Source organism: Desulfosoma sp. (assembly GCA_037481875.1).
Classification (GTDB): domain Bacteria; phylum Desulfobacterota; class Syntrophobacteria; order Syntrophobacterales; family DSM-9756; genus Desulfosoma.
The window spans coordinates 339,736-397,406 of the sequence record JBBFKY010000002.1 but is presented as its reverse complement, the minus strand read 5'-3'; the positions used below and the strand labels follow the sequence as shown (position 1 = coordinate 397,406).

At 52.8% G+C, this 57,671-nt stretch carries 47 protein-coding genes and 1 tRNA gene (2 of these 48 only partly in view); 26 read left to right on the top strand and 22 right to left on the bottom strand.

The annotated features are described in order from the left end of the window. On the bottom strand, nucleotides 1-174 hold the start of the coding sequence (locus WHS46_04570; protein MEJ5347946.1) for an SPFH domain-containing protein. Its footprint begins 951 nt before the window's first position; 174 of the gene's 1,125 nt are visible here — the first part of the coding sequence; its start codon is at nucleotides 172-174; its stop codon lies beyond the left edge, outside the window. A gap of 1,041 nt (nucleotides 175-1,215) precedes the next feature. Here WHS46_04570 and WHS46_04565 point away from each other — a divergent pair. Next, entirely contained in the window at nucleotides 1,216-1,959 is a 744-nt protein-coding gene (locus WHS46_04565; GenBank protein MEJ5347945.1) for a hypothetical protein, read from the top strand. Nucleotides 1,960-2,694: 735 nt separating this feature from the next. On the opposite strand, the gene WHS46_04560 is transcribed toward WHS46_04565, so the two are convergent. Next, the gene (locus WHS46_04560) at nucleotides 2,695-3,216 is read right to left on the bottom strand and encodes a hypothetical protein (protein ID MEJ5347944.1); all 522 of its coding nucleotides are present in this window, start codon (nucleotides 3,214-3,216) and stop codon (nucleotides 2,695-2,697) included. A 184-nt stretch (nucleotides 3,217-3,400) separates the two neighbouring features. Between WHS46_04560 and WHS46_04555 the strand changes: the two genes are divergently transcribed. The 8 genes from WHS46_04555 (at nucleotide 3,401) to WHS46_04520 (ending at nucleotide 13,093) form a co-directional block, all read left to right on the top strand. After that, nucleotides 3,401-4,861 (top strand): OB-fold domain-containing protein, encoded by a 1,461-nt coding sequence (locus WHS46_04555; protein MEJ5347943.1) that lies wholly within the window; start codon nucleotides 3,401-3,403, stop codon nucleotides 4,859-4,861. A gap of 15 nt (nucleotides 4,862-4,876) precedes the next feature. Further along, on the top strand, nucleotides 4,877-6,073 hold the full coding sequence (locus tag WHS46_04550; protein MEJ5347942.1) for an acetyl-CoA acetyltransferase: 1,197 nt from the start codon (nucleotides 4,877-4,879) through the stop codon (nucleotides 6,071-6,073). Between the two features lie 26 nt (nucleotides 6,074-6,099). Continuing rightward, complete coding sequence (locus tag WHS46_04545) at nucleotides 6,100-7,755, top strand: class I adenylate-forming enzyme family protein (protein ID MEJ5347941.1); 1,656 nt, start codon at nucleotides 6,100-6,102, stop codon at nucleotides 7,753-7,755. A 95-nt stretch (nucleotides 7,756-7,850) separates the two neighbouring features. Continuing rightward, on the top strand, nucleotides 7,851-8,675 hold the full coding sequence (locus WHS46_04540; protein ID MEJ5347940.1) for an SDR family NAD(P)-dependent oxidoreductase: 825 nt from the start codon (nucleotides 7,851-7,853) through the stop codon (nucleotides 8,673-8,675). A gap of 403 nt (nucleotides 8,676-9,078) precedes the next feature. Then, on the top strand, nucleotides 9,079-9,915 hold the full coding sequence (locus tag WHS46_04535) for a MaoC/PaaZ C-terminal domain-containing protein (GenBank protein MEJ5347939.1): 837 nt from the start codon (nucleotides 9,079-9,081) through the stop codon (nucleotides 9,913-9,915). A gap of 246 nt (nucleotides 9,916-10,161) precedes the next feature. Further along, nucleotides 10,162-11,304, top strand: coding sequence for an acyl-CoA dehydrogenase family protein (locus tag WHS46_04530; protein ID MEJ5347938.1), 1,143 nt, complete (start codon nucleotides 10,162-10,164; stop codon nucleotides 11,302-11,304). Between the two features lie 19 nt (nucleotides 11,305-11,323). Beyond that, on the top strand, nucleotides 11,324-12,475 hold the full coding sequence (locus tag WHS46_04525) for an acyl-CoA dehydrogenase family protein (protein ID MEJ5347937.1): 1,152 nt from the start codon (nucleotides 11,324-11,326) through the stop codon (nucleotides 12,473-12,475). 24 nt (nucleotides 12,476-12,499) lie between these two features. After that, on the top strand, nucleotides 12,500-13,093 hold the full coding sequence (locus WHS46_04520) for a TetR/AcrR family transcriptional regulator (GenBank protein MEJ5347936.1): 594 nt from the start codon (nucleotides 12,500-12,502) through the stop codon (nucleotides 13,091-13,093). Nucleotides 13,094-13,200: 107 nt separating this feature from the next. Here WHS46_04520 and manA read toward each other — a convergent pair whose 3' ends face one another. Beyond that, the gene (manA, locus tag WHS46_04515) at nucleotides 13,201-14,445 is read right to left on the bottom strand and encodes a mannose-6-phosphate isomerase, class I (protein ID MEJ5347935.1); all 1,245 of its coding nucleotides are present in this window, start codon (nucleotides 14,443-14,445) and stop codon (nucleotides 13,201-13,203) included. Between the two features lie 1,385 nt (nucleotides 14,446-15,830). Here manA and WHS46_04510 point away from each other — a divergent pair. After that, the gene (locus tag WHS46_04510; protein MEJ5347934.1) at nucleotides 15,831-16,400 is read left to right on the top strand and encodes an isochorismatase family protein; all 570 of its coding nucleotides are present in this window, start codon (nucleotides 15,831-15,833) and stop codon (nucleotides 16,398-16,400) included. On the opposite strand, the gene WHS46_04505 is transcribed toward WHS46_04510, so the two are convergent. Next, the gene (locus tag WHS46_04505; protein ID MEJ5347933.1) at nucleotides 16,386-17,618 is read right to left on the bottom strand and encodes an anion transporter; all 1,233 of its coding nucleotides are present in this window, start codon (nucleotides 17,616-17,618) and stop codon (nucleotides 16,386-16,388) included. The genes WHS46_04510 and WHS46_04505 overlap by 15 nt on opposite strands. Nucleotides 17,619-18,817: 1,199 nt before the next feature. Between WHS46_04505 and WHS46_04500 the strand changes: the two genes are divergently transcribed. Both WHS46_04500 and WHS46_04495 read left to right on the top strand, forming a co-directional pair. Beyond that, nucleotides 18,818-19,738 (top strand): DNA methyltransferase, encoded by a 921-nt coding sequence (locus WHS46_04500; GenBank protein MEJ5347932.1) that lies wholly within the window; start codon nucleotides 18,818-18,820, stop codon nucleotides 19,736-19,738. Beyond that, nucleotides 19,735-20,547, top strand: coding sequence for an MvaI/BcnI family restriction endonuclease (locus WHS46_04495; GenBank protein MEJ5347931.1), 813 nt, complete (start codon nucleotides 19,735-19,737; stop codon nucleotides 20,545-20,547). The genes WHS46_04500 and WHS46_04495 overlap by 4 nt, the downstream gene beginning before the upstream one ends. Nucleotides 20,548-20,680: 133 nt before the next feature. Here WHS46_04495 and WHS46_04490 read toward each other — a convergent pair whose 3' ends face one another. From WHS46_04490 to WHS46_04470, 5 genes are all read right to left on the bottom strand, one after another. After that, entirely contained in the window at nucleotides 20,681-20,899 is a 219-nt protein-coding gene (locus tag WHS46_04490) for a hypothetical protein (protein ID MEJ5347930.1), read from the bottom strand. Between the two features lie 3 nt (nucleotides 20,900-20,902). Further along, nucleotides 20,903-21,055 carry a hypothetical protein gene (locus WHS46_04485; protein ID MEJ5347929.1) on the bottom strand — a complete coding sequence of 51 codons (153 nt, stop codon included), beginning with the start codon at nucleotides 21,053-21,055 and terminating at the stop codon, nucleotides 20,903-20,905. 204 nt (nucleotides 21,056-21,259) lie between these two features. Further along, the gene (locus WHS46_04480) at nucleotides 21,260-21,412 is read right to left on the bottom strand and encodes a hypothetical protein (protein MEJ5347928.1); all 153 of its coding nucleotides are present in this window, start codon (nucleotides 21,410-21,412) and stop codon (nucleotides 21,260-21,262) included. A gap of 417 nt (nucleotides 21,413-21,829) precedes the next feature. After that, nucleotides 21,830-23,653 (bottom strand): hypothetical protein, encoded by a 1,824-nt coding sequence (locus WHS46_04475; GenBank protein MEJ5347927.1) that lies wholly within the window; start codon nucleotides 23,651-23,653, stop codon nucleotides 21,830-21,832. 353 nt (nucleotides 23,654-24,006) lie between these two features. After that, nucleotides 24,007-25,401: a sigma-54 dependent transcriptional regulator gene (locus WHS46_04470; protein MEJ5347926.1), complete on the bottom strand. Its 1,395-nt coding sequence runs from the start codon at nucleotides 25,399-25,401 to the stop codon at nucleotides 24,007-24,009. A gap of 439 nt (nucleotides 25,402-25,840) precedes the next feature. Between WHS46_04470 and hisS the strand changes: the two genes are divergently transcribed. From hisS to WHS46_04435, 7 genes are all read left to right on the top strand, one after another. Beyond that, entirely contained in the window at nucleotides 25,841-27,112 is a 1,272-nt protein-coding gene (gene hisS, locus WHS46_04465; GenBank protein MEJ5347925.1) for a histidine--tRNA ligase, read from the top strand. Between the two features lie 46 nt (nucleotides 27,113-27,158). Then, nucleotides 27,159-28,985: an aspartate--tRNA ligase gene (gene aspS, locus WHS46_04460; protein ID MEJ5347924.1), complete on the top strand. Its 1,827-nt coding sequence runs from the start codon at nucleotides 27,159-27,161 to the stop codon at nucleotides 28,983-28,985. A gap of 6 nt (nucleotides 28,986-28,991) precedes the next feature. Next, nucleotides 28,992-30,839 carry a cache domain-containing protein gene (locus WHS46_04455; GenBank protein ID MEJ5347923.1) on the top strand — a complete coding sequence of 616 codons (1,848 nt, stop codon included), beginning with the start codon at nucleotides 28,992-28,994 and terminating at the stop codon, nucleotides 30,837-30,839. Beyond that, nucleotides 30,827-31,627, top strand: a complete 801-nt coding sequence (locus tag WHS46_04450) for a septal ring lytic transglycosylase RlpA family protein (protein MEJ5347922.1) — start codon at nucleotides 30,827-30,829, stop codon at nucleotides 31,625-31,627. The genes WHS46_04455 and WHS46_04450 overlap by 13 nt, the downstream gene beginning before the upstream one ends. Further along, nucleotides 31,624-32,952 (top strand): histidinol dehydrogenase, encoded by a 1,329-nt coding sequence (gene hisD, locus WHS46_04445; GenBank protein ID MEJ5347921.1) that lies wholly within the window; start codon nucleotides 31,624-31,626, stop codon nucleotides 32,950-32,952. Before WHS46_04450 ends, hisD begins: the two co-directional genes overlap by 4 nt. 107 nt (nucleotides 32,953-33,059) lie before the next feature. Further along, entirely contained in the window at nucleotides 33,060-33,704 is a 645-nt protein-coding gene (locus WHS46_04440) for a zinc-ribbon domain-containing protein (protein MEJ5347920.1), read from the top strand. A gap of 20 nt (nucleotides 33,705-33,724) precedes the next feature. Next, entirely contained in the window at nucleotides 33,725-34,018 is a 294-nt protein-coding gene (locus WHS46_04435; GenBank protein ID MEJ5347919.1) for a hypothetical protein, read from the top strand. A gap of 15 nt (nucleotides 34,019-34,033) precedes the next feature. On the opposite strand, the gene WHS46_04430 is transcribed toward WHS46_04435, so the two are convergent. Further along, nucleotides 34,034-35,404, bottom strand: coding sequence for a dipeptidase (locus WHS46_04430; GenBank protein MEJ5347918.1), 1,371 nt, complete (start codon nucleotides 35,402-35,404; stop codon nucleotides 34,034-34,036). A 166-nt stretch (nucleotides 35,405-35,570) separates the two neighbouring features. Here WHS46_04430 and WHS46_04425 point away from each other — a divergent pair, with 166 nt between their 5' ends. Continuing rightward, complete coding sequence (locus WHS46_04425) at nucleotides 35,571-36,704, top strand: GNAT family N-acetyltransferase (GenBank protein MEJ5347917.1); 1,134 nt, start codon at nucleotides 35,571-35,573, stop codon at nucleotides 36,702-36,704. An 86-nt stretch (nucleotides 36,705-36,790) separates the two neighbouring features. Here the strand turns inward: WHS46_04425 and WHS46_04420 are convergent, their stop codons facing one another. From WHS46_04420 to alr, 3 genes are all read right to left on the bottom strand, one after another. Continuing rightward, entirely contained in the window at nucleotides 36,791-37,549 is a 759-nt protein-coding gene (locus WHS46_04420; protein ID MEJ5347916.1) for an SPOR domain-containing protein, read from the bottom strand. 51 nt (nucleotides 37,550-37,600) lie between these two features. Further along, complete coding sequence (gene argS / locus WHS46_04415; protein MEJ5347915.1) at nucleotides 37,601-39,274, bottom strand: arginine--tRNA ligase; 1,674 nt, start codon at nucleotides 39,272-39,274, stop codon at nucleotides 37,601-37,603. A gap of 74 nt (nucleotides 39,275-39,348) precedes the next feature. After that, the gene (gene alr, locus WHS46_04410; GenBank protein ID MEJ5347914.1) at nucleotides 39,349-40,479 is read right to left on the bottom strand and encodes an alanine racemase; all 1,131 of its coding nucleotides are present in this window, start codon (nucleotides 40,477-40,479) and stop codon (nucleotides 39,349-39,351) included. A 383-nt stretch (nucleotides 40,480-40,862) separates the two neighbouring features. Between alr and WHS46_04405 the strand changes: the two genes are divergently transcribed. From WHS46_04405 to secF, 6 genes are all read left to right on the top strand, one after another. Then, on the top strand, nucleotides 40,863-41,060 hold the full coding sequence (locus WHS46_04405) for a DUF2065 domain-containing protein (GenBank protein ID MEJ5347913.1): 198 nt from the start codon (nucleotides 40,863-40,865) through the stop codon (nucleotides 41,058-41,060). After that, on the top strand, nucleotides 41,061-42,116 hold the full coding sequence (queA, locus tag WHS46_04400; GenBank protein MEJ5347912.1) for a tRNA preQ1(34) S-adenosylmethionine ribosyltransferase-isomerase QueA: 1,056 nt from the start codon (nucleotides 41,061-41,063) through the stop codon (nucleotides 42,114-42,116). A 10-nt stretch (nucleotides 42,117-42,126) separates the two neighbouring features. Beyond that, complete coding sequence (gene tgt, locus WHS46_04395; GenBank protein MEJ5347911.1) at nucleotides 42,127-43,251, top strand: tRNA guanosine(34) transglycosylase Tgt; 1,125 nt, start codon at nucleotides 42,127-42,129, stop codon at nucleotides 43,249-43,251. 86 nt (nucleotides 43,252-43,337) lie between these two features. Beyond that, on the top strand, nucleotides 43,338-43,700 hold the full coding sequence (gene yajC, locus WHS46_04390; GenBank protein MEJ5347910.1) for a preprotein translocase subunit YajC: 363 nt from the start codon (nucleotides 43,338-43,340) through the stop codon (nucleotides 43,698-43,700). A gap of 205 nt (nucleotides 43,701-43,905) precedes the next feature. Beyond that, the gene (secD, locus tag WHS46_04385) at nucleotides 43,906-45,501 is read left to right on the top strand and encodes a protein translocase subunit SecD (GenBank protein ID MEJ5347909.1); all 1,596 of its coding nucleotides are present in this window, start codon (nucleotides 43,906-43,908) and stop codon (nucleotides 45,499-45,501) included. A gap of 18 nt (nucleotides 45,502-45,519) precedes the next feature. Beyond that, entirely contained in the window at nucleotides 45,520-46,566 is a 1,047-nt protein-coding gene (gene secF / locus WHS46_04380) for a protein translocase subunit SecF (protein ID MEJ5347908.1), read from the top strand. Nucleotides 46,567-46,929: 363 nt separating this feature from the next. On the opposite strand, the gene WHS46_04375 is transcribed toward secF, so the two are convergent. The 9 genes from WHS46_04375 to lpxI form a co-directional block, all read right to left on the bottom strand. Further along, complete coding sequence (locus WHS46_04375; GenBank protein ID MEJ5347907.1) at nucleotides 46,930-48,189, bottom strand: MFS transporter; 1,260 nt, start codon at nucleotides 48,187-48,189, stop codon at nucleotides 46,930-46,932. A 1,211-nt stretch (nucleotides 48,190-49,400) separates the two neighbouring features. After that, nucleotides 49,401-49,488: transfer RNA gene (locus tag WHS46_04370), tRNA-Leu, on the bottom strand. A 119-nt stretch (nucleotides 49,489-49,607) separates the two neighbouring features. Then, complete coding sequence (gene smpB, locus WHS46_04365) at nucleotides 49,608-50,093, bottom strand: SsrA-binding protein SmpB (protein MEJ5347906.1); 486 nt, start codon at nucleotides 50,091-50,093, stop codon at nucleotides 49,608-49,610. A gap of 23 nt (nucleotides 50,094-50,116) precedes the next feature. Further along, nucleotides 50,117-51,919 (bottom strand): phosphoenolpyruvate--protein phosphotransferase, encoded by a 1,803-nt coding sequence (gene ptsP, locus WHS46_04360; GenBank protein ID MEJ5347905.1) that lies wholly within the window; start codon nucleotides 51,917-51,919, stop codon nucleotides 50,117-50,119. Between the two features lie 144 nt (nucleotides 51,920-52,063). Further along, nucleotides 52,064-52,336 carry an HPr family phosphocarrier protein gene (locus tag WHS46_04355; protein MEJ5347904.1) on the bottom strand — a complete coding sequence of 91 codons (273 nt, stop codon included), beginning with the start codon at nucleotides 52,334-52,336 and terminating at the stop codon, nucleotides 52,064-52,066. A gap of 148 nt (nucleotides 52,337-52,484) precedes the next feature. Next, a complete protein-coding gene (locus WHS46_04350) occupies nucleotides 52,485-53,858 on the bottom strand; it encodes a 3-deoxy-D-manno-octulosonic acid transferase (protein MEJ5347903.1) in 1,374 nt (457 codons plus the stop codon). After that, entirely contained in the window at nucleotides 53,809-55,557 is a 1,749-nt protein-coding gene (locus WHS46_04345) for an ABC transporter transmembrane domain-containing protein (protein ID MEJ5347902.1), read from the bottom strand. Before WHS46_04345 ends, WHS46_04350 begins: the two co-directional genes overlap by 50 nt. Continuing rightward, a complete protein-coding gene (gene lpxB / locus WHS46_04340; protein ID MEJ5347901.1) occupies nucleotides 55,551-56,681 on the bottom strand; it encodes a lipid-A-disaccharide synthase in 1,131 nt (376 codons plus the stop codon). The genes WHS46_04345 and lpxB overlap by 7 nt, the downstream gene beginning before the upstream one ends. Beyond that, a protein-coding gene (gene lpxI, locus WHS46_04335) for a UDP-2,3-diacylglucosamine diphosphatase LpxI (protein MEJ5347900.1) crosses the window boundary here: on the bottom strand, nucleotides 56,678-57,671 show its 3' portion. It continues 896 nt past the right edge of the window; the window shows 994 of its 1,890 coding nt (coding positions 897-1,890); its start codon lies off the right edge, out of view — the gene reads right to left on this strand; it ends in the stop codon at nucleotides 56,678-56,680. The genes lpxB and lpxI overlap by 4 nt, the downstream gene beginning before the upstream one ends.

Here is a 57,671-nt window from a genome sequence, read left to right as displayed (position 1 = left end):
CGCTACGGCTTTCCCTTGGTAAAAAAGGACCGCCACTTGACTTTCGCGCACGGTCAACTGGGCCCCGAACTTGATTTCTCCCGATCCTTCCTCAGGGATGCGATGAAGCATGTCTTTGCCTGAAGGATCAAACCACTCGATGGCTTCCAAAAAAACCACATTGTTCGTTCCCATGAAGCATCCTTTCATGTGTGAGCCAGCCTTACGGGATAATCAACGGCAAAATATGAAAGAGACTTTAAGAAAAAACGGCAACTCTGCCGTTCCGGCCGGAGACTTAACTGAGAACGGATGTAGCAAGCCCCCCGGCGCTCCCTAACCATGGACCGGGCAAGGCCATGAAAAGGTGAGGATTTATTCAAGCCGGAGGAAACTCAGGTCTAACGACCAAAATCAGCGACGGGCCATGGCAGGTCTGCAGGAGTGATCTGTTATCTGCAGGTATTCTTTCCTTTTTCAAACTTATAGGAGCTTCTTAACCGGAATTTGTGACAGACTCGGGCTGACGACGCCGGCAAGACGTTCGAAAACTCGGTAGTGTCAAGCATTTTGTGTAAAATTTCCGCCTTTCAACCATTGCCGTTTAAAATTTTATACAAAACTTTTTACATCACCGAGCAGATTCCACTTCGTTGTGTATGATGGCGGATTCCGGCTTCGCCTTCATCCGCCCTACGGGGGTGTTTCTGGCGGGTGGTGGCGGATTCCGGCTTCGCCTTCATCAGCCCTACAGCCTACAGCCGTGTTCGCCACCATCCTACCCAACCCCGAACCTCGTAGGGCGCATGGAGGCGAAGCCGGAATGCGCCACCCATCCCGTACGGCACCTGCTGCATAGGGCGCATGAAGCGTAGGGCGCATGAAACGAAGCGAAATGCGCCGCCCAGAATGCACCGCTCGGAAAGCCCCACACAAAATGCCCCACCCGAATCCGCCAATTGAGAATGGAGTCGTTGCGTCATGTGTCAAGGCACAAGATGATCGGGTGGCGGTTGAGCCAGGTGGTGGGGGGAGTGGTTTTGTCTGATAACGCTCGGTATTTGATAATGGCGGATTCCGGCTTCGCCTTCATCCGCCCTACGGGTTGCGGGTGCGGGTTGGAGGGGAAATGGCTGATTTTTGCATCCACAGTGGCACGAGTTCGGGCGATCTTGTCAGCGAGAGAAACAGGTGGTAAGGTTTTGAAAAATCACACCAAAAGAAGGAGCCTGTTCCATGAGCCTCCCCGGATCGTCTCTGAGCGAAAGGGAAGTGAAGGATTGGATCGCGCAGAGTGTGGAACAGCTTTTTCGAGAAAAGGTAGATGAACTTTTCTCGGAAAAACTCGCAGCGTTTGTGAAAGAAAACGAACAGCGCGCCCGGGAACTTTCCCTGATGGAAAGGGTGGTTCGGGTCGAGGAAGAGCTGCGAGCCTTCAGGGAAATTCAAATTGCTCATTTTCACGCTTCAGAAAAGCGTTTTGAAGCGATGGAAAAGCGCTTTGAGTCGCTGCAGCGGGAAATGATCGCCCGGTTTGAAGCTGTTGATAAGCGATTTGAAGCCATGGAGAAGCGTTTTGAAGCCATGGAGAAGCGTTTTGAAGCCATGGATAAGCGCTTTGAGGCACTTCAGCGGGAAATCGCCACCCGCTTTGAGGCTGTTGATAAGCGCTTTGAAGCTATGGATAAGCGTTTTGAGGCAGTTCAGCGGGAAATCGCGACCCTCTTTGAGGTTGTTGATAAGCGCTTTGAAGCTCTGCAGCGTGAAATCAGCGCTCGTTTTGAAACGCTGCAACGTGAAACCAATGCTCGTTTTGAAGCTCTACAACGTGAAACCAACGCTCGTTTTGAGGCGCTGCAACGTGAAACCAGCGCTCGCTTTCAGGCCATGGACAAGCGGTTTTCCCAGCTTCAATGGACCATTGGCTTGGGTTTCGGGCTCATGGCGGCGCTCATGGGGACGTTGCGCTTTTTGGGGTAAGCGGAAGCGGATTCCGTTTCGTTGTGTATGGTGGCGGATTGCGCTTCGCTTCATCCGCCCTACGGGGGTACTGGGGATGATGGCGGATTGCGCTTCGCTTCATCCGCCCTACGGGGGTACTGGGGATGATGGCGGATTGCGCTTCGCTTCATCCGCCCTACGGGTTACGGGGGGGTGGTTGGGATAACCGGGCGCTGCTTCAGATAGATCACTTGTGCTTGCAGGAGCCGGTCGACGTTGTTCTTGACCGCCGTGCTGTTGCAGATCAGCGCATCTCAGGGTTGCACCGGGGCGAGGATGGATCCGGCCGGCGCATCCATTGCCCCGGCGCTGCAGGTGGTCTGAAAAGTTGGGTTCAGAAGGAACTCGGGCTCATTCTAAGTTCTTGGAACAGTTCCAAGGACTTTGTCCGAAAAGCCCCTAGACCAAGGTCTTTCATGGCATCTCAAGGGGAGGGGCGAGGCGGCGCCTCGGTCCTACAAACCTGACACTGTGTCCCTTCCTTCGGGCACGGGCTTTGATCTCGCCGGGTATGCGGGCGGAATACCTCCGTTCTCAGCGAAAAATGGGATTTCAGCGAAGATCTTAGCCAGGTCTTCTAGCTGCGGAACGAACCATGCTGAGGGAAGACTTCGACTTTGGGTACAAAGGTCAGCGATCGGTGAGGATTGTGAAAGGCAAGAATTCGAAAAAAGCAGGACGTTCCGGTGGTGTGAACTTTGTCGATTAAAGGTGTTAGACAAAGAGATCCGGGCGGTAACGGTGCATGAGAAGAAGTTCTACGTGCCAGCCCGCCATGATTTCGGCTCCCACCACCTGAAGAATGGCCTTCATGGTTGTGGGTCCGAGCTTTCTTTGAATGTCCTGACAGAAGTAGTTGAGGCAAAAATGGTTCTTGGCCGTAAGAAGGCAGCCTTTATCGCCGAGAAAGAGACACTGGTCCTCGTGGGCATGACGCGTGGGAAGCCGGCAACCCAACAATCGATTGATGAGAAGATGCACCACCGTATAGTTCCATTCCATGTCCGGAAAACAGCACCCTCCAAAAACATGCGCCGCACAGACGCCGCACGCTTCAAAGATGCCTGCATCGGCAAAAGCCGCTCGCGTTCTTTGAATGGCCGCCCTGTAGGCTTCCAGCGCTCGAGCTATAGGCTCATCGGTAAGGATTTCCTCCCCCAGAGCCTCGTAGAGGCGACAGGCCTGCTGCACATGCGAAGCCGTTTCCTGAACCATGGAGAGTTTTCGCATCTCCATTGAGAACCCCTTAGTGCCCATAAGCGATACCATACTTTCCTATTCTACCCCCGACCCGTTCATTCTCCCAAGCCCTAACTTTTTCTTGACATCCACCTTCATGTCTGTCAGGAACTGAACGAGCGCTCGGTTAGAACGTGGCCCAAAAGGGTTTCTTGCACTCGAAACCAAGGAGGAGGTTTTCATGGTCGGCATTGTTGCTTACGGGGCGTTTCTACCCAGGTATCGCTTGGAGAGGAAAACGATCGCCAAAGCCATGGCCTGGATCAATCCCAGCCTATGGGCTCTAGGGGGTGGGGAAAAGGCCGTGGCGGGTGCGGACGAAGACGCCATCACATTGGCGGCTGCGGCGGCGCGAAACGCCTGCCGGTTTCACCCCGATCCCGCCTGCACCGCTCTTTTTGCCGCATCGTCCACATTCCCCTACGCGGAACGTCAGAACGCCGCCATTGTACGGGAGGCTTTAAGCCTCTCGGAAACATCCACCGTTTTGGATGTGACGGGATCGACCCGAGCCGGCACATCGGCTGTATTTGCAGCGGCCGCCCATGTGGCGAGCGGGGCTTCGATGCGAGCGATGGCTGTGGCGGCCGATGCACGGCGTGCCAAAATGGGCGGTCCCGAAGAATTCCTCTTCGGAGACGGTGCAGCGGCCCTCCTGATGGGATCCGATGGTGTTCTCGCCGAACTGGTGGGGTCCTTATCCATAAGTGTCGATTTTCCAGGGCCGGTTCGAGAAAACGAGAAGAAAATAGCGCGATCCTGGGAAGAACGTTGGATTCGGGACGAGGGCTATGTGTCGCTCATTCCTCGAGCCGTCAAAGATTATCTCGCTCGGGAAAAGCTCTCACCAGAGGCTTTTTCTACGGTCATTTACCCTTGCCCGTATCCCAGGGAACACGGCTTGATTGCCGCCAAGCTGGGACTTCCTGCCGAAAAGGTGGCCGATTCTCTTGCGGCTCAGGTGGGAGATACTGGAACGGCTCATCCCCTCCTCATGCTGTGCCGCGTTTTGGAATCGGCTTCCCCGGGAGAGCACATCCTGGTGGTTGGATACGGAAGTGGCGTGGATGTGCTCCACTTTCGGGTCACCGAAGCCGCCGCTTCTTTCAAACCTGCCTGGACATTCGAATCCCTTTTGGCCCGCAGATCCCTGCTCGATTCTTACGAAAAAGCTTTAGCCTTTCGTGAAATGGTCCCCGTGGAAACAGGGCTTCGAGGCGAATTTCAGGCGGAAACACCCCTCTCGGTGCAGTGGCGGTATCGGCGGACCATTTTGGGATTGGAGGGATCTCGGTGTCGTCGGTGCGGCACGCCCCAGTTTCCACCCCAGCGCATCTGTGCCATCGGAGAATGCCAGGCGGTGGATGAGATGGAACCTTACCTTTTTTCCGATAAACCCGGTCGCATCTTCAGCTACACGGGAGACAACCTGGCTTTCTGCCTGGATCCGCCGCAGATCTACGGTATCGTGGACTTTGAAGGGGGAGGGCGCATGATGCTGGATTTCACTGATTGCGCCTTGGAGTCCCTTCATGTGGATCAGCCGGTGGAACTGCATCTTCGACGCAAATACCATGACCCTCAGCGCGGCCTTCACACCTATTTCTGGAAGGCCGTTCCTGTGGCATCGGCGCGTAAGTAAAGAAGGGGGAGAACCATGGCGACAGGAATCAAAGACAAAGTGGCGATTATCGGCATGGGGTGCACTCGGTTCGGAGAACGCTGGAACGATGGAGCCGAAGACCTCATGGTGGAAGCCTTCTCGGAAGCGTTGCAGGATGCGGGCATAGAGAAGAAGGAGATTGAAGCGGCTTGGCTGGGCACCTGTTTCGATGAGGTGAATGTGGGCAAAAGCGCCATTCCCTTGGCGCAGGCGCTGAAACTTCCAAGCATTCCCGTCACCCGTGTAGAAAACTTTTGCGCCACGGGCACTGAAGCCTTTCGTGGAGCCTGCTACGCTGTGGCTTCGGGAGCCTGCCGCATCGCCTTGGCCCTTGGGGTGGAAAAGCTGAAAGATACGGGGTACGGAGGTCTTCCCGGCTTCGACACGGCCATGGGCACTTTGAACCGTTTCATTCTTCCTAACTTTACGGCGCCCGGCGGCTTTGCGCTCATGGCCACACGCTACTTCGCCAAGTACGGCATTTCGCCGGAAGAAGGCAAAATGGCCTTGGCAAGGATTTCCTCTAAGAGTCATCGTTGCGGGGCGTTAAATCCCAAGGCACACCTGCGTAAAGAGGTTTCTCCGGAACAGGTGGTCAAAGCCCCCATCATCGCCTGGCCTTTGGGCTTGTTCGATTGCTGCGGTGTCAGTGATGGAGCGGCCGCTGCCATTGTGACCACGCCGGATGTGGCCCGTGGTTTAGGAAAAACCCCTGTGCTCGTCAAAGCGCTCCAAATCGCCGCCACCTCCGGCGAAGAGATGCTGACGACACGCTGGGACGGCACCTACCTTAAAACCACCACCGAAGCGGCCAAAAGGGCGTATCTGGAAGCCGGGATCACGAGACCTCGCGAGGAATTGAGCGTCCTTGAAGTGCACGACTGCTTTTCCATTACCGAACTGGTCACCTATGAAGACCTGCAGATTTCCGAACGAGGTCGTGCCATTCGGGACATTAACGACGGCTTTTTTGAACTGGAAGGAAAGATTCCGTGCCAATCCGATGGAGGACTCAAATGTTTCGGGCATCCCATCGGAGCGTCCGGCATACGGATGATCTATGAGGTTTACAACCAGCTGTTGCATCGGGCCGGCCCGCGCCAGATTGCGAATCCCCGCTTGGGTCTCACCCATAACCTGGGCGGTATTCCATCGTTCAGTGTGTGCAGTGTCGGTATCTTCGGCCTTTAAACCACTTGGTCAAAAAGGAGAGCCTCTTGATTCTCGCCTCACCCGAACGCATCAAGGAATACACCCGCAAAGGTTGTTGGGGCAGCCGAACCCTTTTGGATGATTTCAAGCAGCATGCCCGTGATATGCCGGAGGCAACGGCCATCATCGATCCTCTGAACAAAGAAGCGCTCCTGGGAACAAGGCCCGAACGTATCCCATACGCTGACTTCGATCGAGCGGTGGAGGCGACGGCGTCCGCCCTTCGCTCCGAAGGTATCGACAAAGACGATATTGTGTTGGTGCAATTACCCAATTGCTGGGAACTGGCCATGCTTTACCTGGCTATTGCTCGAGCGGGTGGTGTTATTTCTCCCATGCCCATGCAGTGGCGCTCCAAAGAAGTCGCCTACGTGGCGGAACTCACGGAAGCCAAGGCCATCATCACCGTGGAACAGTTTCACGGTTTTGAGCATCGAGCCATGGCCGAAGAAGTGGCCCAAAAGGTTCCGACCCTCAAAAAAGTTTATACCTATGACGACGTAAGGCGGATGATTCAGGAAAAGCCGGATCCGAGCCTCAATCTTGTTCGTGTGGATGCCGACGACATTTTTACCATCTGCTGGACTTCAGGCACGGAGGCTCAACCCAAAGGATGCCCCTTGAGCCATAACAACTGGAGGTGTCAGGCAGCCATTGCTTTGGCAAGCGGCATGCAACCCGGCGATATCATGCTCACCGCCGGTCCCTTGGTCAACATGGCTTCCATAGGCACTGTCTATGTACCCTGGCTACGTTTCGGCGGAACCGTGGTCTTGCACCATCCCTTTGATCCTCAGCTTTTGCTTAAACAAATGGTTCAGGAACGAATTCAGTACACACTTTTGGTGCCGGCCGTGGTGAATCTTATCTTGAAACATCCTGCGGCTCAGGGAGTGGGTTTAAGTTCGGTGCGCGTGATCACCGTGGGATCGGCTCCTCCTTCTTTGTGGTCCATGGAAGAATTCAAGAGACGCTGGAATGTGGACATTGGAAACATCTGGGGCCAGAACGAAGGCACGGCGTTGGTTTCCGGAGTGCAAGAAGTGCCGGACATGGCGGTTCGTGTGGATCACCTGCCGCGTTACGGAGTCCCCGGCGTCGAATGGGCGACCCCTATGGCCAAATTCGTCCAAACCAAGGTGGTGGGTCCCGACGGGACAGAACTCACAGAAAACGGGGCCGTTGGGGAGCTGCTCTACCGGGGTCCCAACGTGATTCCCGGATATTTCAAACGACCCGATCTCAATGCTCACGCTTTTGACACCGAAGGTTATTTTCGCACAGGCGATCTCTTTCAAATTTCCGGCGATCGTTACCTGAAGTTCTTTGAACGGGCAAAGGACATCATCATTCGAGGAGGCTACAACATCAGCGCTCAGGAAGTGGAAAATGTTCTTTTGGCTCACCCGGCCGTTCAGGACGTGGCCGCGGTCGGCATGCCCGACGAGAACCTTGGGGAAAGAACCTGCGTCTACGTGGTCCCTAAACCCGGACAGACGATCACTCTGGAAGATCTGACTCGCTACATGAAAGAACAAGGCGTGGCCACCTACAAACTGCCGGAACACCTGGAAGTCGTGGAGGCCATTCCTCGAAATCCCGTAGGGAAAATCCTCAAGAAAGAGCTGCGCAAGGATATACGAAAGAAACTAGGCATGTAAGCGGATTTCGCGATTCCATGGAGCAAGACGAAAGCGAACAAACCAAGAGCGATCATGGATGGAGAACACTGGAAGGGAAGCAGGAGGGAGAATCCATGGAAAAAATGCTGGAAGGGAGAGTGTGTTTGATTACGGGAGCCGGCCGTGGCATTGGTCGAGCGGCGGCATTGCTTTTTGCGTCGGAGGGAGCCAAAGTGGTCGTGAGCGATCTGGATGCGGAGCCGGCTCAGGAAGTGGTTCGAGAAATTCAAAGTCGAGGTGGGCAAGCCGTCGCCGTCGTCGGTGATGTAACCGCCGACGGCTTTGCAGAAAAGTTCGTGCAGGCCGCTGTGGATGCCTTTGGGCCGGACATCCATGTGATCGTCAACAATGCAGGCTATACCTGGGATGCCGTGGTCCATAAAATGACCGATGAGCAGTGGGAAGCCATGCTCAAGGTGCATTGCACGGCTCCTTTTCGCATTGTGAGGGCCGCAGCGCCATACATTCGAGAAAACGCCAAAAGGGAAGCGGAACAAGGCCGTGTGGTCATGCGAAAGATCATCAACGTGAGTTCGGTTGCGGGTACGGACGGCAACGCCGGTCAGGCCAACTATTCCACAGCCAAATCTGGGATTTTGGGTTTCACCAAAACCTTGGCCAAGGAATGGGGACGACTCAATGTGAACGTGAACGCCGTGGCCTATGGCTGGATTGAAACACGACTCACCCAACCCAAGGCCGAAGATACAGTGCTGGAAAAAAATGGCAAAAAGATCGCCATCGGAGTGCCCAAAAACCAGCTGGAAGCTTTCCGTATGATGATCCCTCTGGGGCGCCCGGGAACTCCCGAAGAGGCCGCTCGAGTCATGCTGTTTCTGGCCTCACCCCTTTCCGACTATGTCTCCGGGCAGGTGATTAAGGTGACAGGTGGCTGGTAGAGGTGTGAACTCGTAAACTCGTAAATCGTAACTCATTAGGTCCTTAAGTCGCCCGCTGGAATAAGGAATGCCCTGGCTGAACTGTAGGGCGGACCGATGTGTCGCTCGAAAAAACGGGCGGCATGTTGGGAACGGCCAGCCTTGGAAGGTGACAGGGCGAAGTCGAGAAATCGTAAATCGTGAATGGGGAAATCGTAAGGTGAGGGGTGGATTTGGGAATGGCCTGGCTGGACTGTAGGGGGGACCGATGTGTCCGCCCCAAAAGGCCCCGGGTTTGTTACGGAATAACCGTGGCGGTTTGGCGTCTGATTCGGTTTTTGATCCGGCGATCGAAATGATTTTTGGGATGAACAGCCCGTATTCCGGGCGTCGGCGAACAAGGATTTTTCCCAGGAGGTGATCCATGATTGATGTCAGTCAAGTGGGGCTGAGCCTTGGTCCTTTTGAACATTCCATGCATTGGCGAAATATCATTCTTTACCATTTGGGCATCGGCTTTGGCGCATCGGATTTGGACTATGTGTATGAACGCACTCCAGGAGGCCTCAAGGTCTGCCCGTCTTATGCGGTCATTCCTGTTTTTCATCCTTTTTTTGAAGTTTTGGATCGGCTGAAAATTGATCTCAAAACAGTCCTTCACGGTGAAGAAGCCATTCGGCTGCACCGACCTCTGCCTTCCTCGGGCAAGCTTCTAAGTACCGTAAAGGTGAGCGGCATCTATGACAAGAAAAAGGCTGCCCTGGTGGTTCTGGAAACGCTCACCAAGGACGAAGAAGGCACGATGATCAGTGAGACGAGGATGAGCCTTTTCTGTCGTGGGCTTGGTGGCTGGGGCGGCGATCCCGGGCCCAAGGCGGAGGCCATTGCGGTGCCGAAAGATAAGAGTCCGGACTTTGATATTTCCTACAAAACTTCGCCGAACCAGGCGGCAATCTATCGTCTTTCAGGGGATGTGAATCCCTTGCATATCGATCCTAAAGCTGCGGAAGCGGCCGGCTTTCCCAAACCGATTCTCCATGGACTATGTACTTTCGGTTTTGCCACTCGAGCGATCCTTGAAGGCGCCTGCAGCGGAGATCCGGCCCGTTTCAAATCCTTTCAGGTGCGGTTCGCCGACGTGGTTTATCCCGGAGACACCATCACAACACGTGGATGGTCTCTGGGCGATGGACGCTATGTGATTGAAGCGGCCACGGAACGTGCCGTGGTTCTTTCCCATGCGCTGGCCGAAGTGGGCTGAGTTTTCTTGTTAGGCTGCTTTCAGGGTGTCCGACAATAAAGGAAGCTCACGGTTTTCCTGGAAGCAGGGGCCTCCGATCCGCACCACAGCCGGGCTGGGGAGGCCGGCGCTCCCAGCTAAATGGCCGTTCTGAGGCAAACACAGTGGGATTCGTGCGTTGACGAACGCGCCTTGGGTGCGGCATAAGAGGCGCGAACGGATCACCCGGGAAATCCCCCTCGGTGACCGCAAGGGAAGGGAGAAGGCATGGAGGGACTGTATCGCGAAGAGCACCACATCTTTCGTGAATCCTTTCGAAGATTTGTGGAACGGGAAGTGGCGCCGCACATAGAGCGTTGGGAAGAGGAGGGCATGGTTTCCCGGGATGTGTGGCGGGCCATGGGAAAGGCCGGATTTTTGTGCCCGTGGCTTCCCGAAGAATACGGTGGAAGTGAAGCGGATTTTCTCTATTCGGTGATTATCACCGAGGAGTTGGCCAAAGCGGGGGCCGTAAGTTTGATGGCGCCGTTGCACAGTGACATCGTAGCTCCCTATATCGCCGCCCTAGGTACTCAAGAACAAAAGAAACGATGGCTTCCAGGGGCGGCTCAAGGAGAAATCGTCTTGGCTGTGGCCATGACCGAACCCGATGCGGGATCCGATCTGGCCTCCATTCGCACTCGAGCCGAAAAGGTTGGGAATCATTGGGTCATTAACGGCCAGAAGACCTTTATTTCCAATGGCATTCTGGCGGACCTGGTCATTGTGGCGTGCCGTACAGGAGCTGTGGATTCCGGTGCCAAAGGCATCAGCCTCATTTGTGTGGAACGTGAAGCCCCCGGTTTTCAGCGAGGCCGAAAGCTCAAAAAAATGGGTCTGCACGCTCAGGATACGGCGGAACTCATCTTTGACGATTGCCGCGTGCCTGCGGAAAATCTTCTGGGAACGCTCAACCGCGGCTTTTACCACATGATGGATCACCTGCAGCAGGAGCGTCTTATGGCCTGCATTATGGGCCAGGCCATGGCGGAAGCCATGCTCGCCATGACCGTGGAATACGCTCGAGGGCGCAAGGCCTTTGGACGTCCCATAGCGTCCTTTCAGCACAACGCTTTCACCATCGTGGATATGGCCACAGAAGTGAAGCTTGGGCGTACCTTTTTGGAACGTCTCATCGCCGACCACATGGCCGGAAAGGATATCGTGACGGACGTCTCCATGGGAAAAGCCTGGATCGGGGAAATGGCCAACCGAGTGGCCTACCGATGTGTCCAGCTCCACGGTGGATACGGGTACATGGAAGAATATCCTATAAGTCGATTTTATCGCGATGTGCGGCCGATTCCGATCTTTGCGGGAACGACCGAAGTGATGAAACTCATTGTGGCCAAGCGCATGCAACTCATTTGAGGACCCAAAGGAGGGGAAGATGAACTTCGATCTGCCTGAAGAACTTAAAATCTTGAAGGAAGAAGCTTACAAATTCGCCGTTCGAGAATTTACTCCGGTATCCAAGGAATGTGACCGGGAAGAAAAGTTTCCACGTGAAGTTTGGAAAAAAGCCTGCGAATATGGATTCATCGGGGCATGGATACCAGAAGAATATGGGGGTGCGGGGGCAGGGTTTCTGGCCAACACGATTATCACCGAACAATTCAGTCGCATCGATATGGGCATCGGCCTGATCACCGCCGCTTGTTTTGGGTCGGAAAACATCTACCTTTACGGTTCCGAAGAACAGAAGAAAACCTATCTTCCCAAGTTGGCTTCAGGTGAGATTATTTTCGCCGGCGCTTATACGGAACCCAATGCGGGAACAGATGTGGCGGGTATTCGTACCAGAGCCGTTCGTGAAGGAGACCACTACATTTTGAACGGTCAAAAGATGTTTATCACCAACGGAACGGTCTGCGATTATTTTTGCGTCTTTTGTGTCACAAATCCGGACGCTCCACGCCACAAGCGCTTCAGCCTGCTCATTGTGGATGCCAAGTCTCCCGGCATCACGCGCAATAAGATTCACGGCAAGATGGGTATTCGCGCCAGCGACACGGCGGAAATCAGCTTTGAAGATGTGAAGGTTCCCGTGGAAAACCTGGTGGGGCAGGAAGGCAACGGCTTCTATCAGCTCATGGACTTTTTCAACACCACGCGCGCCATGGTGGCCGGCCAAGGGGTAGGGCTTGCCCAAGGGGCTTTGGACAAGGCCGCGCAGTACGTGCAAGAACGAACGGCTTTTGGGCAGCCTTTGGCCAATTTTCAAGGGGTTCAGTTCCAGCTTGCTGAAATGGCCACACGCATCGAGCTGGCTCGACAACTGACCTACAAAGCAGCTTGGATGGTGGACCAGGGACGAATCGACCCGAAATTAAGCGCTATGGCCAAGTATTACGCCGGTGAAACCGCTGTGTGGGTGGCGGACAAGGCATTGCAGCTCCATGGCGGTTACGGCTATATTGATGAATACGATGTGCAGCGCTTTTACCGGGACGCTAAGATCCTGGAAATTTACGAAGGCACGAAAGAAGCGGAAAAAATGACCATCGCCAAGATCGTGCTCAAGGAATACGCAAAAGGTTAAGAACTCTTTCAGGAAAGGCTTTGCGTGAAGGAAGACAGGAAAGATACGGCGGCCGAGATCCTCAAGGCCGCCCGCCAGCTTTTTTACGAAAAAGGCTACGAGGCGGCCAGTACTCGACAAATTTCCGCTCGCGTCGGCATCAGTAAGGCCGCCTTGTACCATCATTTTCGAAACAAGGAAGAGATTCTTTTTCGTATTTGCACGGAGGCCGCCGATGAGCTGGTGGAAAACATGCGTCGAGCCATTGCCCGCAATGTTGCTTCCGACAAATCTTTGAAGGAACAATTAACCGATATCCTTATAGAATATTCAAAAACCTACCTTAAAAACGAGAACTTCAACAAAATCCTGTTTCACGATATGGAATATCTGCCGGAAGACAAAAAGCGGATCATCCTGGATAAGGAAAAAGAAAATGTGCATCAGTTGCGGGCGTTTCTCGTGTCTTTGATGGATCAGGGAATCGTTCGGCGCATCAACCCCACCGTCATGACCTTTTCTCTCATCAGCTCCCTGCACTGGCTCTACTTTTGGTTTAACCCTGAGGGGCCGTTGTCTTTGGAAGAAGTTGTCCAGGAAATCGCCGATCTCTTTCTTCACGGCATGCTTGTGTCGTGACGCAGCCTTTTAAAAGGAACTCGTCTTTCCGAAACAAGAGAAATCGGTCGTATGAGCAGAAAGTCGGCTTGTGCACGCATGGATGCAAGCCCATTTATCAGTACCTTTTACGGCCGAGAAGCTGTCGAAGGGACCTGCGCCGTAAAGGCAAGGGTCTGCGTGTGCGGGATCACGGTGTAGTCTGGAAGGAAGGCCGGGATGAGAAAAGACTGCCCCTTGTGGTAGGGGATAGAGCCGGTGGCATTGTTTGCGTTCCAGACAATTTCACCACGTCCTTGGATAATGAAAAGGATTTCCGGGCCTTCCGGTCGTTGCATGGGGATCTTCGTCCGCGCCTTTAGGATCCAGCGGTGGATTTCAAAGGCTTCGCAGGGAACCTTGTAGGCTGTATGCGAGCCCTGGCTTGGTGTCATGATAAGGGGTTTGTAAGGTTCAAAGTGTAACACCTGGAGCATGGCGTTGAAGTCCTTGTGTTTAGGGGTGAGTCCTAGGCGAATCACATTGTCTGAATTGGTCATGCATTCCACAATGTTTCCAGCAAGATAGGCGTGGGGAAGACCTGGTGCCAAAAAAATAGCTTGGCCTGGCAAAAGTTCCACGGGATTCAGGAAGAGCAGCACGAGAAGTCCGACGTCGGCGGGGCCGTATTTTGCCATAAGTTCCTGAAAAAGGTCGGCCATGGTTCCGAAAGGTTCTGGAGCCTCTCGGATTCGTTTGGCGGTTGCCGTAACGGTGAAAGCCAGGGCGTCTTTATTCTTTTGGGCTTTTTTGAGCAGGCGAGAGAAGGCTTTTTTGAGGAAACCCGAACCTCGGTCCGAATGAAGAGAATCGGCCTCTAAAAAGGTGGCGACTTCAGAGAAGACTCGAAAAACTTCATACCAGCCTTCAACAGGTTTGAATCCCAAAAGAGCTTTAAAACGTGAAAGTGCTACCGCGATTTCCGGCTTGGGATTGGGATCCGGGTAGTGAAGAGGGTCCTGTAAATGAAGAAGCCGAGCTTGTGTCGCGTCTGGATGCGCTTGAATGGAAAGAGGTTCCGCCGCAGAAAGGATTTTGAAAAGAAAAGGCCAAGAGCCGCCGAAGTCTTGTGTCACTCGAGACCCCATGATTTCCAGAGGCCACCGGGTAATGGCTTCCGGTAAAGGCATTTTCGATCCGTCGGGAAATTCCAAGAACGATGGATCCGATGGGTGGGCTCCGACCCACAGTTCGGCATAGGGCCGTTTTTCAAGAGAAGTTACTTTCAAAAGCCGGGCAATAAAGGCCGATGGGCCTCGTTCTCCCCACTCGTAATGACGTACAGGGTTCTTCAGGCGATAAGGACATTGGATTAGACGCGCGGATGCTGTCATGAAACCTCCTCTCTTGAGTGGCTGGCACGGCCTAGGAACGCATTCTTTTTATCACTTTCCCATTGACCGCCTCTAGGGGCTTCGCTAGGGTGAGTCTGTATTCCCAAGATTCTCACAAATACGTGATGACGGGATCATAATTTGAGTTGCCTTTGGGATCATTTCGATGCCTTGAAGTATGAGGTGGTCAAGACGGGCCGGTTGGGGACCGGAATCTTGAAAGGAATTCGACGAAAACTGGTGGGGCCGTGACAACAATTAAGTGTTGTGATTCAGATCTTGAGCTTTAATTCTAACGTGGCGATCAAGGCCAATCACAAGGCGTCCATGGCTGCCTGCGTTGAAGTCATGTGGCTGGACTCCACCCTGAAGTAAAAAATCTATGCAACGGCACCTTTTGTTTTAGGCGGCTTTCGTACCAGACGAAAAGCTCTTGGTTTTTCGGCGAACGGGAACGATCCCAGCACCAATTCTCTGGATATAGACAACGACCTTAAAAAGAACGCCTTCGGCTACGGGTTCAGACTTGGGCGGCACCTGAAACCTATGGATTGGTTGGCTGTGGGAGCGTTTTATCCCAGCAAAGTGAAACAACACCTCGATGGTGAGGCAGAATTCACAAAGTTTGCGGCTTCAACATCGAGGCTTTTTCTACCCGCCGCTTCCCCCTGATTTAAGGGCACCGGAGCCGAAGCCTGGGTTGGCCTTCCGGACGTGCTCTTTTGGGGTGTGGGCCCTTCACCCCAATGGATTGACTTTTAGTGGAATTGGGTGCCATTCGAATGGATGGATCAGTTATTGCGAAGTCACAATCAATGATGAGGATGCTGTTCGTGGCGCCTAACCAGTGCCACCAAGAACAAAAACTGGAAAGATCTCCGGCCAATCACTATCGGGGCTGAACATAAAGTGAAGGACCGGATGGATCTGGAGGTAAATGACCTTCTTAATGAATCATCTTTTCCCGGTTTGACAGCGGACTCTCTGGACCAGCCGATAGTCGAGTCATGTTTCGCGTCGGTGTCGGTGTCCGCTGGAACGCCTGAGCCATGGATCTTGGTATACAGACTCTAATGATCGAAGAAGGTATGGAGGGTTTCCGACTTGCGAACGGAGTATACCCAGTTTGAGTCTAAAAACGGGGAGGCGCATCCCAACGGGGTTAATCTTTCTTACAGGTTTTGGAGCGGTTCTTGGAAGTGTTAGGAATGGTTGTGCGAGGTCTGAGGTCACCGATGGTTCTATCGGCCGCTGAGATTTAAATTGGAGAACGCACGGTGGTGTGCGCTCCGAAATCTGCCAAAGGGCATGGTTGTTTGGGGCGGATATAGGGGGCCGCCCCAATATGTTTCTTGGTTGAAGAGGGGTGATCACGAGGAGGAGCCATGAGCGACAACGTACATGCTCAATTCGTTCGTCCAGAAGACAGTCTGTTGTTCCTGGTGGATTTGCAGAAAGTGATGCTGGATCTCTGTGTTCACAAAGAAGACGTGGTCCGAAACGTCACGGCTCTGCTGGACATGGCCGCCGTACTGCATGTTCCCGTGCTTTTCTCTCAGCACAACGCCGAAAAGCTTGGGCCGTTCCTTCCAGAACTGACGTCCAAGGTTTCTGACCCCCTCATCCTGGATAAGTTGGAATTCAGCTGTTTTGAAAACGAGGCCATGGCTCAGACAGTTGCCGCATGCGGACGTAAGACCCTGATTCTTGCCGGTATTGAAACGCATGTGTGTATCTTTCATACGGGAGCGCACGGGGTGCGTCTAGGATATACGGTTCATGTGGTCAGTGACGCCGTCACCAGCCGCAGCGAACACAACCGTTCCATCGGGTTACAACGGTTGGACAAAGCCGGAGCTGTCATCACCAGTACGGAAATGATCACCTTTGAATGGCTGAATCGAGCCGGAACACCCCAATTTCGACAGGCTCTGCCCATTCTAAAAAGGTTTTGAAAGCCAGATCCAGAAGCAAAGCGCTGCTAGGGATGCCAGGGTGATAGGGATCCCGTATCGTGCATGTTCCTTGAAAGAGATGGTCACGCCAAGGACGGCGGCTTCTTCGATCACGATAAGGTTGGCGATGCTGCCGATGGTCACCAGGTTTCCCGCGTAGGTGCTGGAGGCGGCGAGAATGTACCAAAGCTCGTCGGCATGTGCCGGAAGGAATTTGGAAAGAAGCATGACCGCCGGCACATTGCTCGTCAGGTTGGAAAGGAGCGCGGAGATCAAAGTGAGCAGGTATGGGTTTGTGATGTGCACCGTGTGATGGTTCAAACTGTCCATGAGCATGCGGGGAAGCCCCGCTTTCTCCACGGCACCGACGAGAATGAAAAGGCTGCAAAAGAGAGTGATGAGATGCCAGTCCACGAGCCCAAGGATGGATCGGGTTTTCATTCTGCGGCTGCAGAGGAGGCATCCCGCCACGGCCAGAGCCGTCACATGTCTTGGAACAGGCGAGAAGAAAAGAACAATGAGCAGCGTTGTGTAGAAAAGACCCTTGCGAGCCTGATGGCCGTCAAAGGAAGGCCAGGCTTCTTTTAGAGCCTCTTGAGGAAGAGGTTCTTTCAAAACGGTTCGGTTGCGGGACAAAAGAACGATCAATCCGTACGCGGCCGACAACGAAATCCCCACGACGGGTATATTCCAGAGAAAAAAGTTCAGAAAGTCCAGTTGACCCACTTGTCCAATAAGCATGTTCTGTGGATTCCCGATGATGGTGGTCGCAGAACCGATATTGCTGGCAACGGCAACAGCGATGAGAAAGGGGACCGGGTTGAGAGACTTTCGAGCCAGGGTCACGGTAAGCACCGGAGTGAAAGCCAAACAAACGATGTCATTGGCCAGAACGGCGGAAAAAACGGCCGTGATCAGCATAAGCGACAAAAGAAAACGTTTGGGATGATCCAACCAACCGGCGATTCGAAGAGCCGTCCAGGTATAAAAGCCGGCAAGACGGAATTGAGCGGAAAGAACCATCAGGCCGTAGAGGAGAAGAATGGTAGGAATGTCAATAGCATCCATCGCTTCGTTCGTGTTCATGGCGCCGATGGCCACCATGGCCATGGCCCCCAAGAGGGCAATACCCGTTCGATCCAAAGCCAGACCGGGAATCCTTCCCAAAGCCACTCCGATGTAAGCTATCAAGAACAAGCCAATAACGGTTGTTTGCACAGTTCTTATTCCCTTCAACCGACCTTGCCGCATATCTTGCGGCCCCCTTACGCCTCAGAACCGGTCATGTATACACCGACGTGCTTGTGCGGCCAATGCAGAACCGAAATCAGCCAGGAGGCGTTGCCAGGAGTTATGTTCCTGCAGGTTCCTTCAAGATCCTGCGACTTTTGAGAATTCAGTCCTGATCGTGGCTGTGTTGAAGGTTCTGGGGCTCCAAGGTTAATAGAGACGTTTGGGAGAGACTTAGAGAAGCTTAGGGTTGAATAAAACCTTAACGGGCTATCCTAATAACGCACTTTCTAGAACCGTATTAAGCCATTACGGCTGGTCAGCCATAGTTAGAGGGAAACCCTAGGAGTAAGTCTCGAGCGGGAAACCTTCATGGATTCCCCGCCCGATTTTAGAGTGAATGCACTACCTTACGGTAACGAAGATTGGGTTTGAATAGAACCAGAGGTCTTGCCAGGCCATAGCCGGGTGGTGTAAAAAGTTTTGTGTAAAGGTTGTAGGATACGCTTTTGTTTGAAGCGTATTGAGAGTGTACGGGCCGTCAGGAACCCGCAAATCCACCACAGTTCCAGGATACGCTTTTGCTGGGGCGTATTGAAAGCACTACCGAGTGAAAAAAGTTGCAGAATACGCTTTTGTTTGAAGCGTATTGAAAGTTGGTTATTTACATCGTAGGTTACAACGTTAAATAATGTTGCAGGACACGCTTTTGATTGGAGCGTATCGAGAGCACAGCCACATGCATGCAGTCCTCCGCACAACATCGTTGGAGGATACGCTTTTGCTAGGAGCGTATTGAAAGTCTGCAAGAATGGGGTTCAGAATCACGATACATTTACAAACCCACCGCGGGAAGACCCGTCTCCTTTAGGGGACGGGATCAGAGCGGCGGTCGGGTTGAAAAGGGAAAATAGGTTGTTTTTTCTGTCTGAGTGTAGGCTTGTGCAAGTATCTCCAAGGACCGCGGCTTAGAAAAAGCCCTGCCCCTGGAGTAGTCGGGACGGAAGTGACGGTGCCCTCCGGGAGACCCTCCGGTAACGGGTCAAAAAGGGTCGTTTGTACCGGTGTTACCTGGCGGGTGCATGCAGCCGTCGCCAGGAAGCCCCACCCCTTTAGGGGTGGGGAGGAAGTCACAGATTGTCTCACATTGTTGTCTCATATCGGTTAACATGGAGGCGAATTTGGTGATGAGTCAAAACGAAACTTTAGCCTTGCCGCTCTTCGTAAGCGAATCCCAAAGTCTCTATCGTTCCAAGATACCGATTGGCTATACAAGAACCTGCGCATGCCCACCCAATCACATAAATTGTTTGACCGCAAAGCAGTGGATCAAGTGTCAGCTTGGGGTGTGGCAGTTCGTTTATGAGGGCAGGGACATTAGAGACAAAAACGTCCATCCCGCTACTTTCCCAATTGCCCTTTCGAAAAGAGTGATCGGTCTCTTTACGCACCAAGGCGAACTTGTCCTTGACCCATTCGTGGGAAGTGGTACGACACTGGTAGCAGCGCGAGATCTAAATCGAAATGCGATCGGGTTTGACCTTCAAGAAAAGTATATTGATCTTTGCGTAAAACGATTGGCTTCTAATAACTTGTTCAACACTGCTCAGCAATTAGCTATTCAAGACGACGCAAGAAATATTCCAGCCTACTTAGACCCTGAAACGGTCAGTTTAATTTGGACTTCTCCTCCTTATGCTAACCTGTTGAATAGAAAGCGTCTCAACAAGTCTAGACGTGACAGACGCAATGAACAGTTAGGAAGAATCGAGCAATACTCACAAGACCCGCGCGATTTGGGCACTATGCCGCTTGAAGAGTACACCAAAGCTATGGGAGACATCTTTGAGGCATTATTGCCCTTGCTAAGACCAAAGGGTCGTTGTGTTATCAACGTCCCTGATATGTGGTGGGAAGATCGGCGTATCACAATTCATGTCGCTCTTATCGAGGAGCTGCGAAAGAGAGGGTATGAGCTCAGGAACATCATCATTTGGGATAGGACCAATATTGTAAACAACGTAGGCATATTCGGATGGCCGAGCAATTACATCACCATGGGCACAACGTTCGAGTATCTCTTGGATTTCTGGAGGCCACCGAGATGAAGCTCTATACCAAAGCTGAGTTGATAGAGGCGATCCGTGAGATTAGCGCAAGCTCCTGGCATAGTAGTGTCAAGAATACCATAGACACCCGTAACGATGGTGCTGTCGGCAATACTTTAGAGAATCTACTTGAGCTTAAGGAAAACAATCTTCCCATTCCCAATATGCAGGAGTGGGAACTCAAAGGTCAGCGCTTGCACACGAGGTCTCTGGTTACACTAAAGCACATAGAGCCTTCTCCCCAAGCTTCCAAGATAGTAACAAATGTTTTGCTACCTCTGTACGGATGGGAACACAAAGAAGCAGGAAGAAAGTACCCAAAAACCGAAAAGAGCTTCAGATCAACGACAAGTGCAGTAAGTTTTACAAACCGAGGATTCCGATTGGTCTTAGATAGAAAGCAAGGAAAGCTTCGTTTTGTGTTTGACGCATCTCAAGTTGATAGGAGCAATCCAGAAATTGCCAACTGGTTAGCATCTGTTAAACAACGGGTGGGTCTTGGCCCTCTTAACCCTGAACCATATTGGGGATTAGATGACTTGAGATATCAAATAGGGGCCAAGGTCAAGAATTGCTTCTACGTGATAGCAGACACTAAAGTCGAACAGAGACATGAGTTCTTTAAGTACATGAAACTTTTAGTTTTGTCTGGCTTTTCTTTTGATGGTTTTCTAAAATGTATTGAAGAAGGCGTAGTTCTGGTGGATTTTGATGCGCGAACGGGGCATAACCACGGAACGAAATTTAGAATCAGACAGAATCACTGGCATAAACTATATACATCAGTTGAGGAAGTTCAATTGTCATGACTAGCACCTTAACAACTCGCTACAGTCGGCCGGCCCGCTCGGTCGCTTCGCTTCCTCGCTTCATGGCGGCCGAGCGCAATGCCGTTAAACAGATCTCATCTTTACCTGTTTCGCCTTTTCCGCCGTTCCCCTGTCAGCGTCGTAGCCGCGACAGGCAGGTCACCGGCCGTCTTTTCCAGCGCCTTGCCAAGCTGTTGCTTGTTCTTGGCAGGCCGATGTGGTACTTCTCCTTGGCGTCGATCAGGGTCAACCCTTGAAGCGCCTTGTAATCGACATCGGGTTCCAACTCGTCGAGCTGGTCGAACACGTTCTGCTTGGTCATGTTGAGGGAGACGCCCTTGGCTTTGGCCATCTCCTACAGCTCGTCCATGGTGAGGTCATGCAGCCCGCCGCTCGGCGCAATTTTCTTGAGCTGGTCCGCCAGTTCCTGTCCCTGCTTGAGGGACGCCTGTTTCTGCGCCAGGAGTTGGGCAGGTGTGGGAAAAAGATGTACCATCCGCCATCGCATGTTTGGAAAAGGGCCTGGAAGCCTGCCTGACTTCTTTCAACTTCCCTGAAGAAGCATGGATTTTGTTGAGAACGACCAACATGATGGAAAGGCTCAACAAGGGATTCCGACGGAGAACAAGACCCATTGAGATCCTGGCACGAGAACGGTCGTGCTCCACTCTACTTGCCTTTATTGCCTTTAAAATGGTAGTCCACTGGAGGTCTAATCCTCGTTCGTGTTCATGGCGCCGATGGCCACCATGGCCATGGCCCCCAAGAGGGCAATACCCGTTCGATCCAAAGCCAGACCGGGAATCCTTCCCAAAGCCACTCCGATGTAAGCTATCAAGAACAAGCCAATAACGGTTGTTTGCACAGTTCTTATTCCCTTCAACCGACCTTGCCGCATATCTTGCGGCCCCCTTACGCCTCAGAACCGGTCATGTATACACCGACGTGCTTGTGCGGCCAATGCAGAACCGAAATCAGCCAGGAGGCGTTGCCAGGAGTTATGTTCCTGCAGGTTCCTTCAAGATCCTGCGACTTTTGAGAATTCAGTCCTGATCGTGGCTGTGTTGAAGGTTCTGGGGCTCCAAGGTTAATAGAGACGTTTGGGAGAGACTTAGAGAAGCTTAGGGTTGAATAAAACCTTAACGGGCTATCCTAATAACGCACTTTCTAGAACCGTATTAAGCCATTACGGCTGGTCAGCCATAGTTAGAGGGAAACCCTAGGAGTAAGTCTCGAGCGGGAAACCTTCATGGATTCCCCGCCCGATTTTAGAGTGAATGCACTACCTTACGGTAACGAAGATTGGGTTTGAATAGAACCAGAGGTCTTGCCAGGCCATATCCGCGTTGTTGGTGCCGGGAGTATTTCTTAACGGGTTCCCCATTTCATCGGTTCCGTAAATCACCTTGCCGTTGGCATCCTGCTTGACCACGTTATAACCGAGGTTGGTGCCGCGGATGCGGAAAAACATGTCCTGCAGAACGTGCGGGACCGTGTACGTCATGGTTGTGTACCCTTCAGCATCGGTCCACCAAGAAGTTGCGTCAAAAACCTTGACGACACGGGCCACCGTTGGGTCTATCGCATTGTACTCCGGATTTGGGGTTACGCCATCCGCAAGAAATTTTGCCGCTCGCGTCGGTCGAACGAAACCCTGGATCAATTGCACATGGTGCACTACCGGAGGAAAGTCAGCGCAGTTAAAGTTCTCAGAGGCGTTAACTCCGGCTTGGCAGTTGTTGGAAGGCGGGGATTTGAACCTGATGAGTATGGTGATTTTTTCCCCTTTGCCCACATACAAGGTTTCACCCATCGTGGCACTGTTCGAGTCGCTTTGGTTTTTTACGGAGTTTCCAGGGAAAATTCTGAAGTCCAGTTCATTGATTAAGTCGCCACTCACGGAGAAAGAATTACCCGATCGTAATGCATCGACAATATCTTGTTCAGTGACAATATTATTTTTCGGACCTTTACTTTTGACTTTTACATAGGTTTTCTGATATTCTCCAGGCCAGAAATCATTGCGTGTATCATGAAAATCCGAATTGGAATAGGTGAAGAAACGACGTCCGTCTGCCAAGAGGTTGTCCCAAAGGCCGCCTACCTGAGCTATGTAAATTCCTGCACCTCCGTAGGTCCCGTTCCCACAGGACGAGTCTCCGAATTCCCCACGCTGCGAAGATTTTTGATGCCCGGGAACTCCCTCGAAGCCGAAGGCCACCGTTGGACCGTTGTCATTCATGTCACGAAAGGCTGCAATCGTGTAACCCTGGTTGTCCACACCGCCACAACCCCGGCGTTCAGGGTGGGCCGGAATCATCCAAGCGCTTGTCGGGTGGTTTGCTTGCATCCACTTGACGGCATCAATGGCCTTTTCGTGAGCAGCGCTCAGTCCAAGTTCAGGGTAAGCGAGCGTGTATTCGCTATCTTGCTTTTTTCCTGTCCATCCCATGATCGTGGCAGTGGTCGTAGTCAAGGTGCCGTCAGTGTCTCTACTGTCAAAACGATATTCAAATTCGGCGATGGGAAGAGCATCTTTCGCGATAATCGCGGTACTGCAGTGTTCATGACCGGGAACATTCCACTCCAAACCGGTTATGGTGATTTTGTCCGGGTAGTTGGCCCGAATCTGCGTCAACCAATCATAGGCTCCCAAATACGAAGCGGCGGTGTACCCGGGAATGTCTGAGGTGGGAATCAACGATTGCCAGCGCCACATATCGGTGGCGCCGGCACCGGCACCATCCCCGAGAATCGGGTTAGGGCTATAGGTGTTCCAGTTCTTTCCGAATCCATCGCGTTTGAATTTGCCGCCGTGTTCGGAATTAGCCTGAAAATCAAGACCGAAACGGTACCCTGTGGGCAAAACGCCTTGTTTGTAACCGGAGGGCAAGGGAAACGGCAATGCACTCATCACGGGTTTTCCCTCTGAATCCAGATCATTCATGGGCCAGCTACCGTCTGTGAAGTAAGTGTGCTGATGAAAATCGCCCGTCAGCCATTTCCCGGGATTTTTTTGAAGGTGGCCGCCGAAAGCGGATGGCATAAGAGCCAGTGTGATGAAAGCCGCTACGAACACGGAAAGGAATTTCTTTCTGAATTCCATGCCTTTACGCCTCCTGAAACAAGTGTTTGTGACTGTGAGACAGTTCCTTTATGGTGCTTATGAGCTTAAGATCCACGAGTCATTCAAGAATCTTTCGTCACCCCCTTTCCTCTGCAGTTACGGGCGTTGGAGCATCGTTTCAGCCATCGTTTCTTGAAGCTTCAGAGTTCTTTTTGGGCTTCCGTCGACGGCCGAAGGCTTCTGGCAAAGCCTGTTAGTTGGTGAAGGTGACGAAGGTGTGACGCCAAAATGGCGTTTCTATAGCGTTTTGGGCATGAAAGGCGGGAACCCGAGAGCTCTGTGAGACACCCAGACCAGCTGGCATAATTAGTTGCGGTAGTAAGAGGGGAGTTTTACGCGTGCAGGTCTAACTGTTTTTTCTTCAATTTTTCAATAAGGGTGGTGCGGTTGAGCCCCAGAAGCTTGGCGGCTTGATTTTTGACACCGCCGGCTTTTCTGAGAGCGTCAAGGATCAGTTTATTTTCCAGATCTTCAAGGACCTGTTTAAGGTCGATGCCTTCTTCGCCAATTTCAATCGAAGGGGTTGTGGGTTTCGGGGCGACTTTTCGAAGGCGTTCCGGTAAATCTTGGAGGTGAATAACGTCATTTTCTGTGAGAATGACCAAGCGTTCAATGAGGTTTTCCAGTTCCCGAACATTTCCCGGCCAATCGTAGGATTCCATACATTCCAGGGCTTCCTTCGCCATTTTCTTCAAGGATAATCCCTTTTTCTGGCAGTGCAGACGAAGAAAATGCTGTACGAGGATGGGGACATCGCCTTCGCGTTGACGCAAGGGCGGGACGTGAATAGGAATCACGTTCAGTCGAAAATAAAGGTCTTCTCGAAAAGCGCCGTTTTTCACGGCGCTTTCCAAATCCTTGTTTGTGGCGGCAATGATACGCACATCGACTTCAATGGTACGAGATCCACCCACTCTCTCGAATTTTCTTTCTTGCAGGAACCGTAACAACTTCACTTGCAGTTTGGGACTCATATCCCCGATTTCGTCCAAAAACACCGTGCCTTGGTGAGCCAATTCAAATCGGCCTTTGCGGTCCCTGAGAGCTCCGGTGAAAGCTCCTTTTTCATGGCCGAAAAGCTCGCTTTCCAGAAGTTCTTCTGGAATGGCCCCACAGTTGATGGGCACCAGAGGTTTATCCCTGCGTTCACTGTTGTAGTGAATGGCATTGGCAATGAGTTCCTTGCCGGTACCGCTTTCTCCTGTGATGAGGACAGTGGTGTCGGTTCTGGCGACACGTTCAATAATGCGGTAGATAGACTGCATCGCCGCACTTTGGCCGATGATTTTGTCAAAGCCGTACCGGGCTTGAAGTTGGGATTTCAAAAGGTCGTTTTCCGAACGCAGAGCAAGAAATTCCCTGGCTCGCTCCAAAACCACCAAAATCTCATCCAACTTGGCCGGTTTGGTGAGGTAGTCAAAAGCTCCACGCTTCATGGCCTCCACGGCCGTTTCAATAGTGGCATAACCGGTCAAAACGATCACGGCCGTTTCGGGATAATTTTCGGCGAAATGGGCGAGGACCTGCATGCCGTCCATACCTGGCATGACCAAGTCCGTGAGAACGATGTCGTAGGTATGTTGCGACGCTTTCTTGACGGCTTCCATGCCGCTGGAAGCCATGTCCACTCGGTAACCTTCTTCCTGGAGTCCTTCCACGATCAATTGCAGGGTTTCCGGAGTGTCATCCACAACGAGGATATCGCTCAGAGGTACCTGTGACTCCATCCGCCGCTCCTTGCCTTCAAAGGCCGTGGTGGGTTGCCGTGAGACCACTGTCTGCAGTGTAAAGGATTTTGTTACGCAGTCAAGACTTTGACGATAGGTTGGGTTTTCGAAATCTTTAGATGAGCAGGAACCGACAGGAACTTTTAGACCTTTTGAAAGGAGCAGAAGCGAACGCACACCATCCGTAGGGGCGGCCCCACGTGTCCGCCCCGAAAGACCATGGTCGGTGGGGGAATATGGGGCGCATACACCGGTGCGCCCCTATAAGGGATAAGACCGGCCGGACCTGCCGGATTCCAGGTTTTCCTTGACTTTGCTGGGACCGTTTTCTACAGGAAACCTTTTATGATTTGAGATTGGAGTCGTGGAAACAGCATGCTATTTTTCCCGCTCACGGGCTCTGGTGAAAAGCCCAGAGAGCGAAGCGGAAGGGTGAGGTGTGGAACGAGTGCAAGCGATTCGCGGAATGAACGACATTTTACCGGATGCCGTTCACTGGTGGCAAAAGGTTGAAACGACGGCTCGGGAAGTCCTGGAGCTTTATGGGTATCGTGAAATACGAACACCCATTGTGGAAAAATTGGAGCTTTTCGCTCGCAGCATCGGGGAAAGCACGGATATTGTGGAAAAGGAAATGTATGCTTTCCAGGACCGCAAAGGCCAATGGTTGGCTCTGCGTCCGGAAGCAACCGCGTCGGTGGTTCGGGCCTTCATCGAGCACAATCTTCAAGCGGATCCATCGGCTCGAAAATTCTACACCATCGGCCCCATGTTTCGCCATGAAAGGCCGCAGAAGGGGCGATACCGACAGTTTCACCAGATTGACGCCGAAGTGTTTGGCATTGACGATCCCTTGTTGGACGCCGAAGTCATGGCCATGTTGTGCGACTTCCTGCAGCGTATCGGCCTCAAGGACATTGGACTTCATGTCAATTCCTTGGGATGTTCCAAATGTCGCCCTTTGTTTCGGGACGACTTAAAAACGTTTCTTCAGGACAGGGCATCACAACTTTGTCCCGATTGTGATCGGCGTCGCCACGTGAACCCTTTGCGGGTCTTTGATTGTAAAGTGGACCGATGCCGTGAGGCTCTCAACGATGCTCCCGAACTTGTGCGGTATTTGTGCGAGGCATGTCGCCGACATTTTGACAAGGTTTTACACTATTTGTCCCATCTTCAGGTATCCTATGCCGTAGATCCACGAATGGTTCGGGGGTTGGATTATTACATGCGCACGACCTTTGAGGTCATCACAGATCGTCTTGGAGCCCAAAACGCCGTGGGAGGCGGCGGGCGCTACGACGGCCTGATGCGTGATCTTGGAGGTCCGGATCTGCCGGGCATCGGGTTTGCCATCGGCATGGAACGCATCATTCTTTTGTTGCAACAGGAGGAAACCCTGGATTTCAAGAAACCCGATGTTTTTATTGCCATTCTTGGGGAGAAACCGGTGACCGAGGCCTTTCGGCTTGCCCAAGATTTGCGCGCGCAGGGTGTTGCCGTGGAATTGGCCCACGGGGGAGGAAGCCTCAAGAGCCAGATGCGTCGAGCTGACAAGCTGGGGGCGGCTTATGTGGTCATTGTCGGTGAAGAGGAGTTGGCAAAGGGTCGAGTGACGGTGCGACACATGGCGGCCAAAGAACAGACGGAAATTGCGCTTGAAAATGTGGTCAGGTTTTTCGGGGCACATCGAACTTTCAAAAACACATGAATTTTCCTTGATGGATGATGTAACGAAGAGTGCATAGGAGCGGGCAGTGGATCAGCAGGCAAAATCTCTAGAAACCCAAAGCTTGGATTTATCGTCGTTGAATGGATGGCGCCGCACCCACGACTGTGGCAGTCTGCGGCTGGATCATACGGGCCTGGAAGTGGTATTGATGGGTTGGGTGCAGAGGCGCCGAGATCATGGCGGCTTGATCTTTGTGGATCTGAGAGACCGCGAAGGCATCACCCAAATAGTCTTTGACCCTCAAGCGGACGTCGTGGCCCATGAGACGGCGCACGACTTACGCAATGAATACGTGATTGCAGTTCGAGGCACAGTGCGCCGGCGTCCTGAAGGGATGGCCAATCCCAAGTTGCTCACAGGGGATATCGAGGTTCTGGTCTCTTGCTTAAAAATTCTCAATGTGGCCAAAACACCTCCGTTTCTTATCGAAGATGACACGGAAGCCAGTGAAAGTGTTCGGTTAAAGTACCGTTACTTGGATTTGCGCCGGCCTTGTATGCAGGCCAATCTGCGCCTGAGACATCGAGCGGCGTTTCTGACGCGAAACTATTTCGCCGAAAGGGGTTTTATCGAAGTGGAAACCCCGGTGCTCACCAAGAGCACACCGGAAGGCGCTCGGGACTACTTGGTGCCGTCTCGTGTCAACCCCGGCAAGTTCTACGCCTTGCCCCAGTCGCCTCAACTTTTCAAACAGCTGCTCATGGTGGCCGGCCTTGAACGCTACATGCAGATTGTGAAATGCTTCAGGGATGAGGATCTTCGAGCGGATCGCCAGCCTGAGTTCACCCAGTTGGACCTGGAGATGAGTTTCATTGAAGAAGAGGACGTCTACGCCCTGATCGAAGGGTGGATTTCCAACTTGTTCAAGAACCTTTTAGGACTGGAGCTTTCCATACCGTTTCCGCGTCTTTCCTACCGCGAGGCTATAGACCGCTATGGAACGGACCGACCGGACCTGCGTTTCGGATTGGAACTGACGGATCTGACGGACCTGGTCAAAGGTTGTGAATTTCGCGTGTTTCGAGAGGCCGTGGAACGTGGAGGTCTGGTGAAAAGCCTTCGAATTCCCGAGGGCGGGCGCCTTTCTCGAAAGGACTTGGACGACTTGGTGCACTACGCTCAGGAATTCGGCGCCAAGGGAATGGCTTGGGCCAAGCTGCAGCCGGATGGATGGCAATCGCCCATTGCCAAGTTCCTTGATCCGTCGCTGCGAGACGCCATCACGGAAAAGATGGAGGCTCAACCTGGAGATATCTTGTTTTTCATGGCCGATCAATCAAAGGTCGTGCATGAAACATTAGGGAACGTTCGTCTTCGTCTGGCCCAACAGTTGAGCCTGGTTCACAAAGGGGAGTATCGTTTCTGTTGGATCACCCATTTCCCTCTCCTCGAGTGGGATCCGGACGAAAAACGCTATGTGGCGGTGCATCACCCCTTCACATCCCCCTTGGAAGAGGATATGGATCTTTTGGAAAACGACCCGCTCAAGGTACGCAGCCGCGCCTACGATTTGGTGCTTAACGGCACGGAAATCGGAGGAGGAAGCATTCGAATTCATCGTGAAGATGTGCAGAAGAAAATCTTTGCGGCTCTAGGTATCAGTCAGCAGGAAGCTCGAGAAAAATTCGGTTTTCTTCTGGACGCTCTCCAGTACGGCGCGCCGCCTCACGGCGGGATCGCCTTTGGTTTCGACCGCCTTGTGATGCTCATGACGGGGTCTGCATCCATTCGGGATGTGATCGCCTTTCCAAAAACTCAAAAGGCCACCTGCCTCATGAGCGGGGCGCCGTCGGAACCGGATGTGAACCAGTTGTTGGAATTGTGTATCAGGGTGGAAAAAGAGGGGAGATAAACCTCCATGGCCCGGTGGAACGAAAAGAAACGCGTCCTTGACCACGAACATTCTTCGTTTTGGCATCACCGCTTGGTGGATGTTTCTGAACCCAATCTCATGCGGAATGTTTTTCCTTATGTGGAAGTACCGAAGATCGATTTCGATCACAAACTGCTGCCCATCGACCCGGCGGAAGACATTTTCATTACAGACACGACCTTTCGAGATGGGCAGCAGGCGAGACCTCCTTATACCGTGGAGCAGATCGTTCGAATCTTTGAGTTCCTCCACCGTATGGCCGGGCCTCACGGCGTGATTCGACAGTCCGAGTTTTTTCTTTACACGGATAAAGATCGTCGAGCTCTGGAAGCTTGCCTAGCCAAAGGGTACAGGTATCCTGAAATCACGGGTTGGGTGAGAGCCGTCCCTGCGGACCTTCAGCTGGTGGTGGATGCGGGGTTAAAGGAAACGGGGATTCTCACGTCTGTTTCCGACTATCACATCTTTCTCAAGATGAAGATGACCCGTAAGGAAGCCCTGGAAAAATATCTGTCCATTGTCAAGGTCGCTCTGGAAAAAGGGATTCGGCCAAGATGTCATTTTGAAGACGTAACCCGCGCCGACACCTACGGATTTTGTATTCCCTTTGCCATAGAGCTCATGAAGCTTCGCGAAGAAAGCGGGATCGACATCAAGATTCGGCTGTGCGACACCATGGGTTTCGGGGTGACATACCCGGGAGCCGCTTTACCGCGCAGTGTGCCCAAACTGGTTCGAGCTTTCATCGACGAAGCGGGGGTTCCGGGACATCTGTTGGAATGGCATGGGCATAACGATTTTCACAAAGTCTTGGTATGTGCCGCCACGGCCTGGCTTTACGGATGCAGCGGCGCCAACGGCACCCTGTTGGGTTTTGGAGAAAGGACCGGCAACGCGCCCATCGAGGGACTGCTCATTGAATACATCGGCCTTCGAGGGTCCATGGATGGCATTGATACAACGGCCATCACCGACGCGGCGCAATATTTTGAGAAAGAACTAGGATATCGTATTCCACCCAATTATCCGTTTGTCGGGGAAGATTTCAACGCCACAAAAGCCGGCATTCATGCGGATGGGCTGGTCAAAGACGAAGAAATTTATAACATTTTTGATACACAGCGTCTTTTGAAACGGCCTGTGAGCGTCATCATTACCGACAAATCGGGTGTGGCCGGTATCGCTTACTGGGTCAACAATCGGCTCAAGCTGACGGGAGACCAAAGGCTTGATAAGCGCCATCCGGGTATTGTCAAGATTCACAAACGAGTCATGGAAGAATATGCGGCGGGACGCACCACATCCATCTCCAACGAGGAATTGGAACGATGGGCACGACGGTACCTGCCGGAATTCTTCGTGAGCGAATTTGATCGGCTCAAAGAGAGGGCCCGATCTCTGGCTGCTCACCTGGTGGCGGAAGTGGTGGAAAACGCGGCCATCAAGAGCATGGACCCATCTTTGCAAGAACCCGTGTTGCAAACGCTTCTGGAACTCAACCCCTTTATTCAGTACGTTTACGTCACGGATGCCGAAGGCCGAAAGATCACTCGAAACATTGTCCATATCGTGGATCGTGCCAAATACGAAGCCGCTCAGGTGGGTGAAGACCTTTCGGATCGTCCTTGGTTTATTGAACCTATGCGGGACGGTAAGGTGCACATTACGGACTTTTATACATCCCGGTATACGGGAGCCCTGTGCATCACGGTTTCGGCTCCTATTCGCAATGAGCTTGAAGAAATCGTGGGCATTTTGGGCATTGATATCCGCTTTGAAGACCTGGCCAAAATGGAAGAAATGGAAAAGAACGGACGTTCGTGGGGCGCGTGACGGTGCAAGGGGCATCGAAAGCTTTAGGGGTTGCGCTGATCCTCGTCGCTTTGATCGGGGCGGGCTGTGCGCCGAAAAAGCCGCCTTCCCCAGGCGTTACCCCTCCGGGATCCCCCCCGCCTCTGGGCACTCAAAAACCTTACCAGATCAACGGCGTGTGGTATTACCCTATTCCCAGCGCCGAAGGCTTTCGTGAGGAAGGGTATGCCAGTTGGTATGGTCCGGACTTTCACGGTCGACCTACGGCATGCGGCGAGCCTTTCAACATGTACGCCATGACCGCCGCTCACAAGATTCTTCCCATCGGCACCCATGTGAAAGTGACAGACAAACGAACGGGCCGCTCCATTATCGTTCGCATCAACGACCGCGGTCCCTTTGTCGCCGGGCGCGTTATCGATCTATCTTACGAAGCGGCACGAGCTCTCGGCATTCACACCGTGGGCACCGCCCCCGTTGTGGTGGAAGCCGTTCGCGTGACCAATCCGGTTTATGTGGCAGGATCCGCTCCTTCATGGCAAGTGGAACCGGTGCGACCCTATCGCCTGGGACCTTTCGCTGTTCAGGTGGCTTCTTTTCAAAATGCCGACAATGCGCATCGTTTCAAAAAGGAAATGGACAAGCGGTATGGCTCCGTCGCCGTGCGGGTTGCGTCCGTCAATGGATCCACTTTTTACAGAGTTCAAGTCGGCTTTTATAGGGATCTGGATCAAGCCATGCAGTCCGTGGAAACATTCCGGCGAAACGGATTTAGTGACTCCTTTGTGATCGCTCTGGAGGGCCAATGAAAATGGTACCGGTGTGGACATATCCTTCTGCGGAAGCCGAACGGTTTTTCGATGTGGTGACGGGACGACAGGTGACCGTGGATCCCGAAGTGCAGCAACGGGTTCATGAAATGATCGAAGCTGTAAGGCACGAAGGGGATGAGGCTTTGGTGCGGTTTACGCGGGTGTATGATGCCCCGGAATTTTCCGCGGACCATCTGACCGTGTCTTCCGAAGAAATCGATCAAGCCTACAAGGCGGCGGATCCTGCCATGGTGGACGTTATACGTCGAGCGCGAGACAATATTTATGCCTACCATGAAAATCAGAAGCAAAAATCCTGGTTCATGACGCGTTCAGACGGGTGTTACATGGGACAACTTGTGAGGCCTGTCAAAGCCGCCGGCTTGTATGTGCCGGGAGGGCAAGGAGGGGAAACACCTTTGGTTTCCACGGTGCTCATGACCGCCGTGCCAGCCGTGGTGGCGGGTGTTTCAGATATCGCCATGGTTTCGCCGCCGCGTCGAGACGGCACACTCAATCCCTATCTTCTTGTAGCGGCGCGAGAAGCGGGCGTTCACCGCGTTCATAGAATCGGCAGTGCTTGGGCGGTCGCCGCTTTGGCTTATGGCACAAAACGTGTGGCCCCTGTAGATGTTCTGGTCGGGCCGGGAAACATTTACGTCACATTGGCCAAAAAGATGGTGGCAGGTCGTGTGGGTATAGATGGTTTTGCAGGGCCCAGCGAGGTGGTGGTGGTCGCTGATCATTCAGCTGATCCTCAGTACGTGGCGGCGGATCTCTTGAGCCAAGCTGAACACGATCCCATGGCCAGCGCCGTGTGCATTACCAACGATGCTCAACTGGCTTTGGAAGTTCCGGCCGCTTTGGAAAGACAAACCGCCGATCTTCCTCGACACGCAATCGCTCGCCAAGCTTTGGCTCGCTATGGGGCCGTTATTCAAACACAGACCTTGCATGAGGCGGTGGAAGTGGCCAATCGTTTGGCCCCGGAGCACCTGGAACTTCTTGTGGAAGATCCCTGGTCGTTGCTTCCTTACGTGCAGCATGCCGGAGCGGTCTTCATGGGATTCCACACCCCGGAAGCTTTAGGGGATTATTTTGCAGGCCCCAATCATGTGTTGCCCACAAGCGGCACGGCCCGGTTTGCCTCGGCTTTGGGGGTGGAAACCTTTTACAAGAAAACCACCGTGCTGTCTTATACTCAAGAAGCTTTTCAACGAGACGCTTCCGCTGTGATGGCTTTGGCATCCTTGGAGCGCTTGGAAGCCCATGCCCGCTCTGTTCAGGTTCGTAGCCCCTTTGGTCACAAAAAGCGAGTCTAAGCCCCATGTTGCGGGTTGACCTCGGGCTTTAGGATGGCTTAAAAACACAAGGAAGGCTCCAATAAAGGAAGTTGGATGCACTTGAGAGCACAAAAGGGGCGATGCCCGTGAAAATCACCTGTGAACAATGCCACACGTCTTTGAGCCTGCCTGAGGAAAAAATTCCTTCAGGAAAGTCCTTTCGAGTCCAGTGTCCTCGATGCCGAAACACCATCCTTGTGCGCGGGGCTGTGGAACAATCTTCGAGCACCCTGGCACAGGCTCAAGAGGATCTCCCGGAGGTGGATACCGGCTATGACGATGCTTTCCTGGACATTTTGGAAAAGGATGTCAGAGCGGCTCTGGTCTGTGTTGAACCTCAACGACAACCTGTGCTGATTCAAGGTCTGAAAGACATGGGCTTTCAGACCTATGTAGAAGACGATCCGGATCGTACGGTACGGCGACTGCGCCAGGGCGGTTACGAAGTGCTGGTTCTGGAAGAACCCGTAAACGAGAGGGACCGGCGTCATGTGATTGTGGATTTTTTAAAAACCCTTCCCATGGCTCAGCGCCGAAACCTTTTTGTCTGTCTTCTGAGCCCTTGGGACCGCACCATGGATTCCATGGCTGCATTTCGTAAGGAAGCTGATTTGATCATTCACACAAACGATCTGCCAAGAATGCAACCCGTCCTGCAAAGCGAGATGAAGAAAGCTCGAAGTTTTTATCGAATCTTCAAAGAGGCTTTGGAAGAAAGGGGGCAACTCTGATCGGTAAATCCTGGATTCGCATGTTCCGTCGCGGTGGCAAAACGCAGCGTTCCAAGCACTTTCGAGCGCGGGTGGAAAGCTGCGTAAACACCATCTTGGACCTGAACAATCATCTAGGCGAGGGCAAGATTCGTCCGGAAATCATTAAGCAATTCCTTCGCCTTAAGGAATCCTTGCAGCATGTGACAGAAGAAAATGTAAGCGAGCAGGATGTGACCCGCATCGAGCAGGCGACAAACCAGCTTCTGGAGGAAATCCGCGCCGCTTACGGAGACGAACAGCCTCTGGTGATTTATGAAGGCGACCGCCATTAGGCGTCAGCGGCCGCCTCACTCCCACATTTCGAAAAAGAGTGCCGCCGCGGAACGAATACCGTTCTTGAAATCCTTCAGTGCAAACCGTTCATTGGGAGCATGAGCTCCATCGTCAGGGCGCCCCCATCCCATAAGAAGAATCGCCTCCAGTCCCAAGACCTCCCGAAAGAGATTGACGATGGGAATGGACCCTCCTTCGCGAATGAACACGGGGGACACTCCAAAGCCCTTTTCTATGGCTCGAGCCGCCGCCTGTACCTGAGGCAGATCCCTGGAAACCAGCACGGGATCGGCCCCGTGTAGGGCCTTCACCTGAAGCTGCACTTCCTTGGGGCATAGTTGCATGACGTAACGAACAAAAAGTTCGGCTATTTCTTGCGGCTTTTGATGCGGCACCAAGCGCATACTCACCTTGGCGCCTGCCTTGGCTGGAATCACGGTCTTAGCACCTTCTCCCGAAAACCCGCCCCAGATGCCGTTAATATCCAGAGTGGGTCGAGCGGTTTTGGATTCCAGGGCATTGTACCCCGGTTCTTGACAAAGAAAAGACAATCCCAGATAGGCTTTTAACTTGTCTTCGTCGAAGGGTAGGGCTCTCATGGCCTCCCGCTCCCACGGTTCCAAGGGGGCTACGGAGTCATAGAATCCTGGAATGGCGATGGTTCCATCGGGGTTTTTCAATTGAGCCAGAAGAGTTACCAGGGCATGAATAGGATTGGGAGCCACGCCGCCGAAACTTCCCGAATGGAGATCGGTTCGAGGTCCTTGAACAATGAGTTCCAGGTAAGAGAGGCCGCGCAGGCCGTAAGTGATGGCGGGAACAGTCTCTGAAAACTGGGCACCGTCGGAAACGGCGATGGCATCCGCTTTAAGCGTGTCTCGGCTTTTGCGTAAAAAAGCGTCTAGATGGGGACTCCCAATTTCTTCTTCGCCTTCCACCAAGATCTTGACATTGATGGGCAGGTCTCCCTTCGTGGCCAGCACCACTTCCAAAGCTTTGAGGTAAGTGAAAAACTGTCCCTTGTCGTCGCTGGCTCCGCGAGCATAAATGAAACCATCTCGTACTGTTGGCTGAAAGGGCGCTGTGTTCCATTCTTCTTCTGGTTCCACAGGTTGCACGTCGTAATGCCCGTAAATAAGCAGGGTCGGACGATCCGGATGGGGGCATCGCGACGCCGTGATCACGGGATGTCCCCCTGTGTCATGAAGTCGAGCTTCCAGACCTATGCGCTTACAATGGTTGAGGACCCATTCGGCGGCGCGGCGTACATCGCTGCGATGGTGAGAGTACGTACTGACACTGGGAATGGCCAAAAGCTCTTTAAGCTCTCTGACATACCGGTCCAGATTGGTGTCGATCTTTTGAAAAACATCCGATAGATTCATCGAGATCCGCTCCTTTTGAATGCAGGGATTGTTTTGAGCTCGATTGAGCCATAGCGCACCATACAACCTTTTGTCGGCTTCGCAAAGAATCTTCCTGCCGTTGACCTGATCGAGGTCCTGGAATAGGATCCTGGCACCACAAAGACACGGCGAGGGACAAAGCACTATGGCTGTGCGATTTGAAATGGTTTCTGGCGTGGAACGGGTGGATCCGGCCGTCTGGAATCGCCTGAGTCGACAGGCGGCTCCGATGATGGAGTGGGAGTACCTTTATGCCCTGGAACGATCCGGTGTGTTGAGTCCGGAACGGGGTTATATACCTCGACACATCTTGGCCTATGACGATGGGCAGCTGGTAGCCATCGCGCCGCTTTACGAAAGGACTCGACCCTGGGTCGAATTTGGTGACGGCGGTCTGCTGCGTTTTCTCGGGGAACTGACCGGCTTTCCGTACTATGTCGGCCTTATGGCTACCGTGCCTCTCACACCCGTGCCCGCCTACCGATTTCTTTACGGTTCGGAACAGGATGCCGCAAGAATTTATGACGTTGTTTCGGAATATGTTGATTTCGTGTGTGAAACGCGAGGCTTTGCCACATGGCGTATCTATTTCTTTTCAGATGCTTCCCGGGGGATTCATGAAACCTTGCTGCGCAAGGGGTTTGTCGGGCTTAGAAGCGAATACTGTTTATGGCACAATAAGGGTTACCAAAGCTTTGATAATTTTCTGGAGAATTTTCGGGCTTCACGGCGCCATAAGATTCGTCGCGAAATGCGTGACCTTCAGGCGGAAGGGATTCGATTGACCATGATGCCCGGAGAAGATGTTCCCGAAGAATACTATGACATCATGTTCGACCTGTACTGCCTGACCTGGAGAAAATATATGGGTCATGACATTCGACCTTTTCTGAACCGCCGTTTCTTTCATCTGCTCGGGCGTCTGTTCCGGCATCGCCTTCTCTTTTCGGTCGCTCACAAAGGCCGAGATCTTTTGGCCATGGCCGTCTTTTATTACAAAGGTCGGCATCTTTATGGAAGGTACTGGGGCAGTTACGATCGAATACCGTTTCTTCACTTCGGAGTGTGCTATTATGAGCCTATTCGCTACGCCATAAGTCATGGGATGGAGACGTTTGATCCGGGTTTTGGAGGGGAACACAAAAGCTACCGGGGTTTTGAAAGCACCAGCGTACAGCATTACATTAAATTTTATGGTGAAGAAGCCATGCAGACGGCGCACTCCATTTTGGGTCGCTACGAGGTAGCAGCTCGGGATACAGGGCGTCACGTTCGTTAAGAATTTTCCGTTGATGGCGGGACGGGTTCCACGTCGTGCCGGCCCTGCAGGGGGCTTTTGAGGATTGGGTGGGCACGAGAGGCCCTTCAATTCTCCGTGGATCCGGAACTTTCGCGGCGAATGACGATCGCCTGGAGTTGTTCTTCCTTGTTGAGCCGAGCCGCATGCTCCAGGGCTTTTTGTCTGGATTCAAATCCTCCTAAAATCACACGATACCACACATCCTGATCGTTTACGGCGATCTTTTCCATGGTGGCCTTGTAACCTTTTTTCTTCAGCCGTTCCGTCAAGGCCACCGCGTTTTCCTGTCGGCGCATGGAAGCCACCATGATAGCGTAGGCTTCAGAAGAAGTTGGCGCAGGCGGCGGCGTCTCCGAAGCTTCCTCTTGCGGGACCGAAGAAAGAGCGGGCTGTTCCGCCTCACCGGCAGTGTTTGCCGGCGCTTGCGGATCCGGGACACGACGGAGACGGGCGGACGAGGCGGCGACTGTTGGTGATGCCGGGCCGGAAGTCGGCTTTTGGCCTGTAGCCAGTTCTCTTTCCGATTCCAAAGAAGCCAGAATCTTCTCTGCGGGAATCCATGTTTCGGAAGCATTGTCCACAGGTTCTTCCGAGGACGAACGCAATCCCAAAAGACGATAAAAGGTTCCCGTTACCGTTAAGGATTCACGCGATTCTTTGGAAACACCTCGACCAGTCAAAAGACCTGCCACAAACACACAGGTCATGGAAAGAAAGAAAACCACCACGCAAAGAAAAGCCTGAACCCCAGTGAGGTGAATACGAATCCAACGGCGATCGTTCTCTTCCTCATACTGTTGAATGCGTTCTTTGAGGCGACTCATGGTCGAAACTCTTCAGGTCTTGGGCGTCCAGGTCCTTTCAATCCTGTCTTTTCACATCTTCTGAGGTGCTGACACTCCCAGGACATTCAGCCCGTTTCGAATGACCGTTCTAACAGCGTCGGCCAAATAAAGTCGAGCTTGAGTCAGTTCCTGGTCGTCGCCCAAAATGCGATTGTGGTTGTAGTAGCTATGAAACGCGGAAACCAGATCCATCAGGTAATAGGGAATACGGTGGGGTTCCAGATTTCGGGCGGCGGTTTCCAACACATACGGAAATTCGCCCAACTGTTTCATGAGCTCCCATTCCGTAGGTTCCGTCAGGCGATGGAGGTTGGGTAGGGTCTGCCAAGAGGTGGGGATGCCTCTTTCCTCCGCCACCTCAAAGACACTGCACAGCCTCGCATGCGCATACTGGACATAGTAGACGGGATTTTCACTGCTGTGTTTTTTCGCTGTTTCCAAATCAAAGTCCAGAGGGCTGTCGGAGCGGCGCATGAGGAAGAGGAAGCGAGCGGCATCTTTGCCGACTTCGTCCACAACCTCCCGCAAAGTGACAAACTCCCCGGCTCTCGTAGACATGGCTACAGGTTTTCCGCCGCGAAGCAGATTGACAAGCTGCACAAGGATAATGCGAAGGTCCGAAGGCCGTCGTCCCAGAGCTTGCACTCCCGCCATCATTCGAGGCACATACCCGTGATGATCGGCTCCCCAAATATCAATGACCAAATCGTAGTTTCGATCATATTTGTTTTTATGATAAGCCAGGTCTGCAGCGAAATAGGTGGTGATGCCGTTGGCCCGTATTACCACCCGGTCTTTTTCATCACCGTAGGCCGTGCTGCGAAACCATTTGGCCCCATCCTGTTCATAGATCAGGCCGCTTTTTTCAAGGGCCTCGATGGTGCTTTCCAGGGCACCGTTTTCATGAAGCGTTCTTTCGCTGAACCACACATCGTGGATGACCCCGAAGACTTCCAAGTCTTCACGGATTCCTTCCAAAATACGGTCTCCGGCATATTGGGAAAAGAAAGGCAAAGCCTCCTTTTCCGGCACCGATGCGTACCGATTCCCAAACCGTTCGACCACTTCCCTGGCCAGATCCTTCATGTAATCGCCCTTATAATGATCGTCGGGAAAATCCACCGGCATTCCCAAGCATTCCAGGTAACGCAGATATAGACTGCGGCCCAGAGTGTCCATTTGTTTTCCGGTATCGTTGATATAGTATTCTTTGTCCACGGTGTAGCCGCAGGTTTTGAGAATGTTGGCCAACACATCCCCGACGGCGGCTCCTCGACCATGACCGATATGGAGCGGCCCTGTGGGGTTGGCGCTGACGAATTCCACTTGAACCCGAATGCCCGCGCCAAAAGTCTGTCGGCCGTAAGCTTCTTTTTCCTCGTGAATAGTCTCTAAAATCCCGCCCCAGACGTCGGGCCGAACGAAGAAATTGATGAACCCTGGACCGGCGATTTCCGTTTTGGCCACAAGAGCCTCACGGCCTTCCATCCGTTGCACCAGTTCATCAGCAATGATTTTAGGGTTTTTTTTGAGCAACCGAGTCAGGGCCATGGCGGCGTTGGTGGCATAGTCACCGTGATCGGCAATTTTTGGAATTTCAAGCTCCAATACCGGATCTTCTTCGGGACTAAGACCTTGATCCATGAGAAGCAATCGAGCCGCTTGCTCAAGCATGGCCTGAAGCCGGGATCGCACAAGAGTCATGATAACAGCCCTCCTTGACAAAGAAACATAGCGCCTCACTAACGAAGCGTGCCTTTATAATGCGCCGAAGCTCCCTAGGCAAGATCGCCGGAGCCATTCAGAAAAAGACGGTGAGGATTCTTGCCGATGGCGCAATAGATTTCATAGCTGATGGTGTGTGCCTTTCGGGCGATTTCTTCCGCCGTGATGGTTTCGGTTCCTTGAGTTCCCAAAAGGACCACCTCGTCATCTTCTGAGGCTTGCGGCACATGGGAAACATCCAAGGTGATCAGATTCATGGAAACTCTTCCAACGATGGGCACTCGTACGCCGCGCACCAGGGCCTCACCGCGGTTGGAAAGGACACGGGGATACCCATCATCGTAACCGACGGCGATGGTCGCAATACGTGTCGGACTGGAACAGACATAGGTACGTCCGTACCCGATGCTGTAACCCGCCGGCACCCATTTGACTTGAAGGATTTTGGTCTTCAAGGCCATGACGGGCCGAAGCGGTACCGGATACAGAATTTCATCGGAAGGCGCCGACCCATAAAGCATGATTCCCGGCCTTACCAACTGATAATGGGCTTCGGGAATGTCGAGAACGGCACCGCTGTTGGCCACATGGGCGTACTGGAACGGAATGGACCGATCGTGGAACATTTGAAGGGCACTGCGAAACTTTCGCAATTGTTCATGGCTGAAAGCCTTGTCGGCCTCATCGGATGTGGCTAAATGGGAAAAAACACCTTCCACCTTCACATGTTTCAGGCCGGCCAATTGTTCCAGAAACAGTCCCAACTCATGCACGGGCACACCCAGGCGCCCCATACCCGTATCAACCTTGACATGGATGTGCACCCGTTTACCTGCTTCTTGAGCCGCCTGCTCCAACAATCGGCAGTGGTCCAATCGATAAACGGCGGGACGAAGATCCTGCTGGATCACGGTCGGTGCGTCCGCTGGTTCTATCCCGGCCAGGACCAGTATAGGCTGTGAAATACCGGCCGAACGCAGTTTGGAAGCTTCCCAACATTTACTAACACCGAAAAGGTCCACCCTTGCCTTGGCCAATTCCTTAGCGACAGGGATCATGCCATGGCCGTAAGCGTCCGATTTGACCACGGCAAGGATTCCGGCCTGTGGCCCAATTCGGTGCCGTACCTGCGCCAAGTTATGCCTCAAGGCCGCCAGATCAATTTCCACCCAGTTTAACGCCATACACCCCTTCCTCTACAGTGCTTCGGGGAACAAACACTCGCTCTGCCTCTTTACAGAACCGAGGTTGGCATGATAGGCGATCCAGATTTTTGTGCCAAGATGTTCCCTTGGGGTGATTGCCATATCGGGCCTAGGGTCGTGTCCTTGAGGGGAATCTACCTTGAGAGCGCAAGTGTCCCGCCCGCTGAATGAGCGGGTCGAAGGCCCGCGCTCCAAGAAAAAAAATCGGTTTCATGCTTATAGGAGTGAGGCGCCGCCTTGGCCCTACCGTGAAATGGCATTCGAAGCGACGGTGATCGTGCGTTCCCGGACAGCTTTAAAGGTCTGGACCGGCCCATGGGACCGTGGGGGAACCACGACTGCATTGAACGGGAGTGTTCGGCATGGAATACTTTCTTACCGTGGTGGGACTTCTCTTTTTTCTTGAAGGGTTGCCCTATATGGCTTTTCCCGAACGAATGAAGAGATGGCTTCAGGAAATTCTCACGCTTCCTACGGGACAATTGAGGCTTCTGGGCGCCGTTCTTATGATCCTTGGTCTCATTTTTGTCTTCCTGGGGCGTCGCCATGGAGGGCCCTAGATGAGTTATAGACTCCAAGACTATGACTACGATCTCCCCGAACACCTTGTGGCCCAAACACCCAGCCGGGTTCGAGACCGGTGTGCTCTCATGGTGCTTCATCGCCGAACGGGTGAGTTGGAACATCGGCAATTTCGAGATGTTGGCTCCTACCTGCAGCCCGGAGACCTTTTGGTCATGAACGACACCCGTGTGGTACCCGCTCGACTTCTTGGGGTCAAGGAAACCGGAGGGCGCGTGGATATTCTGGTGCTTGACCCTTACAAACCGCCCCAGGAAGGAAGGATCGAAGGGTATCGATGCCTGCTCAAATCGTCAAAGCCGCCCAAGGAAGGGCTGCGCTTACTTTTGGAGGATGAGCTTACGGCTCGCGTCCTTCGTCGTTTTGAAAACGGCCAGGTGAACATCGTTTTTGATCATGACAATATTTTGGAATTCTTGGAAAAGAAGGGCAGGGTGCCTCTGCCGCCTTATATTCGACGGTCCAAGGTGCCGAAAAGGGAAGAGGACCGAGAAGAGTATCAGACGGTCTATGCTCGAGAACCGGGGGCTGTGGCGGCGCCGACGGCAGGACTGCATTTTACGAAGGAACTCCTCGAAGACCTGGTTTGTCGAGGTGTGCAGCTTGTGAGAATCACTTTGCATGTGGGGTTTGGCACCTTCGCTCCGGTGCGCACGGAAGACATTCGAGACCATATCATGCACTCGGAAGTGGTGCGGGTGAGCCGGGAGACGGCAGAGGCCATTCAAAGGGCGAAAAGGGAAGGAAGGCGCGTGATCGCCGTAGGAACGACTGTGGTACGCACGCTGGAATGGGCGGCCTGCCGTTTCGGGGAGGTGACGGCCGTGTCCGGCGAATGCGATCACTATATCTATCCTGGATATGTATTCCGCGTGGTCGATGCAATGATCACCAATTTTCATCTGCCCAAAACATCCCTTCTTCTTTTGGTTTCGGCTTTTGCGGGCCGCGAAAAGATTCTCGCCGCTTACCGGGAAGCCATACGCAGAGGCTACCGCTTCTTTAGCTACGGGGACGCCATGTTGATTGTTTAGGGGTGTGGGAATGAAGCATTTTGAAATTTTAGCCGAAGATTCGAAAAGTCAAGCGCGTTGCGGTTGTCTTTATACCGCTCACGGCCCTGTGGACACCCCTGTATTCATGCCTGTGGGCACTCAGGCCACCATCAAGAGTCTATCTCCAGACGAAGTCTTTTCTCTGGGCGCTCGTATCATTCTAGGTAACACCTACCATCTGTCTCTGCGCCCTGGAGCCGAGCGAATCGCCCGCCTCGGGGGCTTGCATGCGTTTATGGCATGGCCAGGGGCGATTCTTACGGACAGCGGGGGTTTTCAAGTTTTTAGTCTGGCCACCATTCGCACCATTGATGAAGATGGTGTCACGTTCCAATCCCATATCGACGGGTCTCGCCATCGAATCACCCCGGAAAGCTGCATAGAAATTCAAGAGCTTCTCGGATCCGACATTGCCATGTGTTTTGACGAATGCACGCCTTATCCCTTGAGTTGGGAAGAAACGCGGCTCTCCATGGAAAGAACGGTTCGATGGGCCTCGCGATGTCGCGAGGCTCATAAGAAGGAGGACCAACTGCTCTTTGCCATTGTGCAGGGAGGCGTTTTTCGTGAGTTGCGACATGCTTGTGTGAAGGCGCTCACGGACATGGATTTTCCCGGTTATGCTCTAGGAAGCTTGGCGGTGGGAGAACCCAAGGAGGTTATGTTGGAGGTGCTGGACACCGTGGTTCCGGAACTGCCTCACGACAAACCTCGGTACCTCATGGGCGTCGGAATGCCGGAAGACTTGGTGGAAGGGGTTCGGCGCGGTATTGATATGTTCGATTGCGTGGTGCCGACTCGAAATGCTCGCAACGGCATGGTTTTTACGTCCTGGGGAGCCTTGCAGATCAAACACAGTTGCTATGCGGACGATCCCCGGCCCATTGAGTCGGAATGCTCATGCTACACATGCCGTACGTTTTCACGGGCCTATCTGAGGCATCTTTTCATGGCCAAGGAGCTTTTGGTGTATCGACTTTTGTCACTTCACAATCTTCATTACTTTCTGCATCTCATGAAAGCCGTTCGGGAAGCCGTTTTTCAAGGAAGCTTTGAGGAGTTTCGCAGGGAATTTTATGAGCGACGTCGGGGCGAGGAGCCGATAGCAGATTGACATTGTCCGCGAAATATCGTTTAAAGGCTCGATTGTTTGATGGGGGTGTTTGTTCGTTAATCGGAAAAAGGGAAACGGAGGAGTCCATGAATTGGGTGAGCATGGCCCATGCGATGGGAACAGCGGGGCAGCAAAGCGGAGGGGGCCAAGCGGCCGGTGGAGGTCTTACGGCTTTTCTCCCATTGATTCTGATGGTGGTGATTTTTTATTTCCTTTTGATTCGTCCCCAACAAAAGCGCCAGAAAGAGCATCGTATGATGCTTCAAAACCTTCGTAAAGGCGATGTGGTGATGACCCAGGGAGGAATCCACGGCCGAATTACTGGCTTGACGGATTCCGTAGTCACCTTGGAAATCGCCGACAAGGTTCGAGTGAAGGTGCAGCGGGGGTACATTGCCGGCTTGCTGTCCCGAGGTGAGACCAGGGACGAAGAAGAGGAGAAGGCGTAGACGCGTACCGAGCAAGGACGCTTGTGACCGATGCCGGTTCGGCTTTCTTAAGGCATGATGGCTTTTTGCCGGTGCCATGTCAGTAGAGTGGCGGTGTGCGTGCCATAGGGAGAGGGTGCGGCCGTCATGAGGCTATAGTGGCGGGGTCGGCGGTTCCGTTGATCCCGCTTTTTTCCAGGTATTCTGCAGCGTAGGAGGATTCGGGTTGAAAGACCTGAAGTGGCGAGCCATTCTAGTGGCTTTGGTGCTTGGTGCCTCGATCGTCTATCTCTTGCCGTCCTTACCTGTGTCATTACCTCAATGGTGGCACGGTGTCCTTCCGGACGACAAGATTCATCTTGGTTTAGACCTTCAGGGAGGCATGCATCTGGTGCTGGAGGTTCAAGCCGAGGAAGCGGTCAAAACCACGGTGGACCGCATGATCGATGAGCTTAAAGGGCTGCTTCGAAAGGAGAAGATCGGTTTTCGCGCCATAGAACGCACGCAGGAAGGAGCCCTGGTGTTGCAGCTTTCAGATGCAAGCCGCCGAGACCGCCTGCGTGAGCTGATGGAAAAAGAGTATCCTACTTTGGACTGGGCGCAAGCGTTGGAAACTTCCGAAGGGTTTCAAGTGACCTTACGGGTCAAGGACAAGGAAGCTGCCCATATTCGCGAATTGGCTGTCAAACAGGCGCTGGAGACGATTCGAAACCGCATTGATCAATTTGGGGTGAGCGAGCCCGACATACGGCCTCAAGGGGAAAACCGTATTCTCGTGCAGCTTCCAGGAATCAAGGATCCCAAGCGAGCTTTGGAACTTATCGGGAAGACGGCGATTTTGGAATTCAAGCTGGTGGCCGAAGGGGTGGATCCCCACGCAGATCCATCGGCCTTGCCGGGTGGTGTGAAAGTCTATCCCATGCGACGCGTGGATCCCAACACGGGCCGAAGCGTGGAAGGAAAGATCGCCCTAAAGGATCGTACACTGTTGACCGGCGAATACATCACCAACGCCAATGTGCGTATAGATACTCAGTACAACACGCCTTATGTGGCGTTGGAATTTGATCCTCAGGGGGCCAGAGTCTTTGAACGAATCACCGAAGAAAACGTCAAGAAACAGCTGGCCATCGTGTTGGACGGCGTGGTTTATTCCGCGCCGGTGATTCAAGAAAAGATTTCCGGGGGAAGAGCGAGTATCACGGGGTCGTTTACCATGGAAGAGGCCAGGGATTTGGCCATCGTGCTTCGTGCCGGTGCCCTGCCTGCGCCCGTGGTGATCCTGGAAGAACGTACCGTGGGTCCCTCTCTGGGGGCTGACTCCATTCGCAAGGGATTCCTGTCCATGGTCGTGGGATCGGTGGCCATCGTCATATTCATGGTCCTCTACTACAGGTTTTCGGGGTTCGTGGCGGATCTGGCTCTGGTTTTGAACGTCATCCTGATCATGGCAGGTCTGGCCGCCTTTCAAGCCACTCTAACCCTGCCCGGCATCGCTGGTATTATTTTAACCATCGGTATGGCGGTAGACGCCAATGTGCTCATTTTCGAACGGATTCGAGAAGAGATGCGGTTGGGCAAGACACCCAAGGCAGCCTTGGATGCGGGGTACGCTAGAGCGACTTTGACCATCTTGGACGCCAATATAACGACTCTTATCGCCGCTCTGGTGATGTTCCAGTTCGGAACCGGGCCTGTAAAAGGCTTTGCCGTGACCTTGAGCATCGGTATTGTGGCCAGTCTTTTTACGGCCATTGTGGTCACACGGCTTGTCTTCGATTACCTGTTTGTTGAAAAGCGCATGAGAACACTGAGTATCTAGCGAGGGGCTGGACCGCCTATGGAATTTATTAGACCGGACATCAACATCAATTTTGTCGGTATGCGGACGAAGGCCTTAATCCTTTCCGCTGTTTTAATCCTTTTGGGAGCGGCAGCCATTGTATGGCGTGGCGGGCTTAACATGGGTGTCGATTTTGCCGGGGGCACTCTGATTCAGGTCAAGTTTTCAGAAAGGACAACGCCGGATGCTATTCGGGATGCCTTGAAGGATTTGGGCATTGCTCGAAGTGCCATTCAGCAGGTGGGAGCCGACTCGGACAACGAATTTATTATTCGTTCCGAGATTAGTGAAGAGAAGGCCAAAAGGGTTAGCGATGATGTTCAGGCCCGCTTGGATCAGGCTTTCGGGGCTGGTAAAGCCGACATTCTGCGCGTGGAAATGGTGGGTCCCAAAGTGGGACACGATCTCCGTCAAAAAGCCTTGCTGGCCATCTACTACGCCTTGCTTTTCATAGCTTTGTATATTTCAGGCCGGTTTGAACTGAAATGGGGAACAAGCGGCGTCATGGCAGCTGCCCTTCTCATCGGGGTTTATCTTCTAGGGCTCACAGGCTTATCCATGACGTACCTGATCATCGGCGCTTTGATCATCACTTTAGCTTTGTGCTGGATTCTGAAACTGCCATATGCCTTAGGAGCCGTCGTGGCCTTGATTCACGACGTTTTCATCACGGTGGGAATTTTTGCCCTTCTCAACAAGGAATTTGACCTGACCATCGTGGCCGCCCTTTTGACCATTGTGGGTTATTCGCTGAACGATACTATCATCGTCTATGACCGTATTCGAGAAAACCTTCGAGCTTCTCGAAAAGGCGACCTGAAGACTTTGGTCAATCGCAGCATTAATCAAACCCTCAGCCGTACTTTGCTCACCTCGGGGACCACGCTTTTGGTGGTCATGTGCCTGTTTCTGCTGGGCGGTAGTGTGATTCATGACTTTTCCTTTGCCTTGTTAATCGGTATTTTGGTGGGGACATATTCATCCGTTTTCATTGCCAGTCCTCTGCTGATCCTTTTTGAAGAGCATTCCAAAAAAAGCCGCTGAGAGCCGGTTCGACAATGGGCGGACCCACCCGTCCGCCCCTCGTAACCATGCCTATGAATCCTTGCGCCTCGTCAAAATCCCGGACAGCCGGATCTTCGCCCACCCAAGACAGGATCTTTAGGGGAGAACCTACGTATCTGCCTCGGTTTTTTCGTGGAATTATTTTCTTTTTGGAAGCTGCCCACCGAAACCACCTGCTCGTGCCTGCGAGCCTCTTGTCCGATACGTTCGACGACGGCAAAGAGCCTTTCAGCGAGCAAACAGGAGCACCAGGGTTTTCACCATCACTTGTGAACTCGACCGAAGCTTTTTAAAGGGTGCTGAGGTGATGGCTTTAAAAAGAGCCCATGGATTCCCTTTTTCTCATTGAGCGAGAGGTTTTCTGGTTGCGTCCCGGCCGAAGAGGCCGAAGCCGATTGTCCCGGCCACACCGAATCCAAAGGCAGTCCACAGGTTGACCTGAGGGCTGATCATCCAGAGGTAGGCACCCCCCAAGGCAGCCGCTGAAACAAAGACGTCCCGGATGAGGTAATAGAGACCGAACATTCCGGCTCGGCAATCTTCCGGGGCCAGGTCCATGATGAGTGACTTGCGGGTGGGTTCTCCGAACTCCTTTAGGCCGCGTAACACAAAGGCTCCTATCAGCCAGAGGAAAGACTGGCTGTGCATCAAGGCTAACGGAAAAAGAGTAAAAAAAACAAAGGTCACCGTGACAAAAGGCTTTTTCACAGTTCGGTCCGCCATGTAGGCCACGGGGATGTAGACCAGAACGGCCGTAGCCATTTCAATGGAGGTCAAAAGGCCGAACTGGACCGCCGTTACCGGTTCTCTGATAACTTGCATGCACCAGACCACAACGAAGGCATAAGGAATCTGTTCGCAGAAACGAATCAGTATGTCAGAAAGGAGAAGCACTCTCATGTCTCCGGGCATACGTCGATACAACTTGAGCGGGTTTTTCTCGGCGATTGTTTTGGAGACATTGGAAGTTTCATGAGGTACGTTACGCTCAGCCCTTTGGTCTGGGATCATCCGCTGCTGCAGGACCAAAGCTATTGCGGCTAAAACGAGCGCCGCCACAAAGGCCAGCCTCACTCCGTCAGTCTCCCCCCAGACGGCGATGAAGATACCGCCCAGGATCGGCCCCAAAGCCATGGGAATGCGTCGAACAAGAGAATGCATGGTCACGCCCATGGTCCGTTTATTTCCGGGCAAGACGGTATATATCAGGCTCATGGTTGCCGGCATGGAAATGGCCGACCAAGAAATGAAAAGCACGGCACCGACAAGCACGGCCTGCCACGTTGGACTAAGGATCACCACGGTAAATCCAGCCATAGCCACCAAATTGAAGATCAACAAGGAACGCTTGGCACCGATACGGTCCGACAGGTACCCGCCGGGGAAGGAATAAAGAGCCGAAAGAAGGTTATCCATGGCCTGAAGCAGGCCAACGGCCAAAGCACTTCCGCCCAGAGCCAGGATGTAAATAGGCAGGAAGCGCTCGGCCATGCGCTCACCCATGCCTATCAGGACGACCATGCCCAGCACACCGACGGTACCCGAGCGCAATGCCAAGAAATCGGCCAATCTTTGAAAAACGCGGGTGGGTAAATTTGACATAGGGTTCGATCTCATGAGGGCTTATCCGGAGCAGCCTGCCACAGCCTCAATAGCCTTCGGCCTGGGAGGATCGATCATCACTTGTAGCACGACGAACGAAAGATCCGATTTCATGTCCGCTACAGTCATATCCGTCAGATGAACGGATTCATAAAAAAGACGGCTCAGATGCGTTCCATTTCCAGCCCATCACCAAAACCCGGAAGCCTGTCCGAAAACAAGTCTTTTCCCTGGCGTGGCAAGCGTTTTAGGCTGAAAATTAGCGGGCCAGAGACTTGCGCTTCCAGAAAACAGCAAGGTTTCCAGTTTGTCGGGGCGAGGCGCCTCCTAGCCCCGACCTTGCCATGCTATTTAAGACTACGGTATTGCAAGTTCTCGCACAAGCTTCCAGCCTCACGCCAGGATAAAATGCGGCATGACCTGCCGCAACCCATTTCATGATCAAAGCCTCAAAGTAGACTTCCACTGCCCGGGCAACCAGCTGTCTAGGGATCAAAGTCGTGGCGGCTTTGACTTCTCCTAGGGATGGCGCCCATAATTATTGGCTGATACTTGTTCTAAATAGATTCCGGCCGCTCCAACAGGTTTCCTTTGCAAGCTCGAACCCAAGAACCTTGATTAAGTGCGGTTCTGACAGCGCGAGTTGGACGCGTTTTTGAGTTCTTGGCCTTATACCTGTGGTGTGTGCGTGGGGGGTGGTCCACACGATGCATGAGACACCTATGGCCGTTATATGGCGAAAGCGGTGCTCTGCCGACCGCCTTGCCGCTTGGCCCTGGGACCCTTTGGAAGACGCTGGACCAGAAGACCCTTCGCGTGACCGTCTCCCACAGGGGCCTGTCGCAGGCGGTGAATTTGACTCCGTGTACCCAAGGTCGGACCGTAACAGTTCCGTTCATGTGATGGACGAATGCCAATCCCGGAAGAAATTCAAGCTGCAACCTTTTGGAGGGCGTCTTTTCGACTGTAGGAAGGTTCAAGGATTCCGCGTGCCTTTCCATGTGGAGGCAGGGAACAGGTACGGCACGCACCAATACTCAACCTTCTTAAAAGCAAAGGTGAAGCCTGTTCGCTTTCCAACCCCAGGATCATGATTCCAGCGACAAGCGCGGCTCATGTCCTGCTCAATGGCCCGACAAGCGGATTCATTGGGGTGAAATCGACAGAAAAGAAAAGGGCTGCGGAATAACCGGCAGCCCCTTAGGTTCTTCTGGTGCCGGAGGAGAGACTCGAACTCTCACGGGCGCGGGGCCCACTGGATTTTGAGTCCAGCGCGTCTACCTGTTTCACCACTCCGGCGAAGCGACGGCATATTAAGAAATAGAGCCCGACCCTGTCAAGAAAAAGTCCAGAATCATTCTTTGAGGCTATGATGTCCTCTCATTGTTTTTCGAGGCTCCAAGGCCCTGGACGACGACTCAGGACGCGATGTTGTACTTCTTACGCAGCCGGTCCATCTCTCGAGCCTCTTCTTTTTCCTTGATGCGCTCTCTCTTGTCGTAGTCTTTCTTGCCGCGGGCCAGGGCTATTTCCACTTTAGCCTTGCCCTTTGAGAAATAGACTTTCAAAGGCACAAGTGTCAGGCCCTTTTCCTGAGTCTTTCCGGCAAGGCGACGAATTTCCCGCCGATGCAAAAGCAGTTTTCGCGTTCTTTCAGGTTCGTGGTTGTTGTAGGAGGCATGAGGGTAGGGGCTGATATGAAAATCATGGATCCAGATTTCGCCCTTTTTGATCCTAGCGTAGCTATCCTTAAGGTTAGCTCGTCCTTCTCGAAGCGATTTCACTTCGGTGCCCGTAAGGACCATTCCGGCCTCCACGGTTTCGATAATTTCATAGTCGTGAAAAGCCTTTTTATTTTGGCAGACGATCTTGATGCCGTTTGGAGCACTAGATGGCTTCTTCATGGCAGAACCTTATGGACATCCTTTCAGGCAGCACGAGAATTGGGTTTAACCGCCTGCGGGTCAAAGAACTTAAACTCCTCTGGAAAGACTCTCAGAACCATTTCCTGCAAAAGATCTCGAATATGGGCGGCTGTGGTCAAGGTCAAGGCCTTTTTCACAAAACGTCGGCATTCTTCAAGAGTGGAACGGCGAACCAGATTCTTGACTCGAGGAATGGCCTGAGGGTTCATACTAAGGCAATCCAATTCCAAGCCCAAGAGCAGGGGAACATAGAAAGGCTCTCCAGCCATTTCTCCACAGACCGTCACGGGGATTCCGGCCTCATGGGCCGTGTGGACCACGTGCCGAATCAGTCGGAGCACCGCCGGGTGCAATGGATCATAGAGATGAGCCACATGTGGATTAACGCGATCAATACCTAAAGCATACTGAATGAGATCGTTGGTGCCGATACTGAAAAAATTCACTTCTCGAGCCAGAATATCAGCGACAGCCACAGCGGCCGGCACTTCGATCATTATTCCTATGGGCATGGTCTCGTCAAAGAGAATCCCCTGCTGTCGCAGCTCCTGTTTGGCCTCCTCTAAGACGGCCTTGGCTTGAAGCAATTCGCCCATGCCGGAAATAAGAGGAAACATGAGTCGAAGATTGTGTGCGACGGCGCCAGCTCTCAGAACGGCTCGAAGTTGGGTTTTAAAAAATCCCTTATGCTGCAGGCATAATCGGATACCTCGCAGTCCCAACGCCGGATTTTCCTGCTGAATGGAGGGCATCCACACGCCCAACTTTTCCGCCCCGAGATCCAAGGTGCGAATCGTGACGAAAGACGGGGCCATGAGTTCGGCCAGTTCTTTGTATTCCTGATAAAGCTCTTCTTCGTCGGGCGGATGTTCTCGGTTCAGATAGGCGAATTCCGTCCGGTAAAGTCCGACGGCTTCCGCACCGTGATCCTTGGCGGCCACCACTTCTTCAACAAGTTCAATGTTTGCTTCCACCCGAATCTTACGGCCGTCCAGAGTCACCGCCGGAAGATGTGCCTTTCGGGTAATATCCTTGAGATAGGTCTCCAGAGCCTCCTGAAGTTCATAATAAAATGCGATTTGTTCTTCGGTGGGATGCACAATGATGCGTCCACTGGCTCCGTCCACGATGACCAAGTCACCAGTGCGAATCGTCTCGGTAGCTTTTTCGGCACCCACAATGGCCGGAATGCCCAAAGCTCGCGCGATTATGGCCGTATGAGACGTGCGGCCCCCGGTGTCGGTGATAAATCCTAGTGTCCTTTCCAGCTGAATACGTATAGCGTCCGCAGGAGAAATATCCCGAGCCACTATGATCACACGCTCTCGAATTTCATCAAAGCTGCTGGCCTTTTGTCCGGCAAGATGGCGCAGTACCCTTTCCCCGAGACTACGCACATCGGCGATGCGTCCCTTAAGGTAATCGTCTTCCATGGCCGCAAAAAGGTCGGAAATTTTTCGTATGGACCGCTTCAAGGCCAGCATGGCGTTGAGGCGCTCTTTACGGATGGTTTCTAGAGTTTGATCATAAAAAAAAGGGTCCCGCAAAATGAGCTGATGAGCGTCCAGGATATGGGCGTGATCCATGAAGTCGCCATGAATGGATTGTTTTGTTTTTTCCAGGTCTTGTTCCACCTTGGCGACGGCTTCCTGGAAAAGAAGGCAGTCCTGCAGAACCTCCTCTTCGGTCTCCAAACGATGCAAGGCCAAAGGCACGTGGTTTTCTTCGGCAAGGAAAGCTTTACCGATGGCGATTCCGGGTGAAACCCCAAATCCTTTTAACCGAATGGGTTCTTTATCCATCATCTAACCTGATCCTGCAGAAACCAGCCGAAAGTCATTTTTGAACAATAAAAAACCGAGCAGACCTTAGAGGCTTTCCTCTCCCGCCTCGGTCTTCGGTCGACTCGGTAGAACACATGGGCCGTCACGTGGGGATCGTCTAAGATATTATGTTTCCCCAAAATTGCTTTGAAAAAGGGACGCCAAAGCTTTCAGCGCCTCTTCGGCGTCATGACCTCGCGAAATAATCTTGACCTTGGTGCCTCTCGGGCACTCCAAGCTCAAAATATCAAGAATGCTTTTGCCGTTCACCATCGTATGATCTTTGACGATCAAGACGTCGGCTTGAAATTGGGTGGCCACCTTGACGATCTTGGCTGCTACCCGCGCATGAAAACCCAATTTGTTAGGAACGATGAAATCCTGCTCGACTTCGGCCACCGAATTTCAAAACGCCTCCGTTGACGGCATCGTAACCCTCTCGAAACTACGGCCGTTTCTTAGCACAAGGGTCTTGACAAGTCAACGCAGGACTCGGTCACGATCTCGGCACCCCAAGACAAACTTGTCGTATAACTTTCAAAGTGTCTCATTTTGCGCGAAAGTTTTCGGCCATAAGAAGCTTTAGATCTTGAGCAATGACCGAGGCAGCTCCTGCCTGAGCCGAAACCCTGTGTGCGCAAAGCCTACGGCGGGTGGACAACGAGAGACGATCCTCCAGAGTTTCCAGCAGAAAGGCTTCAAGTTCTTGTGCATTATGAACGCGGCGTCCGCAGCGTTCCTTGAGAAGAAAAGCCTCTATTTCTCTGAAGTTATCCAGATGAGGACCCCAACAGCTGGGGACACCGTGAACAGCTGCTTCCAAGGGATTATGGCCGCCAAAAGGAATCAAGCTGCCACCGATGAAAGCCGCCTGAGCAAGAGGATACAGGGAAGCGAGCTCACCGATGGAATCCAGAAGGAAAACATGCACATGGTCGATGGCGTTCGCTCGGCTTCTAAGAGTCCAGCGCAGTCCCATGGTCTCGCATAGGTGCGCGAGCCGATGCACCCTGTCAATATGGCGGGGAGCCAAAACCAAGAGAATGTTCGAGTAACGTTTAAGCACCATGGCATGGGCTTGCAGCAAAATCTTTTCTTCTCCGTCGTGAGTGCTTCCCGCGATCCACAAAGGTCGGCTGTCTTTAAACATGAAAAAGGGGTCGCCGTTTTTTTGACTGTATTTTTCCTTCTGAAACACGGCTAGGTCGAACTTAAGGTTGCCGCAGAGGCGAAGCCGCGTCCAGGGAACACCCAAAGAGGCGAACCGACGGGCATCTTCTTCGGACTGGACATAGATTCGATCCAAACATGCCAAGATGGAACGGCTTATGGGCGCAAGTCGTCTATAGCCGCGAAAGGATCGCAAAGAGAGACGTGCATTGACCATAAGAACAGGCACGAGGGCTTTTTTAAGCACCCAAAGCAGATTGGGCCACAGATCCGTTTCCACAAGAATGAAGGCTGCCGGGCGCAATCGCCGCACCAACCGAGTCATGCTCCATAAATGATCATGCGGAAGATAGAAGATGCTTTCTGCCAAAGACCCCACTTCTTTTTGCGCCACAGCCAGCCCTTTTTCGGTCGCTGCTGAAAAGACAATGGCAACCTCGGGCTGTCTGTGTCGAATCTCATGGAGAAGAGGGACGCTGGAAAGAACTTCTCCAACAGAGAGAGCGTGCACCCATAAGGGTCGTGAAAAAGCCTTGGAGATTTGAGGTAAGCAAAGGCCGAGTCGAGAAGAATACGAGGTGGTGTATTTTCCCGAGCCGGCTTTTCGTAAAAGGTAATAAAGCCACAGGCCGGGCCAGGACGCGCTCAGAACAACATTATAAGCAAGACGCCAGGGTTCCATAGACGGCGACGTCAATGTTTCAATCGGCTTGTTGAAATTGGATGTCGTAGAGCCTTCGGTATTCACCATGACGTTCCATAAGGCTGTGATGAGAGCCCTCTTCAATGATGCGTCCGTGGCTCAACACGAAAATGCGGTGGGCGATCTTTACCGTGGACAACCTATGAGCAATGATGAACGTGGTTCGGCCTTGCATGAGGTTTTCCAAAGCCCGTTGGACTTCCAATTCCGCTTCGCTGTCCAAAGCGGAGGTGGCTTCATCCAAAATCAGAATAGGGGCATCCTTAAGCAGAGCTCGAGCGATACAAATCCTTTGTCTTTGGCCTCCGGAAAGCATCACACCTTGTTCTCCGACCACGGTATCAAAACCATGAGGCAACCGGCAGATGAAATCGTAGGCATAAGCGGCTTTGGCGGCGGCGATCAGGTCCTCTTCCGTTTTGGATGGATCGCCGTAGGCGATGTTGTTTCGAACGGTATCGTTAAAAAGAAAACTGTGCTGCGTCACCATGGCGATATGACGCCGAAGGGAACGCACGGTCACATCCCGCACGTCGATCCCGTCGATAAGGACGGCTCCTTGACTCACGTCATAAAACCTGGGAATCAAATGCACCAGGGTGGTTTTACCTCCACCGCTGCTTCCCACGAGAGCGACAACTTCTCCCGGATTGACTTTGAAAGAAATGTCTCGAAGAACCGGTACAGTGTCATAAGCAAACGAAACACGACGGAACTCCACGGCACCCTGCACTCGAGTCAGTTCTATGGCTCCGGGCCGATCCACGATGTCACTCTTTTGAGACAGCACTTCCTGCACTCGCAGAATGGAGGCGATCCCTTTTTGCAGCGTGCTATTGAGCTTGTTCAGGCTTTTTACAGGTTTGTAAAGCATGATCAAAGCGCCGAGAAAGGAAAAGAAAGTCCCCGGAGTGGATACCCCTCGAACCACGTGGTATCCGCCGTAGGCGATGATCAAAGAGATGCCGATGGCCCCGATGAATTCCATCAAAGGACTGGATAGAGCATCGATGCGTAAGGCTTTGAGCTGATTTTCCAAAACCGAGATGTTTTGACGAGCGAACCGTTTCTTTTCGTGATCTTCCATGCCGAAGGCTTTGACGATACGCACGCCCGTAAAGGATTCATGAAGCACTACGCTGAGATGTGCCGTCTTTTCCTGGCCTCTGCGGGCAAGTTTTCGCAGTTTCTTACCAAAGTGCACTAAGGGAAAAAAGGCCAAGGGAAGAACCGCTACGGCGATGGAAGCCAGTTTCCAGTTTTGGTAAAAGACCACGAAGATGAGCCCCACGATGGTCACCGTATCTCGAACCAGGCCTGAAACGGCCTGATTGACAGCCACCTGAATTTCTTTGATGTCATTGGTGATACGGCTCATGAGGGTGCCTGTACTGGCCTTGTCGAAAAAGGACAGGGACAAGCCATGAATATGGTCAAAAAGCTCCTGGCGCAGCCCCGCCACCACTCGAAGACCTACGGACTGCAAAAAATATGTGCTTCCCCAATCACTGAGCGCCTTCACCAAGGACACCGCAAGAAACACAGCGGGCAAAAGACTCAGCATGAACACGTCTTTTTTAATAAAGATTTCGTCCATGGCCGGCTTGATGAGATAAGCCGTCAAGCCTGTGGCGCCGGAAACCACGAGCATACAAGTGACGGCCAAAGCAAGACGGCGCCAATGGGGCCGTAGCAGGTTCAGCATACGAAGCAAAGCAAAGTGGGTAGCTGAGTCTTTTTTCAGCATAACTCCAAGGCCAGGGCTGCCGCCCGATCCGCCGCTCCAGGTTCCCCCAACAAATCGGCCAAACGTTGAAACCATCGGCGCTGCTCGGCGGCACAGTCCGGGTTTTTGAGCAGGCGCATTGCTTCTTCGGCGACACGTTCCGGACACGCATCCTGTTGAATGAGTTCCGGGCAGACGCCTCGCTCAAGAATAAGGTTCGGCAATGCGATGTAAGGCACACGAATTACACGCCGACCCACATGATATTCCAGGGTTGAAACCTTGTAAACGACCACCATGGGAGTGCCCAAAAGAGCAGATTCCAAAGTGACCGTTCCCGAAACAGCCAAAGCCACATCCGATGCGCGAATAGCCCGATAGGTGTCTCGAAAAAGCAACCTTATCGGCATGGAAGCTTCCTGCACCATGGACAAGACCTTGTTGCGGTCTAGACCCGGAGCCACAGGCAGGACAACCTCCGCGGATGGAAACTCTCTTCGAAGGCGATCCGCGGCATTGAGAAGAATCGGCAGAAAGATCTTGATTTCACCTGATCGGCTTCCGGGAAGAAGGCAGATGACAGGCTTCGAATTAAGGCCCAAAAGACGATGGCAGGTCTCCGCGTCTTCAACGCCACGAACTTCATCTACCAAAGGGTGTCCCACAAAACGCACCGTCATGCCCCATCTTTGGTAAAATTTTTCTTCAAAGGGTAAAATAACCGCCATGGCATCGACGAAGCGTTTGAGGGATCGAATTCTTCCCGATCTCCAGGCCCAAACCTGAGGGCTGATGTAATAGAACACCTTGAGACCGAGGGAGCGGGCTAAACGCCCCAAAAAGAAATTGAAATCGGGAAAATCGATGAGAACAACCAGATGGGGACGCTCTCGTCGCAGGTACCCACGAAGATCCCTCAAAGCACGGTATAAGACTCGAATCTTTGGAAAAACTTGCAGGACGCCGATTAGCGCCAGATCTCGATAATCCACCAATAGATGAGCTCCAGCCGCCGCCAGCTGCGGTCCTCCCATGGCGTCGATGTGTATGGAAGGATTTCTTTTTCGAAGGGCAGCCACCAACCTGGATCCATGCAGATCCCCGGAAGCTTCCCCGGCACTGACAAAAACCTTCAAATTTTTCATCCTATACCCTGGATGCGGGTTCTGTGCATGCGCTCACAAATCTGTCGAGAAACGGCCAAAGCCAGCCGAACCGCTTCCAGACCCTGACGGCCGTCCACAAGGGGAGGCGTTCCCGATCTCACAGCTTCCAGAAAAGAGCGAATCTCTTCCTCCAATGGGTCCCGATTCTCCACTTCCAATTCTTCCGAGGAAATCTCCGGATAGCCTTCTTCGTCCGCAGCGGCTTCCTTAAGGAACGAAAAGGCACGGCGGTTCCCATAGTCGGCCACAAGGTATCGATTTTCCTGAAATATTCTAAGGCGTCTCATGTTTTTCATCGAAATACGGCTGGCCGTAAGATTGGCGACGGCTCCGTTACGGAATTCCAAACGCACATTGGCGATGTCCGGCAAGGGTGTCAGAACAGGAACACCTGATGCCGAAAAGGTTTCCACAGGGGATCGCACCAAATGCAGGACCACGTCCAGGTCGTGAATCATAAGGTCGAGGATCACATCCACTTCCAAGCCGCGTTCGTTGAACAAAGCGAGCCGATGGGCCTCCAGGAAAAGGGGGTTGACAATATAGGGTTCCACGGCCTTGAAAGCGGGATTGAATCTTTCCAGGTGTCCCACCTGAAGGACCACACCCTTGGTTTCCGAAAGCCTTACCAATTCTTCGGCTTCTTCAAGGGATTGCGTTAGAGGTTTTTCCACCAGGACATGCACGCCCGCTTCAAGGAAATCTCGGGCAACGGTGAAATGTTCCGGCGTTGGAGTCACAATACTGACGGCATCCACGGCGCCTAAAAGATGCCGGTGGTCCGTGTAGGCCGCGCAACCCAGCCTGGAAGCCAGGGCTTGCGCGCGTTCCCCATCAATATCCGCCACTCCGACCAGATGAGCTTCCTTGAGACGGGCGTATTTTTCGGCATGAAAGGTGCCGAGGTAGCCTGCGCCCACCACAGCGGTGCGCAGAGCTTCGGGATCGGCATGGCGAATGATCGCCACA

Excerpts from the sequence above, each read along its gene's own strand:
- WHS46_04425 (MEJ5347917.1), top strand. The coding sequence starts at position 35,571 with ATGGCTGTGCGATTTGAAATGGTTTCTGGCGTGGAACGGGTGGATCCG.
- WHS46_04540 (MEJ5347940.1), top strand. The coding sequence starts at position 7,851 with ATGGAAAAAATGCTGGAAGGGAGAGTGTGTTTGATTACGGGAGCCGGC.
- queA (MEJ5347912.1), top strand. The coding sequence starts at position 41,061 with ATGAGTTATAGACTCCAAGACTATGACTACGATCTCCCCGAACACCTT.
- WHS46_04405 (MEJ5347913.1), top strand. The coding sequence starts at position 40,863 with ATGGAATACTTTCTTACCGTGGTGGGACTTCTCTTTTTTCTTGAAGGG.
- WHS46_04485 (MEJ5347929.1), bottom strand. The coding sequence starts at position 21,055 with ATGCGATGGCGGATGGTACATCTTTTTCCCACACCTGCCCAACTCCTG.
- argS (MEJ5347915.1), bottom strand. The coding sequence starts at position 39,274 with ATGACTCTTGTGCGATCCCGGCTTCAGGCCATGCTTGAGCAAGCGGCT.
- alr (MEJ5347914.1), bottom strand. The coding sequence starts at position 40,479 with ATGGCGTTAAACTGGGTGGAAATTGATCTGGCGGCCTTGAGGCATAAC.
- WHS46_04525 (MEJ5347937.1), top strand. The coding sequence starts at position 11,324 with ATGAACTTCGATCTGCCTGAAGAACTTAAAATCTTGAAGGAAGAAGCT.
- WHS46_04535 (MEJ5347939.1), top strand. The coding sequence starts at position 9,079 with ATGATTGATGTCAGTCAAGTGGGGCTGAGCCTTGGTCCTTTTGAACAT.
- WHS46_04350 (MEJ5347903.1), bottom strand. The coding sequence starts at position 53,858 with ATGGTGAATACCGAAGGCTCTACGACATCCAATTTCAACAAGCCGATT.
- WHS46_04500 (MEJ5347932.1), top strand. The coding sequence starts at position 18,818 with ATGAGTCAAAACGAAACTTTAGCCTTGCCGCTCTTCGTAAGCGAATCC.
- WHS46_04565 (MEJ5347945.1), top strand. The coding sequence starts at position 1,216 with ATGAGCCTCCCCGGATCGTCTCTGAGCGAAAGGGAAGTGAAGGATTGG.
- WHS46_04345 (MEJ5347902.1), bottom strand. The coding sequence starts at position 55,557 with ATGCTGAAAAAAGACTCAGCTACCCACTTTGCTTTGCTTCGTATGCTG.
- WHS46_04560 (MEJ5347944.1), bottom strand. The coding sequence starts at position 3,216 with ATGGAGATGCGAAAACTCTCCATGGTTCAGGAAACGGCTTCGCATGTG.
- WHS46_04550 (MEJ5347942.1), top strand. The coding sequence starts at position 4,877 with ATGGCGACAGGAATCAAAGACAAAGTGGCGATTATCGGCATGGGGTGC.
- manA (MEJ5347935.1), bottom strand. The coding sequence starts at position 14,445 with ATGACAGCATCCGCGCGTCTAATCCAATGTCCTTATCGCCTGAAGAAC.
- yajC (MEJ5347910.1), top strand. The coding sequence starts at position 43,338 with ATGAATTGGGTGAGCATGGCCCATGCGATGGGAACAGCGGGGCAGCAA.
- WHS46_04455 (MEJ5347923.1), top strand. The coding sequence starts at position 28,992 with ATGGCCCGGTGGAACGAAAAGAAACGCGTCCTTGACCACGAACATTCT.
- WHS46_04495 (MEJ5347931.1), top strand. The coding sequence starts at position 19,735 with ATGAAGCTCTATACCAAAGCTGAGTTGATAGAGGCGATCCGTGAGATT.
- WHS46_04435 (MEJ5347919.1), top strand. The coding sequence starts at position 33,725 with ATGTTCCGTCGCGGTGGCAAAACGCAGCGTTCCAAGCACTTTCGAGCG.
- WHS46_04530 (MEJ5347938.1), top strand. The coding sequence starts at position 10,162 with ATGGAGGGACTGTATCGCGAAGAGCACCACATCTTTCGTGAATCCTTT.
- WHS46_04490 (MEJ5347930.1), bottom strand. The coding sequence starts at position 20,899 with ATGGCCAAAGCCAAGGGCGTCTCCCTCAACATGACCAAGCAGAACGTG.
- WHS46_04555 (MEJ5347943.1), top strand. The coding sequence starts at position 3,401 with ATGGTCGGCATTGTTGCTTACGGGGCGTTTCTACCCAGGTATCGCTTG.
- WHS46_04475 (MEJ5347927.1), bottom strand. The coding sequence starts at position 23,653 with ATGGAATTCAGAAAGAAATTCCTTTCCGTGTTCGTAGCGGCTTTCATC.
- secF (MEJ5347908.1), top strand. The coding sequence starts at position 45,520 with ATGGAATTTATTAGACCGGACATCAACATCAATTTTGTCGGTATGCGG.
- WHS46_04375 (MEJ5347907.1), bottom strand. The coding sequence starts at position 48,189 with ATGTCAAATTTACCCACCCGCGTTTTTCAAAGATTGGCCGATTTCTTG.
- WHS46_04470 (MEJ5347926.1), bottom strand. The coding sequence starts at position 25,401 with ATGGAGTCACAGGTACCTCTGAGCGATATCCTCGTTGTGGATGACACT.
- lpxB (MEJ5347901.1), bottom strand. The coding sequence starts at position 56,681 with ATGAAAAATTTGAAGGTTTTTGTCAGTGCCGGGGAAGCTTCCGGGGAT.
- WHS46_04420 (MEJ5347916.1), bottom strand. The coding sequence starts at position 37,549 with ATGAGTCGCCTCAAAGAACGCATTCAACAGTATGAGGAAGAGAACGAT.
- ptsP (MEJ5347905.1), bottom strand. The coding sequence starts at position 51,919 with ATGATGGATAAAGAACCCATTCGGTTAAAAGGATTTGGGGTTTCACCC.
- smpB (MEJ5347906.1), bottom strand. The coding sequence starts at position 50,093 with ATGAAGAAGCCATCTAGTGCTCCAAACGGCATCAAGATCGTCTGCCAA.
- WHS46_04430 (MEJ5347918.1), bottom strand. The coding sequence starts at position 35,404 with ATGAATCTATCGGATGTTTTTCAAAAGATCGACACCAATCTGGACCGG.
- tgt (MEJ5347911.1), top strand. The coding sequence starts at position 42,127 with ATGAAGCATTTTGAAATTTTAGCCGAAGATTCGAAAAGTCAAGCGCGT.
- WHS46_04510 (MEJ5347934.1), top strand. The coding sequence starts at position 15,831 with ATGAGCGACAACGTACATGCTCAATTCGTTCGTCCAGAAGACAGTCTG.
- hisD (MEJ5347921.1), top strand. The coding sequence starts at position 31,624 with ATGAAAATGGTACCGGTGTGGACATATCCTTCTGCGGAAGCCGAACGG.